A 54,696-nucleotide genomic window follows, 5' to 3' on the forward strand; every position below is an offset into this window, starting at 1 on the left:
AGAGCCACATCCCCTGACAAGAACAAAACTGACAATTGTCAGAATCATCGTCAAAGAAACCGCGACACCACACCCAGCCCCACCCACAAGGAGCAGAACCAGAACATGACGTCAACGGGGCATAACAAACTAATTCGTCGACTAATCAAACACACTGTTGAGTTCTCAAACATCAGACGCACCCGTTCCTCGCCGGCTTGGCCGGTCTGGTCGCGGGGCAACCTGGACTACGTTACCGGGCGCGGATCTCACCGTCAAACTTGTGAGCTCGGCGCTTCGGTGGTGGTCGCAGCTGGTCTCCGCTTCAGCTGACCTTCGGGCCAGGAGGCGGCGCCGCTTGCGGCGACAGGTGAAACATTAGACGGTCCTCGGCGACGATGCAAAACCGGGGGTGCCGTTGACGCATAACCGCAGGTCAGGGCCCTGTGCGGCGTCGCGGCGCGGCCGGACGGTAGGTGCTGACCGTCGGGTCGCCGGTGATCCAGTAGCGCCACGGAAGCTCCGCTGCGAGGCGAAGACCCACGCGCGGGCCGGTGCTGACGTGCGCCGGGGGGTCGCCGCGCTCGAGGCGCGGGATCGCGCCGTTGTCGGCGAGGTCGATGCCGAGCACGCGGCACAGCCGCGCGGGACCACGGGCCAGGTCGCGGTCCGGGCCGGCCGGGCGGCGCTCCCGGGCCACCTCGTGGCCCCCGACCACCTCGCCGGCGCGCAGCAGGACCGCCCCCGGCGAGCCCTCCGGCCCGGTGACGAGGTTGGCGCAGTGGTGCATCCCGTAGATGAAGTACACGTAGAGACGGCCGGGCGGACCGAACATCACGGCGTTGCGCGGCGTGGGGCCCCGGAAGGCGTGGGAGCCGGGGTCGTCGGGACCGGCGTACGCCTCCACCTCGGTGAGCCGCACGGAGACGCCTCCGTGGGTGAGCACCGCCCCGAGCAGTCGCGGCGCGACCTCGAGGGGGTCGCCCTCAGCCCAGTCGGGCACGGTGGCGGGCGCTGGTGGAGCGGAGCGCGTCCAGCTGCTCCTGCACGCGGACCGGTGCGGTGCCCCCGCGACCCGCCCGCGACGCGACCGAGCCGTCGACGGTCAGGACGGCGCGCACCGCGGGGGTCAGCGACGGCGAGACCGCGGCGAGCTGCTCGTCGGTGAGGTCGGGCAGGTCGCAGCCGAGCTCCTCGCAGCGGCGGACGCAGGCACCGGCCAGCTCGTGGGCGTCGCGGAACGGGACGCCCTGACGCACCAGCCACTCGGCGACGTCGGTGGCGAGGGAGAACCCCTGGGGCGCGAGCTCGGCCATCCGGTCGGCGTTGAAGGTCAAGGTGGCGACCATCCCGGTCATCGCGGGAAGCAGGACCTCGAGGGTCTCGACCGAGTCGAAGACGGGCTCCTTGTCCTCCTGCAGGTCCCGGTTGTAGGCCAGCGGGAGGCCCTTCAAGGTGGTCATCAGGCCGGCCAGGTTGCCGACGAGGCGCCCGGCCTTGCCCCGCGCGAGCTCGGCGATGTCGGGGTTCTTCTTCTGCGGCATGATGCTCGACCCGGTGGACCACGAGTCGTGCAGCGTCGCGAAGTCGAACTCGCGCGTGGTCCAGAGGATGACCTCCTCCGCGAGGCGCGAGAGGTCGACCCCGACCTGCGCGGTGACGAACGCGAGCTCCGCGGCGAAGTCGCGCGCGGCCGTGCCGTCGATGGAGTTGGCGGACGACCCGGTGAAGCCGAGCTCGGCGGCGACGGCCTCCGGGTCGAGGCCCAGCGTCTGGCCGGCGAGCGCGCCGGACCCGTACGGCGAGTCCGACGCCACGCGGCTGTCCCAGTCGCGCAGCCGCTCGACGTCGCGCACCAAGGGCCAGGCGTGCGCCAGCAGGTGGTGCGAGAGCAGGACCGGCTGCGCGTGCTGGAGGTGCGTCCGCCCGGGCATCACCGTGCTGCTCCCGTCGGGGTCGAGGTGGGCGGCCGCCTGCTCGGCGAGCACGTCGACGAGGTCGAGCACGAGACGCGCGATGGTGCCGGCGTGGTCGCGGAGGTACGCGCGGAACAGGGTCGCGACCTGGTCGTTGCGGGAGCGCCCGGCGCGCAGCCGTCCCCCCACCTCGGGACCGACCTCCTCGAGCAGGAGCCGCTCGAGGGCACCGTGGACGTCCTCGTCGCCGGGTGCCGGCGACAGCAGGCCGGCGGCGTACCGCTCACCGAGCACCGCGAGGCCGCGCAGCAGCTCGGAGTGGTCGGCGTCGGAGAGCAGTCCCGCGCGCCGGAGGGCGTTGGCGTGCGCACGCGACCCGGCGAGGTCGTAGGGCGTGAGCTGCCAGTCGAAGTGGGTCGAGCGCGACAGCGCCTGGAGCTCGGGAGAGGGTCCGCTCGCGAAGCGGCCGCCCCACAGCGCGCCCTCGTTGGTGGTGCCAGGCTCAGCCATCAGTCGGTCCCGAACTCCATCGCCGCGCTGTCCAGCGCCCTCTCGTCGAACTCGTCGTCGTCCGCCTTCGGGCCGGACGTGCCGGAGATCCGGTCGAAGCCGCCGGACTCGATAGCACCGTAGAGGGTGCCGTTCTCGACGAGCACCTGGCCCTGGTCCAGCGGCTGGGCGGCGTACTGCTCGAGCTTGGCGCGCGAGTCGGCGATGTCGAGGTTGCGCATGGTGAGCTGGCCGATGCGGTCGGTGGGACCGAAGGCGGCGTTCTCCGTGCGCTCCATGGAGAGCTTGTCCGGGTGGTAGGAGAAGGCCGGCCCGTCCGTGCGCAGCACGGTGTAGTCCTCGCCGCGGCGCAGGCGGAGGGTGACCTCCCCCGTGACCAGGGAGGCGATCCACCGCTGGACGGACTCGCGGATCATCAGCGCCTGGGGGTCGAGCCAGCGGCCCTCGTAGAGCAGCCGGCCGAGCTTGCGGCCCTCGTTGTGGTACTGCGCGACCGTGTCCTCGTTGTGGATCGCGTTGAGGAGCCGCTCGTAGGCGACGAACAGCAGCGCCATCCCGGGGGCCTCGTAGATGCCGCGCGACTTCGCCTCGATGATGCGGTTCTCGATCTGGTCGGACATGCCGAGCCCGTGGCGTCCCCCGATCGCGTTGACCTCGTGCACCAGCGCCACCGGGTCGTCGTGGTGCACGCCGTTGACCGCGACCGGCCGGCCCTGCTCGAAGCGGACCGTGACGTCCTCCGGCTCGATGTCGACCGAGGGGTCCCAGAACCTCACGCCCATGATCGGCTCGACGGTCTCGAGCGAGACGTCGAGGTGCTCGAGGGTCTTGGCCTCGTGGGTGGCGCCCCAGATGTTGGCGTCGGTGGAGTACGCCTTCTCCTGGCTGTCCCGGTAGGGCAGGCCGTGCTCGGTGAGCCAGGCGCTCATCTCGTGGCGGCCGCCGAGCTCGGTGACGAACGCGGCGTCGAGCCACGGCTTGTAGATGCGCAGGTCGGGGTTCGCGAGCAGGCCGTAGCGGTAGAACCGCTCGATGTCGTTGCCCTTGAACGTCGAGCCGTCCCCCCAGATGTTGACGCCGTCGTCGTGCATCGCGCGGACGAGCATGGTGCCGGTGACGGCGCGGCCGAGCGGCGTGGTGTTGAAGTAGGCACGGCCGCCGGAGCGGATGTGGAAGGCGCCGCACGCGAGCGCGGCGAGGCCCTCCTCGACCAGCTGCTGCTTGCAGTCGACCGCGCGCGCCAGCTCGGCGCCGTACTGCAGCGCCCGGGACGGTACGCCGGAGATGTCCGGCTCGTCGTACTGGCCGATGTCGGCGGTGTAGGTGCACGGCACCGCTCCCCTGTCGCGCATCCAGGCGACCGCCACCGAGGTGTCGAGGCCGCCGGAGAACGCGATGCCGACGCGCTCGCCGACCGGGAGGGAGGTGAGGACCTTGCTCACTGGGAGTCCTTTTCGGGTGGGGTGTGCGGGAGGGAGCCGGCGCTGCCGGCCACGTCGTGGGGGTGGTGGTCGTGGGGGTGGTGGGGGTGGTTGGCGAGGTCGAGGAAGCGCTGGGCGAGCGCGTCGCCACCTCGGGGGTCCCGGCCGATGAGCAGCACGGTGTCGTCGCCGGCGATGGTGCCGAGCACGTCGCCGAGCTCGGCCTTGTCGAAGGCGGAGGCGAGGAACTGCGCCGCGCCGGGCGGCGTGCGCAGCACGACGAGGTTGGCGCTGGCCTCGGCGCTGACGAGGAGCTCGGCGCACAGCCGGGCCAGCCGGTCGCGGCCGGCTGCGGTCTCGCGGGGAGCCGCGACCGACCGGTCGCCGCCCTCCCCCGGCACCGCGTAGACCAGGGCTCCGTCGGCGCTGCGCACCTTGACCGCGTCGAGCTCGACGAGGTCGCGGCTGAGGGTCGCCTGCGTGACCCGGACGCCGTGGTCGCCGAGGAGCTCGGCCAGCTCGGTCTGCGAGCGGACCGGGTGCGCCGTCACGATGTCGATGATCCGCTGGTGGCGGGCGCTCTTGGTCAGGGGGGACACGGCGGTCATCATCGCTCCAGCAGCCAGGCGAGCACGGCCTTCTGGGCGTGGCGGCGGTTCTCCGCCTCGTCCCAGACCACCGACTGCGGGCCCTCGATGACCTCCTCGGCGATCTCCTTGCCGCGGTAGGCCGGCAGGCAGTGCATCACGATGGCGTCGGGCGCGGCGTGCGCGAGCAGGTCGTCGGTCACGCCGTAGGGCGGGAAGACCCGCAGCCGCTCCTGCGCCTCCTCCTCGCGCCCCATGCTCACCCAGGAGTCGGTGACGACGACGTCGGCGCCCTTCACCGCTTCCGCCGCGTCGGTGGTGAGCTCCACCGAGCCGCCGGTGTCCTCGGCGATCTCCCGGGCCCGCGCGACCACGTGGGCGTCGGGGCTGTAGCCGTCGGGTGCCCCGACGACGACGTGCATCCCGGCGGACGCGCCGGCCAGCGCCCACGAGTTGCCCATGTTGCAGGCGCCGTCACCGACGAAGGCGACGCGCACGCCGGCCAGCCGCCCCTTGTGCTCGCGAACCGTCTGCAGGTCCGCGAGCAGCTGGCAGGGGTGGAAGTCGTCGGTCAGCGCGTTGAGCACCGGCACGCCGGCGTACGCCGCCATGGTGACGACGTCGCCCTGGTGGGCGGTGCGCCAGACGATCGCGGCGGCCTGCCTGCCGAGGATGCGGGCGACGTCCTCGACGCCCTCGCGCGAGCCCATGGCCGCGAGGCCCCCGTCGACCGTCATCGGGTTGCCGCCCAGCTCGGCGATGCCGGCCGCGAACGACACCTGGGTCCGCAGCGTGGGCCGGTCGAAGACCAGGGCGACGGTGCGCGGGCCGCGCAGCGGCTGGGCGTCGAAGGGCGCAGCCTTCATCCGGTCGGCCAGGTCGAGGACCTCGAGCAGCTCGGACGGCGAGAGGTCGTCGTCGCGGAGGAAGTGGCGCGTCATCGGGTGGTCTCCGGGTTCGTGTGGGCGACCGCGGCGCGGGCGGCGTCGAGGATCGCGGGCAGGGCGGCGTCGAGCGCGTCGAGGTCGGCCGCGCTGATCACCAGCGGTGGCACGAAGCGCAGGCGGCTCGGACCGGTGGCGTTGAGGATGAAGCCGGCCGAGCGGCCGGCCGCGACGACCTCGGCGGCGTACGGGCCGTCGAGCTCGGCGCCGCGCATCAGTCCGGCGCCGGTCACCTCGACGACGCCGACCTGCCCGCGCAGCACGGCGGCCAGCTGCTCGCCGCGGGCGACGGCGGCGCCGAGCAGGTCGTCTGCCTCGATCGTGCGGAGGACGGCGAGCGCGGCCGCCGCGGCGACGGGGTTCCCGCCGAAGGTGGTGCCGTGGTTGCCCGGCTGCAGCAATGCGCCCGCCGGTCCCCTGGCGACGGTGGCGCCGACGGGCATGCCGCCGCCGAGGCCCTTGGCCAGGGTGACCACGTCGGGCTCGACGCCCTCGAGGTGGTGGTGGGCGAACCAGGCTCCCGTGCGGCCGATGCCGGTCTGCACCTCGTCGAGCCACAGCAGGGCGCCGCTGCCACGGGCGATCCGCTGGGCGGCGGCGAGGTAGTCCGGGGACGGGACGACGACGCCCGCCTCGCCCTGCACCGGCTCGAGCACGACCGCGGCGACCGTGTCGTCGACGGCCGCCTCGAGCGCGGCCACGTCGTCGTAGGGCACGAACGTGACCTCGCCGGGCAGCGGCACGAACGGCTCGCGGTACGCGGCCTTGGAGGTGAGCGCGAGGGCTCCCATGGTGCGACCGTGGAACGAGCCCTCGGCTGCCACGAGCCGGGTGCGGCCGGTGCGGCGGGTCAGCTTGAGCGCCGCCTCGTTGGCCTCCGCGCCGGAGTTGCTGAGGAAGACGCGGCCGTCGGACCAGCCGAGCAGGCCGAGCAGCTGCTCGGCGAGCGCCACCTGCGGCTCGGTGGCGAAGAAGTTGCTGACGTGCCCGAGCGTCGAGAGCTGGGTGGTGACCGCCTCGACGAGGGCGGGGTGGGCGTGCCCGAGGGAGTTCACGGCGATGCCGCCGAGCAGGTCGACGTACTCGCGGCCGTCGGCGTCCCAGACGTGGGCGCCCGCGCCGCGGACCAGCGCCAGCGCAGGCGGGCCGAAGGTGTTCATCACGGCGCCGGCGTAGCGCTCCTGGATGGTCGTGGCCGGTGCGTTCACGACGCGTCCTCCGTGGCGTAGGGCTTGCGCAGCCGGGTGGTGGCGCCGGGCAGCACCTGCGTGCCGACGCCCTCGTCGGTGAAGATCTCGAGCAGGACGGCGTGCGGCTCGCGTCCGTCGACGACGGTGGCGCGCGGGACTCCCCCGGTCACCGCCTCGTAGCAGGCCTGCATCTTGGGGACCATGCCGGCGTCGAGGCTGGGCAGCATCTCGCCCAGCGCCTCCGGGCTGATCTCCTGGATGAGGTCGTCGGAGTTGCCGTAGTCGCGGTAGAGGCCCTCCACGTCGGTGAGCACCAGGAGCTTCTCGGCGCCGAGCGCGACGGCCAGCGCGGCGGCGGCCGTGTCGGCGTTGACGTTGTGGACGCGGCCGTGGACGTCGGGGGCGACGGAGCTCACGACCGGCACGCGCCCGGCCTCGATGAGGTCGAGGACGGCCTCGGGGCGCACGTCGGCCACCTCGCCCACCAGGCCGAGGTCGACCTCCTCGCCGTCGACCGTCGTGCTCGTGGGACGCGCGGTGAAGAGGCCGGCGTCCTCCCCGGACAGGCCGACGGCCAGCGCGCCGTGCTGGTTGACCAGGCCGACCAGCTCGCGCTGCACCTGGCCGACGAGCACCATCCGCACGACGTCCATCGCCTCGGGCGTGGTGACGCGCAGGCCGCCGCGGAACTCCGACTCGATGCCGAGCTTGTCGAGCATCCGGGAGATCTGCGGTCCGCCGCCGTGGACGACGACCGGCTTGAAGCCGGCGAACCGGAGGAAGGCGATGTCCTCGGCGAAGGCGACCTTGAGCGAGTCGTCGGTCATCGCGTTGCCGCCGTACTTCACCACGATGGTCCGGCCGTGGTAGCGCTTGAGCCACGGCAGGGCGGCGGCGAGCGTGCGGGCCTTGGCGGGGTCGGGCCGCCTGGGGTGCTGGTCGACGGTGGGGTCGGTGCTGGTCGGGCTCACGAGCTGTAGGCGCTGTTCTCGTGGACGTAGGCGTGGGTGAGGTCGTTGGTCCAGACGGTGGCGCGGGCGTCACCGGACTTGAGGTCGATGGTCACCGTGACCTCGCGCCCGGTCAGGTCGACGCCGGCCGGGTCCTCGGCCGGGGTGGACTGCCGGCAGACCCAGACGCCGTTCATCGCGACGTCGAGGTCCGCGGGGTCGAACTGCGCGCTGGTCGTGCCGATGGAGGCGAGCACGCGGCCCCAGTTGGGGTCGTTGCCGAAGATCGCGGCCTTGAACAGGTTGCTGCGCGCGACGCTGCGGCCCACCTCGACGGCGTCCTCCTCCGACGCCGCGTGGACGGTGGTGATCGCGATCTCGTGGTCGGCGCCCTCCGCGTCCTGGAGCAGCTGCATGGCCAGGTCGGCGCAGGCCTGGGTGAGGGCGGCGGTGAAGTCCTCGGGCGTCGGCGTGATGCCGCTGGCCCCGCTGGCCATGACGGTGACGGTGTCGTTGGTCGACATGCAGCCGTCGGAGTCGAGGCGGTCGAAGGTGACGCGGGTCGCGGCCCGGAGCGCGGCGTCGAGGTCGCTCGCGGGCACCACGGCGTCGGTGGTGAGCACGACGAGCATCGTGGCCAGCTGCGGGGCGAGCATCCCGGCGCCCTTGGCCATGCCCCCGATCGACCACCCGGCGCCCTCGACGACGGTGTTCTTGCTGACCGAGTCGGTGGTCATGATCGCCTCCGCCGCCGCTGCTCCCCCGTCGGCGGACAGCGCGGCGGTGGCGGCCTCGACGCCCTCGAGCAGGTCGTCGCGGTCGTTGGCGAGCCCGATGAGGCCGGTGGAGCACACCACGACGTCGATCGCGCCGATGCCGAGGCCCTCGGCGACCTTCTCGGCGACCGCGTGCGTGGTCCGGAAGCCGTCCGGACCGGTGTAGCAGTTGGCGCCGCCGGAGTTGAGGACGACGGCGCGCACGACGCCGTCCTTGACGACCTCCTGGCTCCAGAGCACGGGGTTGGCCTTGCAGCGGTTGGTCGTGAAGACGGTGGCCGAGTCGTGGGCGGGGCCCTCGTTGACGACCAGGGCGAGGTCCGGGGCGCCGGTGGACTTGAGTCCGGCCGCGACGCCGGCGGCGGTGAAGCCGCTGGGGTGGGTGACGCTCATCAGGGGGCGAGTCCGATCGTGGAGAGCCCGGTGGCCTCGTCGAGGCCCAGGGCGAGGTTCATGCACTGGACGGCGGCGCCGGCGGTGCCCTTGGTCAGGTTGTCGACCACGGCCACCGCCACGAGTCGTCGGACGCGCTCGTCGACGGCGACCTGGACCTGGACCGCGTTGGAGCCCAGCACGGACTGGGTCTGCGGCCACCGGCCCTCCGGGAGGAGGTGCACGAACGGCTCAGCGTCGTACGCTCCGGCGTAGGCGTCGCGGACCTGCTCCGGGCTGACGCCGTCCAGCAGCGGCGCCTGCACGGTAGCGAGGATGCCGCGCGACATCGGGACCAGGAGCGGCGTGAACCCGACCCGCACGGCCCCGCCGTGGACGCCGCTGAGGTTCTGCACGATCTCGGGGGTGTGCCGGTGCACGCCACCGACGCCGTACGCGCTGGCGTTGCCCATCACCTCGCTGCCGAGCAGGTGCGGCTTGGGCGCCTTGCCGGCACCGCTCGTGCCGGACGCGGCCACCACGGTGACGTCGGGCTGGACCAGGCCGGCGGCGAGCGCCGGCACGACGGCCAGCGTCGACACGGTCGGGTAGCAGCCCGGCACGGCGATCCGCCGTGCGGCGCGCAGCAGCTCGCGCTGGCCCGGCAGCTCGGGGAGGCCGTAGGGCCAGGACCCCGCGTGCTCACCTCCGTAGAACGCCCGCCACTCCTCGGGGTCCGTCAGCCGGAAGTCGGCGCCGCAGTCGATGACCACCGTGTCCTCGCCGAGCGCCTGCGCGATCGCTGCGGACTGGCCGTGCGGCAGGGCGAGGAACACGACGTCGTGGCCCGAGAGGACGTCCACCGACGTGGCCTCGAGGACCCGGTCGGCCAGTGGCAGGAGGTGCGGCTGCAGCGCGCCGAGCCGCTCGCCCGCGTTGGAGCCCGCCGTGAGCGCGCCGACCTCGACGCCGGGGTGCCCGGCCAGCAGGCGCAGGACTTCGCCCCCGGCGTACCCGCTGGCTCCGGCGACGGCGACTGATGCGGTCATGTGCATGACTATACATGGTCCTGCATGGTCCCTCGATCGGGGCCCGATCTCGGAGGCACGGTACGGCCGCCTCGCCTACGGTGCACGGGTGAGCACACCTCCCACCCGCCTGTCCCCCGACGCCTACCTCGACCACCTCCGCAGGGAGTCCGCGCGCTTCCGCGAGGTGCTCACGGACTGCGACCCCGCCGCCGGTGTCCCGTCCTGCCCCGACTGGGACGCCGCGGACCTGCTGTGGCACCTCGCCACCGTGCAGAGGTGGTGGACCGAGGTGCTGCGCGCCCGACCCGCGCGACCCGACGAGATCGACCCGCCCCGTCCCGGGACGTACGACGAGCTGCTCGCCACCTACGACGACTGGTCGCGCGGGCTGGCAGAGGTGCTCGAGGCCGCGGACCCCGCCGACGAGGCGTGGAACTGGTCCGACGACCACACGGTCGGCTTCATCCTGCGACGGCAGGCCCACGAGGCGCTGGTCCACCGGGTCGACGCCGAGCAGGCGGCGGGCGTGGCCAGCGAGCTCGACCCAGTGCTCGCCGCGGACGGCGTCCACGAGTGCCTCGACGTGATGTACGGCGGGATGCCCGCCTGGGGGTCGTGGGAGCCGGGCGAGGGCCTGGTCCGGGTGGACGTCATCGACACCGGGCACGGGTTCTGGCTGCGGCTGGGCACGTTCTCCGGCACCGACCCCGACAGCGGGACGTCGTACGCCGACGAGGAGGACTTCCACGTCGTGCCGGCGCCGGAGGACGAGGACACGGAGCCCGACGTGGTCGTCGACGGGACGGCGCAGGCGCTCGACCTGTGGCTCTGGAGCCGGGCCGACGACACGGAGGTCTCCGCCGCGGGCGACCCGCACGTCCTGGCGCGGTTCCGTGCGGTCGTGACCTCGCCGATCACCTGATCGCCCGCGCCTGCAACCTTCTGCTCCCGCACGACGTCTCCTCTGCCGACGCCACGACGAGGGAGGCCGCACCATGACCCGCACCCGCACGACCACCGCTGCCCTGGCCTGCGCCCTGCTGGGCGCCACGCTGTCGGTGACCGCCACGCCGTCCGCCGGGGCGGCTGCGACGACGTGCCAGGGCAGGCCGGTCACGGTCGTGGGCACCGGCACGGAGGGGGATGACGTCCTCCTGGTCGAGGCCGTCCCGGACGCGGGCCCCACGGCGTACGACGGCAAGGGAGGCGACGACCTCGTCTGCATCCGCTCGAGGCTGCAGGACGAGATCTACACGATCACGGTGAGCGCGGGAGCGGGCGACGACACGGTCGTCAACGAGGTGTCGGACGACGACGTGTGGGTCACCACGGTGCTGGGCGCGGGATCGGACACCTACGTCGGGCTCGATCGCGCCATCCCGGACGACCCGAAGGCCTCGCCGTTCCACGAGACGGTCTTCGCCGGCGAGCACGACCTGACCCACGCGGGCCTCGGCGAGACGCTCGACACCGAGCCGGACACGATCGACACCGGGGCGGGCGAGGACGTCGTCCACTCCGGGTCGACCGCGCCGGGCGCGACCAACGGCGACGTCGTCCGCCTCGGCCCGGGAGCCGACCGCCTGAGCTGGGGCGGCGAGCAGACCGGTGTCCTCGACACGGGTGCCGGTGGGGACCACCTGGAGGTCCACCCCGGCTGGCAGGGCACCGACGTGGCCGTCGACGCCGCGGCCGGCGTGGCGACCGTCGACGGCCGGTCGGTCCTGCGGTGGACGGGCGAGGTCGCCACCTACACCCTGATGCTGGACAACCCGGTCGTGTCGTTCGTAGGCTCCGACGCCGACGAGTCCCTCTACCTGTCCGCGGCGGCCGCCACCCCGCCTGCGGCGAGCACGGGCCGCCGTTCCGTGTCGATGGGCGCGGGCGACGACCACCTCCGTCTCGGCGTCCGTGGCTCCGGATCCGTGGACGGGGGGCCGGGACGGGACACGTACAGCTCCACCGGCTGCGGACGGGCGCACGTCACCTTCGGTGGGTCCTTCGTCTGCACGCCGTCCGACGAGCAGTCCACCTACGCGTTCGCGTTCGACCGGTGGGAGGACCTCTTCGTCGGTGGCGGCGCCGTGACGGTGGTCGGCAGCCCGCGCGCGGAGAAGGTCAAGGTCGTCGCCACCCGCATCCGGGTGCGTGGGCTCGGCGGGGACGACGTGCTCAACGCCAACGCCGTCCAGGGCCCCGGTCGGCCGGTGGTCCTGTCGGGGGGCCGTGGCGACGACCGCGTGGTCGGCAGCTACGCCCGGGACCGGCTCCTGGGCGGACGCGGTGACGACAAGCTGTTCGGCGACTCCCGTGGCGACGACATCCTGGGGGGACCGGGTCGCGACCGTGCCTTCGGACAGCACGGGCGCGACCGGTGCGTCGCGGAGGAGCGCCGCTCCTGCGAGCGGCGCTGACCGCCAGCGGGACGAGCACCAGACGTGCGCACCGGGCCCCGAGTCCCACGGGACTCGAGGCCCGGCGGCCGTCGTCACGCGCGCTGCGTGGCGCCCGTCCGCTCGGCGGCGAGCGCGACGGCCGAGTCACGCGCCGCGGCCGCCTCGCCCTCCTTCAGCGTCCGGTCCGGCGCCCGGAACCGCAGGGCGTAGGCCAGCGACTTCCGGCCCGGCCCGACCTGCTCGCCGGTGTAGACGTCGAAGAGGCGGATCGACTCCAGCAGCTCGCCGGCGCCTTCGCGCAGCGCCCCCTCGACCTCCGCCGCGGGGACCCCGGTGTCGACCACGAGGGCGACGTCCTCCTTGGCGACCGGGTAGGAGGAGAAGCTCGGCGCCCGCCGGAGGTCGACGGCCCGCGCCATGAGCAGGTCGAGGTCGACCTCGGCTGCCACCGAGCGCTTCGGCAGGCCGAACGCCTGGCAGACCGTGGGGTGCACCTCGCCCGCGTGGCCGACGACCTCGCCGTCGACGGACAGCTCCGCGCAGCGGCCGGGGTGCCAGGGAGCGAGCTCGACGGCGGAGGCCGTGACCTCGAGGCCCAACGCCGCGGCGACGGAGCGGACCGCCTCGACCGCGTCGGCCCACGTGACCGGCCGGGACTCGCCCCACCAGCCGCCCGAGTCCGCGTCACCGGCCGCGACGACCGCCAGGTGGAGCGGCTGGGCCGGCAGGGCGGCGTCGAGCGCCGCGAACTCCTCGTCCGTGGGACGGCGGTCGACCGGGAGGATCGCCGCCGGACCGGCGTGCCGGGGCAGCGTGACGGTGGCGGTCTCGAAGATCGCCACGTCGTCGTTGCCGTGGCCGACGTTCTTGCCGGCCGTGCGGAGGAGGCCCGGGAGGAGCGTCGAGGTGAGGAAGCCGGCCTCGGCGTTGAGCGGGTTGGACAGCTTCAGCAGGTCGCGCCGCGGGTCCTCGGCGGTGAGGCCGAGGTCGTCGAGGTCCGACGCGCCGACGAACGGGAAGCTCACGACCTCCACGAAGCCCTCGCCCGCGAGCGTGCGCCCGATGCGGCGACGCAGCCGCTGCGCGCGCGTCAGGCCGCGACCGGACGGCGGGGTCGGCAGGACGGAGGGGATCGCGTCGTAGCCGACGAGCCGGATGACCTCCTCGGTGAGGTCCTCGGGGTCGGTGAGGTCGGGGCGCCACGGCGGCGGCACGACCTCGACCTCCGCTCCGTCGGCGTCGACGCGGCATCCCACCGCCTGCAGCGAGGCGACGACCGTCCGGGGGTCGATCGGCAGGCCGGCCACGCGCTGCGGCAGCTCGGCCGCCATCCGGATCGCGGGCACCGCGGGCGGGGAGCCGACGACGGTGACTCCGGGGTGGGCCTGGCCGCCGCCGTGCTCGACGAGGAGCTCGACGACGCGGTCGGCCGCGGCCTCGCAGATCGTCGGGTCGACGCCGCGCTCGTTGCGCCGGCCGGCCTCGGAGGTGATCTTGTGGCGACGACCGGTGCGGAACATCGACACGGCGTCCCAGTGGGCGGCCTCGACGAGGATCGAGGTCGTCGAGCCCGACATCTCCGTGGTCTCGCCACCCATGACGCCGCCGAGCCCGATGATGCCGGAGTCGTCGGTGACCACGAGGTCAGCGGGGTCCAGCTCGCGGGTCGTGCCGTCGAGGGTCGTCAGCCGCTCGCCCTCGCGCGCCCGGCGTACGACGATCGCGCCCTGGACCTTGTCGGCGTCGTAGCCGTGGATGGGGCGGCCGGTCTCGAGCATCACGTAGTTGGTGACGTCGACGGCCAGGGAGATCGGCCGCATCCCGGCGGCGGTGATGCGCCGCACCATGAAGTCGGGCGTGGGTGCGGTCGGGTCGAATCCGGTGACCTTGCGGGCGACGAAGACCGGGCAGCCGGCGGGGTCCTCGACGACGACCGGGTGGCCGTCCGCGTTGGGCGCCGGGGTGTCGCGGACCGCTGGGTCGCGGAAGCGGTCGGCGCCCTCGACGGAGACCAGCACCTCGCGCGCGATGCCCCGCAGCGACAGGGCGTAGGCGCGGTCGGGGTTGACCTCGAGCTCGATGACCTCCTCGTCGAGGCCCAGCACCGGGCGGACGTCCTGTCCCGGCTCGCCTGCGTCGGGGGGCAGCACGATGATGCCGTCGTGGTCCTCACCGAGGCCGAGCTCGCGGGCCGAGCAGATCATGCCGGCGGACAGGTGGCCGTAGGTCGTGCGCGCACCGATCGCGAAGCCGCCGGGCAGCACGCCGCCGGGCAGCACGGTGACCACGAGGTCGCCGGGCGCGAAGTTGTGCGCTCCGCAGACGATGCCCTGCGGCTCGCCGGTCCCGTTGGCGTCGCCGACGTCGACGGTGCACCAGTTGATGGTCTTGCCGTTCTTCTGCGGCTCGGGCTCCATGGTGAGCACGCGCCCGATCACCAGCGGGCCAGTGATCTCGCGGCCCGGGCTCTCCACGGCCTCGAGCTTGAGGCCGGTGAGCGTGAGCCGACGGGTCAGCTCGTCGGTGGTGACGTGCGCGGGCACGTCGACGTAGTCCTTGATCCAGGACAGTGGCGCCTTCATCTCAGATCTCCGTCCCGAACGCCGAGCTCCACCGCACGTCGCCCTCGAAGAGCGGCCTCAGGTCCTCCAGGTGGTGGCGGAACATGAAGGAGCGGTCGATGCCCATGCCGAAGGCGAAGCCGGAGTAGACCTCCGGGTCGACTCCGCACGCCACGAGCACCCGCGGGTTGACCACGCCGCAGCCGCCCCACTCGATCCACCCCTCGCCGCGGCACGTCCGGCACTCCGCCACGCCGTCGCCGCCGCGGCACACGAAGCAGCGGACGTCGACCTCCGCCGACGGCTCGGTGAAGGGGAAGTACGACGGGCGGAAGCGGGTGGTGATGCCGTCGCCGAAGAGCTGGGAGGCGAAGTGGTCGAGGGTGCCCTTGAGGTGGGCCATCGAGATGCCCTCGTCGACGACGAGGCCCTCGACCTGGTGGAACATCGGCGAGTGCGTGGCGTCGTACTCGTCGGTGCGGAAGACGCGACCCGGGCACACGACGTAGATCGGTGGCGTGCGGGTCAGCATGGTGCGGGCCTGCACCGGCGAGGTCTGGGTCCGCAGCACGACGTGGTCCTCGGCGGGCTCGGTCCAGAAGGTGTCCTGCATGGTGCGGGCCGGGTGGTCGGGCCCGAGGTTGAGCGCGTCGAAGTTGAGCCACTCGGCCTCCACCACGGGGCCCTCGGCGACCTCGTAGCCCATCGCCACGAAGAGGTCGGCGATCAGCTCGGACTGGAGGGTCAGCGGGTGGCGGCTGCCGCGCCGCCGGCGGGTGGTCGGCAGCGAGACGTCGACGGTCTCCTCGGCGAGCATCCGCTGCTCGTGCTCGGCCTCGAGCACGGCCTGGCGGGCCGCGAGCGCCTGGTTCACCGCCCCGCGGGCCTGGCCGACGCGCTGTCCGGCCTCCTTGCGCGCCTGCGGCGGCAGGGCGCCGATCTCGCGGTTGGCGAGCGCGAGCGGGGAGCGGTCCCCGGCGTGGTCGAGGCGCACCTGCTTCAGGGCGGCGAGGTCGGCGGCGCCGGCGATGGCGGCCAGGGCCGCCTCGCGCATCGCCTCGACCTCGTCGGCCTTGAGCGGGGTCACCTCGACAGGGTCGTAGTCGGTGTTGGGGCCGGACATGGCTCCCTTTCGAGCGGCGACGGAGGTTCGCCGCAGAGTCTAGAAGTGGACGGGCGTGGGGTCGCAGGGCACTCCCCGGACCCGGTGTGCGTCAGCTGCCCGACGGACCAGGTCCGGGGCGCAGAAATCGCAGGCTCGTGTCCACGGGCGCCATGGTACTCGTCGCTGCTCGTCGCTCGTCGTCACTGGTCGGGGTAGGCCGCCCACACGCCGCTGCAGCCGTCCTGCGCGTCGACCGGCGCCGCCGACAGGCCCAGGCCGGTCAGGGCGTCCTCCGCCCGCGAGCGCGACCAGTTCCACGCCCGCACGTCGCTGCGGACCTCGGGGTGCAGGCTGCCGGAGAGCAGGTCGGACAGCACGCAGCGAGCGACGTCCCGGGGCAGTCGCTCGGCGATCACCGGCGCCGCGTCGGCGGACAGTGTCCGGAGGTAGCGCAGGTCGAGGTGCCCCGTCGCCTCCCACCGGTCCAGGTTGCGCTCGGCCACCCACGCATCGGGGTTGACGGCCGCGAGCCCGACGAGCGCGACGGCGCCGGAGCCGAGCGCGATCCGGGGCAGCCATCGCCCGCGTCCGGCCGCGCCGGCCACCATGATCGCGAGCACCACGAAGCCGAGCCAGCCTTCGACGACGTCGACGAAGAGCCGCAGCGTGGTGAAGCCGTAGGCGTCCTGGTAGACGGCCATCCCGCGCAGCGCGGACGCGACGACGAGCAGGGTGAGGGTGCACAGCAGGCCGAGGGAGCCGAGCAGCCACCGGCGGTCCTCCGCGCTGTGGCCGGCCCGGCGGGCGGCGACCCACACCACCAGCACCGTCAGTGCGGTCGCGAGGGTGAGCTGGCCGAAGCCCTGGTGGACGAAGTCGGCGTAGGTCAGGCCGGTGGTGGCCTCGATGTAGTCGCGGCCGCCGATGAGCGCCCGGGCCTGGGCGGCCATGAACGCCACGAAGACGGCGTCCACGACGAGCACGGGCACCAGCCACTCGAACCGGTTCGCGAGGGCGGCAGGGCGGCGCCGGCTCAGCACCTCGACGTCGGCCGGGTTGAGCGCGAGGTACGCGGCGCCCAGGGTGGCGGCGAAGACGAAGCAGGCGAGGAACCCTCGCCCGACGACGTCGTTGAAGGTGAGGTTGGGCACGAGCCGGTCGACCCAGGAGCCGAAGACCGGGTTCGCGCTGGCGAAGATCGTGCCGAACACCGCGAGGCCGAGCAGGGACCACGCGGTCGTACGCACGACGGCGGGTGTGCGCGACTCCGGGCCGGCGAGCCGCAGCGTGCGCCCGAACCAGGGCAGGCCGCGGAGCGAGGCCAGCGGCCACGCGATGCCCGCGAGCACGGTGCCGCGCAGGGTGCGGGCACCCGTGACCCCGCTCAAGAACAGCGTCGCTGCGCAGAGGAGCCCGAGCATCTGGACCCACCAGGCGTCGAGCAGGGTCATCGGGAGCACGAGCAGGAGAGCCAGACCGGCGCAGGTGAGCGTCCAGGGGTCGTGCCGGTCGCGGGCGGTGAGGAGGGCCGCGGCGCCGCACACGACCGCGACGAGGGTCCAGGTCACTCCGACCTCGGTGAAGGACAGGGCGACGCCCGCGACGGCCCCCGCCACCGCGGCTGCCACGACCGTGCGCAGTCCCGACGGCGAGTCGGGCTCGGGCCAGAACCGGCCGAACAGCGCTTCCAGGCCCTGGGCGGGGCGCTCCGCCGGCGCCGGGACGGAGCGCGGCACCCGTGCCGGCGTAGCCCCGGCGGCGCGGGACCCGTCCGGAGGAGCGGCGTCGAGCGGCGTACGCCCCGACCCGTCCTGAACGGTCGCCGGCACGTGGAGCCGGAGGCGGGCACCCTGCCCGGATGCCGGGTCGAGGAAGCGCAGCGTGCCGCCGTGCAGCTGGGCCACCCACCGGGCCACCGCGAGCCCCAGGCCGGTGCCGCCGGCTCCGTCGGTGCCGAAGCGCTCGAAGACGCGCTCGCGGTCCTCCGGCGCGACTCCCCCGCCGTCGTCGGTCACCTCGAGCCACCAGCCCGCTCGCTCGCCGTGGTCCTGCCCGGCCACCACCCGGACGTCGGTGTCGGCCGGCGCGTGGCGGGCGGCGTTGTCGAGGACGTTGACGAGCAGCTGGCGCAGCCGGGTCGGGTCGGCGGTCACCACGAGCCGGTGCGGCACCCGGAGGTCGAAGCCCCGGCTCCGGCCGGTCGCCCGGACCTGGCGGACGGACTCCTCGACCACGGTGCGCAGCGTGACGTCCTGGCGGTCGAGGTCGACCACGCCGGCCTCGAGGCGCGAGAGCTGCAGGAGGTCCTCGACGAGACCGCCGAGGCGCTGCGCCTCGTCGAGGGCGGCCCGGAGGTGCTCGGGGTCGGCGGGGACCACGCCGTCGGCGAGGTTCTCCAGCAGCGCGGTCATCGCCGTCAGCGGCGTGCGGAGCTCGTGGGACACGGTGGCGATCAGGTCCCGACGCTCCCGGTCGACCGTGGCGAGGTCCTCGGCCATGCGGTTGAAGGCGGCGGCGAGCTGCCCCACCTCGTCGGTGGCGTTCGTGCGCACGCGGCCCGAGTAGTCCCCCCGCGCCATCGCCCGCGAGACCTCGGTCATCCGGCGCAGTGGCGCCACCATGCCCGCCGCCAGCAGCTGGGTGACGCCGAGGGCCAGCGCGACACTGACCGGGAGGACGAGGACCGCCGGGACGTCGGCCGCGGAGCCGAGCAGGGTCAGCGCCACCGCGGTGACGACCGACGCCGCGACCAGCAGCCCGAGCTTGACCTTGAGGCTGGAGACGGTGTCGAGCCAGGCGCTCACGGGAGGTCCTCGAGCGCGTAGCCGACCCCGTGGACCGTGCGGATCCGCGCGGCGCCGACCTTGCTGCGCAGCGCCTTGACGTGGCTGTCGACGGTGCGGGTGGCACTCGCGCTGGCCCAGGCGTCGCCCCAGTCCCACACGTCGCGGAGCAGGCGCTCGCGGCTGAGCACCTGGCCCGGTGCACGGGCCAGGCAGTGCAGGAGGTCGAACTCGGTCGGGGTGAGGTGCACCGGCTCGCCCGCCACGGTCGTACGCCGGGCCCCGGGGTCGATCACCACGCCGCCGACCCCGATGACGGCCGGCCGCTCGTCGGCCAGGGCGGCCGCTCGCTCGACCCGTCGCAGCAGGGCGGCCACCCGCGCCACGACCTCGCGCATGGAGAACGGCTTGGTCAGGTAGTCGTCGGCGCCGACACCGAGGCCGACGAGCACGTCCGCCTCGTCGTCGCGGGCCGTCAGCATCAGCACGGGCACGGGCCGCGCCGCCTGGATGCGGCGGCACACCTCGAGACCGTCGAAGCCGGGCAGCATCACGTCCAGCAGCACCACGTCGGGACGGCTCGACGCAGCCAGGTCGACCGCGGACGGACCGTCGAAGGACTGCTCGACGACGTAGCCCTCGACGCGCAGGCGCTGGGCGAGGGCGTCGTTGATCGTGCGCTCGTCCTCGACCACGAGGACGGTCCGGGGGGCAGTCCCCGAGGTGGTGCCCCGGGCGGCGCTCGACGTCATGCCCCGACCCTAGGAGCCCGAGCGGGTGGGAGCCGGGGACGACGCGTGAAGGTTGTGTGGAGGTCGGCCCTCACTCGGGCCGGAGGTCCTGGCACGGCCAGTCCACGTGGACCCGAGCGCCGCCGCCCGGGGCGTCGTCGATGGTGACCCAGCCGCCGTGCGCGCGGGCCAGCCCGCCCACGATGTACATCCCGAGACCGCTGCCGCCGGACTCGCCGGTGGTCCAGAACTTGGTGAACACCCGTCGGCGGAGCTCGGTCGGGATCCCCTCGCCCTCGTCGTCGACGGTGATCCGCACGCCGTCGAGCGCCTCGGATGCGGCGAGTCGCACGGTGACCTGGCCCTGGCCGTGGCGGACCGCGTTCTCGACGAGGTTGGTGACCACCTGGGTGAACTTGTCCGGATCCGCGAAGACGTCGGGCAGTCCCTCCTCCACCTCGACGCGGATCTCCCGGGCGGTGCCGGCCTCGATGGAGGCGACCACCCGTCGCACGAGGACCTCCGCGGACGACTCGCGCGGGTAGAGCTGGAGCCGGCCGGTGTCGATGCGGGCGACGTCGAGCAGCTCGGCGATGAGCCGGGCCAGCCGGTCGGCGTCGGCGTTCACCGTGGTGAGCATCAGCTTGCGCTGGTCGTCGTTGAGCTTGTCCCAGCGGTTGAGCAGCGCCTGCACGAAGCCCTTGACGCCGGTGAGCGGCGACCGCAGCTCGTGGGCGACCGTGGCGACGAGGTCGGAGCGGTCCCGGTCCAGCCGAGCGCGACCGCGCCCGCTGCGCAGGCCCACGGCGATGCCGACCACGGGTCCGAGCGGCACCTCGCGCACCAGGCGTGCGGTCGTGAGGACCTCGTGGCCCGACGCGTTGAGCCACGACTGCTCGGGGACGCCCCGGACGATCGAGATCGCGTCGAAGGGGCGGTTGACGTGGAGCCAGGTCCGCCCGTCCTGGTCGAGCAGCCGCAGCACGTCGGGGAGCGGCATGCCGAGCGCCTGCTCCGGGTCGACGCCCAGCAGCGCCGCCCCCTGGGCGTTGAGGATCGTCACGACGCCGTCGCGGCTCGCGCCGAGGACGCCGTCGGGGTAGAAGTCGGTCAGCGTGCGCAGCCGGCTCGGCCGGGCGCTCTCGACCCGGTGGCGCCTTGCATGGTCGTCCGACACGACCGCAACCCTAGTCGTGGGAGCGGTGGCGTGCGGCGGCCTTGGGCCGCCGCAGGCCGGCGGCGCGCAGCGCAGCCACCAGGTCGCGCGAGCTCACCGGGACGGCCCCCGCTGCCACGAGCGCCTCGTAGGCGTCCGCCGGCACGTCGTAGTGGTCACGGTCCCAGCCCCTGGCGGGGACGCCGTGCGCGGCGGCGAAGTCGTGCACCTCGTCGAAGGACGTGTCGCTCGCGAGGTGCGACCACAGCCGGTCCCAGCGCGGGACGGCCGGCGGGTCGATGAGGATCATGGTGCAGCGAGGCTAGCGCGGGCGGTGCGCCCGCGCCGTCGCGTAGAGGCAGACCGCCGCGGCGGTGGAGAGGTTCAGGCTCTCGGCACGACCGTGGATGGGGATGGCGACGCGGTGGTCGGCCAGTGCGGCGAGCTCGTCCGGCAGCCCCCAGGCCTCGTTGCCGAAGAGCCAGGCGGTCGGACCGCTGAGGTCGGCGTCGAAGAGGTCGACCTCGCCGGCGCCGTCGGCGGCGAGCACCGTCAGGCCGCGGCCCTGGGCGGCGCGGACGGCGACCGCCGGGTCGGGCTCCACGGCGATCGGGAGGTGGAACAGGCTGCCGACGGTGCTGCGGACGGTCTTGGGGTTGTAGGCGTCGACCGACTGGCCGGCCAGCACGACCGCGTCCGCACCGGCGGCGTCCGAGGTGCGGATGACGTTGCCGGCGTTGCCGGGGTCGCGCACGTCGGCGCAGATCGCGAGCAGGCGCGGGGACGACTCGAGCACGCGGTCGAGCGGGGCGTCGAGGTGGCGGCACAGCGCCACCAGTCCCGCCGGGGAGACCGAGTCGGACAGCGACGCGAGGGCCCGCTCGTCGACGAGGGTCACGGCGGCGCCGCCCAGGAGGTCGGCGTGCTGCTCGAGGGCGGTCGGCGTCGCGAAGACCTCGACGACGCAGCCCTCGACAGTCAGCGCCGCCTCGACGGCCTTCGGGCCGTCGGCGAGGAAGAGCCGCCGCTCGGTGCGTACCGAGCGGCGGCTCAGCTTGCGAGCCTCCTTGACGCGAGCGTTGCTCGCGGCGAGCGGAGTGCTCATTGTGCTCAGGCGGAGACCTTGGGCGCGTTGACGTCCTCGGGCAGCGCGGCCTTGGCGGCCTCGACGAGCGCGGCGAACGCCGGCGCGTCGTTGACGGCGAGCTCGGCGAGGATCTTGCGGTCGACCTCGATGCCGGCCAGGCCGAGGCCCTGGATGAACCGGTTGTAGGTGATGCCGTTGGCGCGGGCGGCAGCGTTGATGCGCTGGATCCACAGCTTGCGGAAGTTGCCCTTGTTCTTGCGGCGGTCGTTGTAGCTGTAGACCAGGGAGTGGGTGACCTGCTCCTTGGCCTTGCGGTAGAGCCGCGAGCGCTGGCCGCGGTAGCCGCTCGCGCGGTCGAGGGTGGTACGACGCTTCTTCTGGGCGTTCACTGCGCGCTTGACGCGTGCCATGGTGCTACTCCTTGATGCAGGGGAAATTCAGGCGGACGGGCGGCTGAGCCACCAGGTGGGGTCAGGCTCAGATGCCGAGCATCTTCTTGGCGCGAGCGACGTCGCCCTTCTCGAGCTCCACCATGCCGGCGTTGCGGCGGTGCTTCTTGCGGCTGCCGGTGGTGGGGGCGGACGCGAACGCAGCGCCGGACTTGCGGCCGGCCTGCAGACGCATGATCTTGCCCGAGCCGGTCACCTTGAAGCGCTTCTTGGCGCCCGAGTGGGTCTTGTTCTTCGGCATGTGTCTGCCTCAACTTCCTTGTGCGTGGTTCGGGGTTCTTGGGGGTCGTCACGGACCCGGCTGAGGTTGGTCGCGACGACGTCGTCGCCGCATGCTCGAGCGAGGCTCTCGCTCCGCTCGAGCCGTGCTCTCAGGCCTCGATCTCGGGATCCAGGTTCTCGGAGCGGCGGCGCTCCTTCTTCTGGGCGACCGGGCCGGCGGCGTGGGCCGCCTCGCGCTCGGCGTCCTCCTCGGCCTTGCGCTCGGCACGCGCCTGCTCCTTGGTCGCCCGGGCGGCCTCGGCGTCGATCTTGGCGTCGGCCTTCTTCTTGTGCGGGCCGATGACCATGGTCATGTTGCGGCCGTCCTGCTTGGGGGAGGACTCGACGAAGCCGAGGTCCTGCACGTCCTCGGCGAGCTTCTGCAGCAGGCGGAAGCCCAGCTCGGGACGGTGCTGCTCACGACCGCGGAACATGATCGTGATCTTGACCTTGTCGCCGGCGCCGAGGAACCGCACGACGTGACCCTTCTTGGTCTCGTAGTCGTGCGAGTCGATCTTCGGACGAAGCTTCATCTCCTTGATGATCACGTTCGTCTGGTTGCGGCGCGCCTCACGGGCCTTCTGGGCGTTCTCGTACTTGAACTTGCCGTAGTCCATGAGCTTGCAGACCGGGGGGCGACCCTGCGGGGCGATCTCGACGAGGTCGAGGTCGGCCTCCTGGGCCAGCTTGAGTGCCTGGTCGGTCGGCACGATGCCAACGGTCTCGCCGTTGGGTCCTACGAGCCGGACCTCGGGTACGCGGATCCGGTCGTTGATGCGCAGCTCGGTGCTGATGGGTCCTCCAGTGGTTCGGGTGGGTGGGAGTCCCCGTCCCACCGGTCCGTGCTCGGCCGGAAATGAACAAAGGCTCCCGCTGTCGCCAAGCGGGAGCCAGTCATGACACGCCTCCCCCGTCCGGGGAAGCTGAGATGTCCACGGCCGTCTCGCGACGACTGCGTCCACTGGACCGGACCCGACGATCTGTGGTGCTGGACGATCGGTGCGGGTGGGAGACGGGTGCTGCTCGGCTCCGCTTGGCTGGATCGGTGGCACCGGAAAGCGTGGTGTCACTGATCGGTCAACACAGGAGGTTAGCGGATCATTCCGCCGACGGGCCAATCCAGCCGTGGCCGCCCGAGCCGTCGCCGATCGCCACCAGCCGCCAGCCGGAGGCGAGCCGGGGGAGGTCGTCGCCGTCGACGACGTACGTCGCGGGGCCGGCGAGGTCCACCAGCAGGGCCTCGGCGCCGTCCTGGACCGCTGCCGTGGCGGCCGTCCGGGCCGGCACGGGGACCGGGCGGGCCTGCGGGTCCCACCGGGCCATCGAGGCGGTGGAGGTGAACGCCAGGAGGCCCGTGCTCCCGTCGGCGGCCTGCACCAGGACGGCCGCCATGTCGGACGACTTGTCGTGGGCCAGGCCCTGGTCGTCGACCTCGACCTCGCCGAGCACCGCGACCACCGGCACCAGCAGCCGGGCGTCCTGCAGGAGCGACAGCACCGCGCCCGAGGTCGCGGCGCCGCTCGCGTGGTCCGCGAGCACGCGGGCGAGCCGGGGGTCCGCCTCCCCCGCGTCGTCGCCGAACCCGGGGTCGGGGATGGTGCGCCCGGGCGGTTCCTCCTGCGGGGGTCGGGCGGGGTCGCGGTCGTCGTGCTGCACCTCGTCATTCTCCCGTAGGCATGGTGCGCTGTGGGACTCTGGGGCCGTGGAGGCGACAACCTGGGCCGCTCTGACCGCAGCACTCACGGTGGCGGGCGCCATCTGGACGTGGATCGCGTTCCGCCGGCGCGGAGCGGCGAACGGCCTCCGCGCGCTCGGCTTCACCCTGCTCCCGGCAGCCGCGTGGCTGACCGGGACGCTCGAGATGGTCGTCGAGATCGCCGGGTCGGTCACCGACTGGGCGACCGGCCTGGTCTTCGACGTCCGCACCTGGGCCGGGGTGGGGCTGGCCGGGCTGGCGCTGGTGCTGTGGGTCGTGAGCGGCTTCATCCGCGACCGCCAGCTCGCCCGCGGCCAGGCCGCGGGCGCCGGCCGCAGGGCTCGGCGCGGCGAGGCACTGCCGGAGGCGTCGTCCACCCGGACCCGCCCCGCCTCCGGCCCCACGGGCGCGACCCCCGGCCCGGCCGTGGACGACGAGATGGCCGACATCGAGGCGCTGCTGCGCAAGCGCGGCATCGAGTGAGCGTGGACCTCGTCGAGCGCAACCGGCTGTGGTCGCGGCTCGGGTCCGCAGTCGCCGGCCTGCCCGAGCCGCCCGCCACGCCGCTCGCCGTGGTCGACCTGGACCTCTTCGACGCCAACGCCGACGACCTGGTGCGCCGTGCCGGGGGCAAGCCGCTCCGGGTCGCGTCGAAGTCGCTGCGGGTCCCCGCGCTGATCGAGCGCGCGCTGGGGCGTCCCGGGTTCGCCGGCGTGCTGGCGTACACCCTCGCCGAGGCGCTCTGGCTGCACGAGCACGGCCTCAGCGACGACATCGTCGTCGCGTACCCGACCGTGGACGCCGCGGCGCTGCGGCGGCTGACGTCCTCCCCGTCCGCCGCGGCGGCGATCACCCTCATGGTGGACGACCCGGCCCACCTCGACGCCGTCGACGCGACCCGCAGCTCGCTCGCGGTCCCCGTGCGGGTGGCGCTGGACCTCGACGCCGGCCTGCGGCTCGGCGGTCAGCGCGTCGGACCGAGGCGGTCACCGCTCCTCGACACCGCCGACGTGGTCGCGATGGCACGTCGGGTCGCCGATCGCGACGGCTTCCGGCTCGTCGGCGTGATGACGTACGAGGGCCAGGTCGCCGGCGTGCCGGACGACGTCCCGGGGCAGCGAGCCCGGTCGCTGCTCGTCCGCCGGCTCAAGCAGGCGTCGATGGCGCAGCTCGCCTCCCGGCGGAGCGAGATCGCCGAGGCCCTGCGGCCGGTCGCCCAGCTCGAGTTCTGGAACGGCGGCGGCTCCGGCTCGGTCGAGTCCACCGCAGCCGACCCGGCCGTCACCGAGGTCGCGGCGGGCTCCGGCCTGCTGGTGCCCGGCCTGTTCGACCACTACACGTCGTTCGAGCCGCGCCCGGCGGCCTTCTTCGGCCTGCGCGTCACGCGCAGGCCCGGCCCCACCACGGTGACGGTCCACGGCGGCGGGCTCGTCGCCAGCGGCCCCACCGGCGCCGACCGCTCACCCCTCCCCTGGGCGCCGCCGGGACTGCGCCTCACCGTCCTCGAGGGGGCGGGCGAGGTGCAGACGCCGCTGACCGGCCACCCCGCCGCGTCGCTCGCGATCGGCGACCTCGTCTGGTTCCGTCACGCGAAGTCGGGCGAGCTCTTCGAGCACGTCCGCGAGGTGCACCTCGTCCGGGGCGATGCGGTGACCGCGGTGGTGCCGTCCTACCGCGGCTGCGAGGTCGCGTTCTGAGCCCCCGTGACGACCGTCCGGACGAGGGCGGCCGGCTGGTGACGGCCGACCCCCACCACGTCGCCCGCACGGTGGTCGACCTCGTCCACGCGGGCCCGCCGACCCTCGGCACGGGACGCCTGGTGTGCATCGACGGCCCGGCGGGCTCGGGCAAGACCACGCTCGCGGCGGCGCTCGCCGAGCTCGTGCCGCGCGCTCAGGTGGTGCACTCCGACGAGCTGCTCGAGGGCTGGCGCGGACTGCCCGGCCTGGCGGGCACCGTGACCCGTCTGCTCACCCCGCTCGCCGGCGGCGAGCCCGGACGCTGGCGGCGCTGGGACTGGCACGCCGACGGCTGGGCCGAGAGCCGGGAGGTGCGTCCCGGCGGGCTGCTGGTGCTCGAGGGTGTCGGGTGCTGGTCGCCGGCGATCGGCCACCTCGTCGGCGTGCTGGTGTGGCTGGAGGCCGACCCGGGCGTGCGGCTCGCGCGTGCCCTCGAGCGCGACGGCGACTACCTGCGCGCACACTGGGACCAGTGGCGCACCGACGAGTCGGAGCTCTTCGAGCGGTACCGCACCCGCTCGCGCGCCGACTTCGTGGTGCGCACCGACTGAGCCGGCCGGTTCCGCCGGCGACGCCGTGGAGGCGGCTCAGTCGTCGGCGGGTCCGGCGCGGGCGATCAGCGCCCGCAGTTGGCGCACGCCGTCGCGGGCCACCTTGCCGTCCGAGCCCTGGAAGGCCATGGCCGAGATCGTCGTGCCGTCGGCGAGGTCGAGGGTCGCCCACGGGGCGCCCGCGGGCAGGTGCACGGCCACCACCTGCTCCCAGGCGAGCCGGCGGGTGCGGAACCCGTTGACCACGACCAGGGCCGCCGACTCGGCCGTCACCCGTGACCGGCCGAGCGCCCATCCGATGGTGGCGAAGCCCGCGCCGAGGGCGAGCAGGGTGGCTCGCTGGAGGAAGGTGAACCTGGCGCGGGTCTCGTCGTCGAAGCCGAACCACGCCGCAGCGCACACGACGAGCAGCGTCAGGCCGAAGCCGACCACGGCCAGCCGCACGCCCATCGGCCGCCAGGTGTGCGGCAGCGAGGGCACCGCCCGGCCTGCCGGGCGCTCAGAGGCGGCAGGCATGGATGTCGGTCAGCAGGATCGCGCGGGCACCGATCGAGTACAGCTCGTCCATCAGCCGCTGCGCACCCGCGCGCGGCACCATGACCCGCACCGCCACCCATCCGGGCTTGCCGAGGGGCGAGATCGTCGGCCCCTCGCGACCGGGGGCGAGCTCGGTCGCTCGGTCGAGGTGGGCCTCCTCGATGTCGTAGTCCATCATCACGTAGCTGCGCGCCACCAGGACGCCCTCGACCCGCCGGCGGAAGATCTCGAAGTCGTCGGGGACCTGCCCGCCACGGGTGATCAGCACGGCCTCGGACTCGAGGATGACCTCGCCGAAGGTGGCCAGGCCGGCGGCGCGCAGCGTCGAGCCGGTCTCCACGACGTCGGCGATGACGTCGGCCACGCCGAGCTGGATGCTGGTCTCGACCGCGCCGTCCAGGCGCGTGACGGTGGCGTCGATGCCGTGGCGGAACAGGTAGTCCTCCACCACCCCGACGTACGACGTCGCGACGCGCAGGCCGGCGAGGTCCTCCAGCGAGGAGTAGCGGCCGGCCGGGCCGGCGAAGTGGAAGCGCGAGCGGCCGAACCCGAGGCTCATCGTCTCGTCGGCCTTCGCCCCGGAGTCGAGCAGCAGGTCGCGACCGGTGATCCCGACGTCGAGGGTGCCCTCGCCGACGTAGAGCGCGATGTCGCGCGGGCGCAGGTAGAAGAACTCGACGCCGTTCTCGGAGTCGACGAGCGCGAGCTCCTTGGTGTCGGTGCGCTGGCGGTAGCCGGACTCGCGCAGGATGTCGGTGGCGGCCTGGGACAGCGACCCCTTGTTGGGGACGGCGATGCGGAGGGTCATGCGAGGTTCTCCGGGGCTCTCAGAGGTGTGCGTAGACGTCGTCGAGGGTCAGGCCGGAGGCCAGCATCAGGACCTGCGCGTGGTAGAGCAGCTGGCTGATCTCCAGCGCCGTGGCCTCCTTGCCCTCGTGCTCGGCGGCCATCCACGACTCGGCGGCCTCCTCGAGCAGCTTCTTGCCGATGGCATGGATCCCGGCGTCGAGCTGCTGCACGGTGCCGGACCCCTCGGGGCGCTCCGCGGCCTTGGTGGACAGCTCCGCCCACAGGTCCTCGAACGTCTTCACGAGGGACAACCCTACGGCGCCGTGACGACGCCGCCACCAGCGGTCCCGTGCGCGGACCGCCCCTGCGGGGGTTGTCCTGTCGGCACGGCGCGCTACCGTCGGGGCATGAGCAATTCGAACACGCATTCGGACCCCGAGCCCCGCGAGACGATCGGGGCCACCAGTGGCGACAGCACCCGCAAGGACCCCGAGGACTGGGTCACCGGCGACGAGCCCATGACGGGCGCGCAGCGCAGCTACCTCGACACCTTGGCCCGGGAGGCCGGCGAGGAGCTGCCGGCCGACCTGACCAAGGCGGAGGCGTCGGAGCACATCGACCGGCTGCAGGGAGCCAGCGACCGGACGAGCTAGCCGGCGCGCCGGGCCCGGAGCACCCGCGCGGTGTCGAGCGCCGCGGCCGTGGCCTCCCAGCCCTTGTCCTCCCTCGACCCGTCGAGGCCGGCCCGGTCGAGCGCCTGCTCCTCGGTGTCGCACGTGAGCACCCCGAAGCCGACCGGCATCACGTGCTCGACGCTGACCCGGGTCAGCCCCTCGGTCGCGGCGGAGCAGACGTAGTCGAAGTGCGGGGTGCCGCCCCGGATGACGACGCCGAGCGCCACCACCGCGTCGTACCCCTCACGTGCGAGCGCCGCGGCGACCACCGGCAGCTCGAACGTCCCCGGCACCCGGACGAGCTCCGGCTCGGTGATGCCGTAGGCGGCCAGCGCGCGCGCGGCGCCGGCCACGAGGCCGTCCATCACCTGGGTGTGCCAGCTCGCGGCGACGACGGCCACCTGCAGGTCGCTGGCGTCGAAGGGCTGGGACGTGGGGGCTCCGGCGCCGCTCATGGGGTTCCTCCGTGGCTGAGGTCTGGCAGGTCGTGGCCCATCCGGTCGCGCTTGGTGAGCAGGTAGGCCAGGTTGTGGTCGTTGGGGTGCGGCGTGAGCGGCACGCGCTCGGTGACGGTGATCCCGTAGTCCTCGAGGCTCGCCGTCTTGGCGGGGTTGTTCGTCATCAACCGGACCGAGGAGATGCCGAGGTCGCGCAGGACCTGGGTCGCGGTGCCGTAGTGGCGTGCGTCGGCCGGCAGGCCGAGGTCGAGGTTGGCGTCGACGGTGTCCCGTCCGCCGTCCTGCAGCTGGTAGGCCTGCAGCTTGGCCACCAGGCCGATCCCTCGGCCCTCGTGGCCGCGGAGGTAGACGACCACTCCCCTGCCCTCGGCGACCACCCGGGCCAGCGCCTCGTCGAGCTGCGGGCCGCAGTCGCAGCGCTCGCTGCCGAACACGTCGCCGGTCAGGCACTCGCTGTGCACGCGGGTGAGCACCGGCTCGCCCCGCTCGACCGCCTCCGCGAGGTCGCCGTGCACGAGCGCGACGTGCTCGGAGTCGTCGATGGTGATGCGGTAGCCGTAGGCGGTGAACAGCCCGTGCCGGGTCGGCAGCCGGGTCTCCGCGACGCGCTCGACGTGCCGCTCGTGGCGCCGCCGGTACCGGACGAGGTCCTCGATCGAGATCATCGCCAGCCCGTGCTCGTCGGCGAACTCGCGCAGCTCGGGCGCCCGCTTCATCGTGCCGTCGTCGTTGACCACCTCGACCAGGACGCCGGCCGGCGTGAGACCGGCGAGCCGGGCCAGGTCGACGGCGGCCTCGGTGTGCCCGCGACGCACCAGGACCCCGCCCTCGCGGTAGCGCAGCGGGAAGACGTGGCCCGGACGGGTCAGCTCCCAGGGCTCGGTGGCCGAGTCGGCCAGCGTCCGGGCGGTGCGCGCCCGGTCCGCCGCGCTGATGCCGGTCGAGACGCCGTCGCGCGCGTCGACGGACACGGTGTACGCCGTGCGCAGCCGGTCCTTGTTGTGCGGGGTCATCAGCGGGATCTCCAGCCGCTCGAGCATGTCGCCCGGCATGGGCACGCAGATCACGCCGCTGGAGTGGCGGATCGTGAAGGCCATCAGCTCCGGCGTCGCCTTGGCGGCGGCGAAGATGATGTCGCCCTCGTTCTCGCGGTCCTCGTCGTCGACCACGACGACCGCCTTGCCCGCCGCGATGTCGGCGATCGCGCGCTCGACGGTGTCGAGCCTGACGCTGCCGGGGCTCATGCCGGCACCGCCTGCTTCTCCTCGGCGGCGTCGACCACCGTGCGGCTCGCGCGCCACCACACGACGAAGCCGATGACGACGAAGACGGCGTAGAACAGGTACATCCCGGCCGTCGGGTAGTACTCCGCCTGGACGAGCGTGGTCACGCCGACGACGTCGACCAGGATCCACACCAGCCAGAACTCCACCCACCCGCGCGCCATCCCGTAGGTGGCCAGCATCGAGCCGGCGAGGATCCACGCCTCGGTGGTCGGGCCCCACGATCCCAGCACGCGGGTGAGCAGCAGGTACGCCGCGGCGTACCCCACGACGCCCAGCACGAGCAGTTGGCCGCGCTCGGCCCACGTCGCCCAGCGGGGCGCGATCGCGCCGCCGTCCGACGCCCCGCCGGCCCGGCGCGCCTGCGACCAGCGCCACCACCCGTAGAGCGAGACGGCGGCGAAGAAGACCTGGCGGCCCGCCTGCCCCCACAGCGGCTCCTCGATGTGACCGGAGAGCTCCCCTGTCGCGAAGACGGTGAAGAGCAGCACGTTGCCGACCAGGCCGACGGGCCAGGCCCACACCAGCCGGCGCATGCCGAGGACGGCGCTCGCCAGGCCGAACAGGTTGCCGATCACCTCGCGAGCACCGAGGGAGCCGCCGCCTGGCACGGGGATGGTGCCGTGGACGAGCCATTCGAGCAGGGTCATCATTCTTCCTCGTCGGTTCGGAGGGTCCGGGCGTCCCCGGCGTGGGCGTAGGCGCCGAGGAGCTTCTCGACGTGCTTGGCGATGACGTCGGCCTCGAGGTTGACGAGGTCGCCGACGCGGCGGGCGCCGAGGGTCGTCCGGGCGAGGGTCTCGGGGATGAGGCTGACGGTGAAGCCGCTCTCGCGCGCCTCGACGACGGTGAGGCTCACGCCGTCGACGGTGATGGACCCCTTGTCGACGAGGTAGCGCGCGAGGTGGGCGGGCAGCGAGACCTCCACGACGTCCCAGTGCTCGCTCGGCGAGCGGGAGACGATCTCGCCGACGCCGTCGACGTGGCCCTGGACGATGTGCCCGCCGAGCCGCTTGTCGACGGTGACCGCCCGCTCGAGGTTGACCCGGTCGCCCGGCGCGACGCCGCGCAGGGAGGTCTTGTCGAGCGTCTCCTGCATGAGGTCGGCCGTCCAGGTGCCGTCCCCGAGCTCGGCGACCGTGAGGCAGCAGCCGTTGACGGAGATGGAGTCGCCCAGTCCGGTGCCCTCGAGCACCGTGGCGGCCTCGATCGTGAGCCGGATGGCGTCGCCCTGGTCGGTGATCGCGGCGACCGTGCCGAGCTCCTCGACGATCCCGGTGAACATCAGTTCCTCCTCTGCTCGGCACCCGGCTGGGGCCGCATGGTGAGCCGTACGTTGGTGTCGTCGCCGTCGTGGCCGGGCAGCACGGCGACGTCGTCGAGGGTGAGGTGCAGGGCGTCCGCGATGGTGCCGATGCCGAGGTCGGCGACGGCGTTCCTGCCCGCGCCGAGCAGCATCGGGGCGACGTAGGCGACGACCTCGTCGACCAGACCGGCCTGCAGGAAGGCGCGCGCGAGCGTCGGACCGCCCTCGAGGAACACGTGCCGGCGCTCCAGCGCGTGCAGTCGCGCCAGCGCCTCCTCCGGGTCGCGGGTGCGCAGGTGCACGGTCTCGGCCTCGCCGTCAAGGACCCGGCGGTCCGGTGGCAGGTCGCGCAGCCCCATCACGGCGCGCAGCGGCTGGCGGGGCAGCGGCGTGTCGTCCTCGTCGCGCACGGTGAGCCGCGGGTCGTCGACCTCGACGGTGTTCGTCCCGACGAGCATCGTGTCGCACAGCGCGCGCAGGCGGTGGGTGTCGCGGCGCGCGGCCGGACTCGACACCCAGCGGCTGGTGCCGTCGGGGGCGGCGCTGCGGCCGTCGAGCGTGGTGGCGAACTTCCAGGTCACGAGGGGGCGTCCGTGGGTGACGGCGAAGGTCCAGGCCCGGTTCAGGGCCTCCGCCTCGGCGGCCATCGGCCCCTGCTCGACGTCGACGCCCGCACCGTGCAGGCGGCCGGCGCCGCCTCGGGCGACGGGGTTCGGGTCGGTCTGGGCGTACACCACGCGCCGTACGCCGGCGGCGATGAGCGCCTCGCTGCACGGCCCCGTGCGACCGGTGTGGTCGCACGGCTCGAGGGTCACCACGGCGGTCGCGCCCCGCGCGGCGGCGCCGGCCGCTGCGAGGGCGGCGGCCTCGGCGTGCGGCGTACCCGCGCCGCGGTGGAACCCCTCCGCGATCGTGGTGCCGTCGGGAGCCAGGAGCACGCAGCCGACGCGGGGGTTGGGACCGAGGGGCACGCCGGGGGTGGCGGCGATCGCGAGCGCGCGCTGCATCGCGCGGCGCTCCGCCTCGGTGTTCGTCATCTCCGCCTCCGGTCCGTGTGCGGACTCCGGGGGGCGGGCGACGGTGCTCGCGCTCCCTCGAGGAGCGCGGAGCCGTCTGCGTGCACTTCTCATCCGGACTTTGACCGTCGGTCCAGGAGTTCCACCTGGTCAACCGGCCACTGGCTGTGGCCGGGTCGCGGACTTCCGAGGCGAGGCACGAAGCCCCGCTCGGTCACCGCCGGTGCGGAGTTCCACCGCCCCCAGAGCACGCGAGCTCTTACCGGCGCAACTGTGCCACAGCGCCGCGCATTCCCTCACCGGTGTCCGGGCGTGACCTGCGCAACACGGGTCCCTCCTGCCTCCTGTTCCCCCGCCTACCCGGGGGAACGCGAACTTCCGGTGGCCTGCACGCCCCGAGAAGTTCGCGACACGCCCGCGAGGTTCAGACCTGGTCGAGGAACCGGTCGAAGACCCGCGCGCCGAACTCCAGCGCGTCCACGGGCACCCGCTCGTCGACGCCGTGGAACAGCGCGGTGAAGTCGAGGTCCGCGGGCAGCCGCAGCGGCGCGAAGCCGTAGGACCGCATGCCGAGCTTGCGGAAGTGCTTGGCGTCGGTGCCGCCGCTCATCAGGTACGGCGCGACGACCGCGTCGGGATCCTCGGCGAGCAGGCTGCGCGTCATCGCCGTGACGAGGTCGCCGTCGTACGGCGTCTCCCACGGGTCCTGCTTGGACTCGAACGAGAAGTCGATCCCGTCGCCGGCGAGCTCGCGGAGCGTCGCGAAGAACTCGTCCTCGTAGCCGGGCAGGAAGCGCCCGTCCACGGTCGCCTGGGCGTCGGTCGGGATGACGTTGGTCTTGTAGCCGGCCCGCAGCATCGTCGGGTTGGCCGTGTTGCGGATGACGGCGCCGAGCATCCGGGCGGCGTCGCCGAACTCCTCGACCAGGGCCTCGGCGTTGTCCGGCGTCGCCTCGGTGCCGGCGAGCTCGCCGATGGTCGCGAGCAGCACCTCCATGGTCGGCGTCAGCCGCACCGGCCACTGGTGGGCGCCGATGCGGGCGACCGCCCCGGCGAGCCGGGTCACCGCGTTGTCGTCGTTGATCATCGAGCCGTGGCCCGCACGGCCGCGGGCGGTGAGGCGCATCCAGGCCATGCCCTTCTCGGCCGCCTCGATGAGGTAGACCCGGCGGCCCCGCACGGTCGCGGAGAAGCCGCCGACCTCCCCGACGGCCTCGGAGCAGTCGGCGAGCAGGTCGGCGTGGTCGTCGACCAGGATCCCGGCGCCGTGGTGCCCGCCGGCCTCCTCGTCGGCGGTGAAGCACAGCACCACCTCCCGGTCGGGCGCGGCACCCGCCGCCGCGCGGGCGCGCACGACGCTGAGCAGCATGGCGTCGAAGTCCTTCATGTCCACCGCGCCCCGGCCCCAGACGTGGCCGTCCTTGATCTCGCCGCTGAACGGGTCGACCTGCCAGTCCGACGCCTCGGCCGGTACGACGTCGAGGTGGCCGTGCAGCAGCAGGGGGGCGCGGCCGTCGCCACCGCCCCAGCGCGCGACGACGTTCGCCCGGCCCGGCCGGCCCTCGATGACCTCGCTCGCGATCCCCACCTCGTCGAGCAGGCCGGCCACCAGCTCGGCGGCCTTGCGCTCCCCGGGCCCGTCGTCGGTGCCGTAGTTCGAGGTGTCGATCCCGATGAGGTCCTGGCAGAGCTGCACCACCTCCGCGGCGGGGTCGTACGCGCGGTCCTGGGGAGTGTCGTGGGAGGGGTCCTGGGGCGCCTGGTCCATGCCGTCCATCCTGCCCCACGAGTGTGCAGCGGCCCCGATTCGTTGGCCGGGAACCCCTTTGCTACTGTTCTCCAGCACTCGTCCGGGTGGCGGAATTGGCAGACGCGCTAGCTTGAGGTGCTAGTGCCCGTATTAGGGCGTGGGGGTTCAAGTCCCCCCTCGGACACACGAGCAGAACCCCAGGTCGCAGACCTGGGGTTCTTCGCTTGTCCGGGCAGCCGGCCGCGGGGCGCGCTCAGTCGTCGAACGCGTTGACCACGTCGTGGTCGATCGTGGTCCTGGGCCCGGTGAACCACCGCTTGGCCGACACGTTCCACCAGATCGCGAGCACGAGCAGCGTGCCGATGGTGAGGACGGGGGCGTAGTTGACGCTGCTCCAGGCGAAGTCGTCGCTGAACGGCACGCCGGCCGGCGTGAACGGCAGGACGAAGTAGACCGAGATGATGAGGATCTCGAGCACCGCCACGAGGTTCATCCACTTGTACTTCGCGCCGTTGTTCCAGGTGCCCGCCTCGAACGCGTCACCCAAGCGCCAGCGCAGGAAGATCGGGATCACGAAGGACAGGTAGAGCCCGATCACCGCGACCGAGACGACGGCGTAGAAGGCCACCGGCACGCCGCCGATGCTCTTGAGCGCCGGGAGCGTGATCACGATGCCGACGACCGCCACGAACATCACGGCGTTGGCGGGGATGCGGGTGGTCTTGTTGACCCTGGACAGCCAGCGCGAGCCGGGGATCGCGCCGTCGCGGCTGAAGGCGAACGTCATTCGCGACGCGCTGGTCAGGCACGCGGTGGCGCAGAACAGCTGGCCGGCGGTGGAGATGAGCAGTACCAGGAAGTGCCATCCGTCCGGCAGCGCCTGGCCGAAGATGACGTCCACCGCCCCGAAGCCCTCGCTGACGCCCTGCGGGTCCTGCACGGCGAAGAGGAACGCCAGCAGGAGCACGTAGCCGCCGATCGCGGAGTAGAAGATCGAGCGCCAGATGCCCTTCGCCGCCCCCTCCGCCGCGCCCTGGGTCTCCTCGGAGAGGTGGGCGGAGGCGTCGAAGCCGGTGATCGTGTACTGGGTGAGCAGGAAGCCCAGCGGCAGCACCAGGAACCAGTAGGCACCGTTGCTGAAGCCGGAGTTGTTGATGCGCTCGGTGAAGACGAAGTCGAGGCTCTGGTGGGTGGGCGGGACGATGATCAGCACCGCGATGACGATCGCCGCGCCGGCGACGTGCCACCACACCGAGATGTTGTTGATGACCGCGAGCAGGTGGCCGCTGAAGATGTTGAGCACCGAGGCGAGCACGAGGATCGCCACGAAGAGCAGGAACACCCGGGTGAGCGAGTAGCTCTCGGCCCAGTCGGTGCTGATCGTGCTGATGGTCAGGTCGAGGAACGTCGCGGCGCCGTACGCCACGCTCGCCGTGACCGCCAGCAGCCCGATGAGGTTGAGCCACCCGGAGAAGAACCCGGCCGCCGGGCCGCCCAGCTTGGCCGCCCACCAGTAGATGCCGCCCGAGGTGGGATAGGCGGAGACCAGCTCGCTGAGCGTGAAGCCGATGATGAGGATGAACGCCGAGATGATCGGCCAGCCCCACGAGATGGCGATGGGCCCGCCGTTGTTCCACGCCTGGCCGAAGGTCGTGAAGCACCCGGCCAGGATCGAGATGATGGAGAACGAGATCGCGAAGTTGGAGAAGCTCGACCAGCTCCGGCTCAGCTCCTGGGAGTAGCCCAGCTTGGCGAGATGCTTCTCGTCGTCGGTCAGCTCGCGCTCTCGGGCAGTTCCTCCTGCGGATCCAGCAGCGGACTCAGCGGACATGGGCACACCTCTCGGGGCGTCGTCGGGTGCTCGGCACCGTAGACCCGGCCGCACCCGCCGTAAAGGGCCTCGCAGAGAACAGCCGAAAATTGGTATGAACTCCGACCATTGACCGTGGACCCCGGACGTGCCCAGACTGGCCCGCATGACCGCGCAGCCGCACGAGCACCTCACCGCGGCGGTGCTCCGGCCGGTGCGCGGGCACCACGCGTTCGAGGGCTGCGTCGAGCAGCTCGCCACGGCCATCCGCCTCGGCGTCTACCCGGTGGGCAGCGTGCTGCCGCCCGAGCGGGAGCTCGCCGAGCGGCTCGCCGTCAGCCGGGCGACGCTCCGCGAGGCCATCGCCGCGCTCCGCCAGGCCGGCCTCGTCGAGACCCGGCGCGGCCGCGGGGGCGGCTCGACGGTGACCTCGCAGGCCCGCGCCCGGATCCGCGGCGGGCTGTCCCGGCTGTCCGCCGCCACGAAGTCCGAGTGGCTCGACGCGCTGGAGTTCCGGCGGGTCGTGGAGCCGGGCGCCGCGCACCTCGCCGCGAGCCACGAGCTCGCCGACCCCGACCGTGAGCGGCTCACGGCGACGGAGGCGGCGGTGCACGACGCGGCCGGGAAGCGCGCCCACCGGCAGGCCGACTCGCGGCTGCACCTCACGATCGCCGCGCTCAGCGGCTCGGCCCGCCTCCAGGAGGCGGTCACGTCGGTGCAGTCCACGCTCGACACGATGCTGGCCGCCATTCCCGCGCTCGACACCAACATCGGGCACTCGCACCACCAGCACCGGCTCATCTGCACGGCCATCCTCAACGGGCGCGCCGAGCGCGCCCGGAAGGTGATGGAGGACCACTGCGACGACACGGCCGCGCTGCTGCGCGGCCTGCTCGTCTGACCGGCACCGCCGCCCCCACAGGAGACCACGTGAGCACACGCAACGACCGGCACCTCAGCATGGACGACCTGCGCCGACGCATCGAGGCCGGCGACGTCGACACCGTCGTGGTCGCCTTCACCGACATGCAGGGCCGGCTGCAGGGCAAGCGGCTGCACGGGCGGTACTTCCTCGACCACGTCGTGGGCCACGGCACCGAGGGCTGCAACTACCTGCTGGCGGTCGACGTCGACATGAACACCGTCGACGGCTACGCGATGACGTCGTGGGAGCAGGGCTACGGCGACATGGAGCTCGTCATGGACGAGCGGACGATCCGGCTGCTCCCGTGGCTGCCGGCCACCGCGATGGTCCAGTGCGACCTCGAGTGGGCCGACCACCGGCCGGTGTCGGCGAGCCCGCGGGCGATCCTGCGTGCGCAGCTCGCGCGGCTCGAGGAGCGCGGCCTGGTCGCGATGGCGGGCACCGAGCTGGAGTTCGTCATCCACGAGGACACCTACGAGGAGGCGCGCCTCAAGGGCTATCGCGACCTCGTGCCCGCCAACCAGTACAACATCGACTACTCGATCCTCGGCACCACGCGGGTCGAGCCGCTGCTGCGCGACATCCGCAACCACATGTACGCCGCGGGGCTCGACGTGGAGGGCGCCAAGGGCGAGTGCAACTTCGGCCAGCACGAGATCGGCTTCCTGTTCGACGACGCGCTGACCACGGCCGACAACCACGTCGTCTACAAGAACGCCGCGAAGGAGATCGCCGCCCAGCACGGCAAGTCGATCACGTTCATGGCCAAGCCCAACCAGCGCGAGGGCAGCTCCTGCCACATCCACCTGTCGCTGCGCGGGGCCGACGGGGACCTCGTGTTCTGGGACGACGCCCGGGACGCGCGTACGCCGCTCTACGACAGGTTCGTCGCAGGCGTGCTGGCCACCGCCGCGGACTTCGCCCTGTTCTTCGCGCCCAACATCAACTCCTACAAGCGCTTCGCCGACGGCTCGTTCGCACCCACCACCCTCGCGTGGGGCCTCGACAACCGCACGTGTGCCGTGCGCCTGGTCGGGCGCGGCGCCGGCGCGCGGATGGAGAACCGCATCCCCGGAGCCGACGCGAATCCCTACCTCGCGCTGGCGGCGATGATCGCCGGCGGGCTGCACGGCATCGACCACGAGCTCGAGCTCGAGCCCGAGCTCACCGGCAACGCCTACGCATCCGACAGGCCGCGCGTGCCGAGCACCATGGGTGCCGCACGTGAGCGGTTCCACACCTCCGAGGTGACCCGGGCGACCCTGGGCGACGACGTCGTCGACCACTACGCCAACATGGCCGACGTCGAGCTGGCGGCCTACAACGCCGCCGTCACCGACTGGGAGCTCGTCCGCGGGTTCGAGCGGCTCTGAGGAAGGCACCGGACACTGACATGAGCACCCTGATCAACCCCGCCACGGGCGTCGAGCTCGACGCCTCCCCCGCCTCCGCGACGCTCGAGGAGACCAACGCGGCGATCGAGCGGGCCGCCGACGCCTTCGCAGCCTGGCGCGACGTCGCGCCGGGCGAGCGCGCGCGGCTGCTGCGCACCTTCGCCGCCGTCGTCGACGAGCACCTCGAGGAGCTCGCCCAGCTCGAGGTCCTCAACGCCGGCCACACGATCGGCAACGCCCGCTGGGAGGCCGGCAACGTCCGCGACTGCCTGAACTACTACTCGGCCGCGCCGGAGCGGCTCTTCGGCCGGCAGATCCCGGTGCCGGGCGGCACCGACGTCACCTTCCACGAGCCGCTGGGCGTGGTGGGCGTCATCGTGCCCTGGAACTTCCCGATGCCGATCGCGGCCTGGGGCTTCGCCCCCGCGCTCGCGGCCGGCAACACGGTCGTGTTGAAGCCGGCGGAGCTGACACCGCTGACCGCGATGCGGATCGGCGAGCTCGCGCTGGAGGCGGGCCTGCCCGAGGGCGTCCTCACCGTCGTCCCCGGCAAGGGCTCCGTCGTGGGCGAGCGCTTCGTCACCCACCCGCTGGTGCGCAAGGTCTGCTTCACCGGCTCCACGGCCGTCGGCAAGCAGATCATGGCCGGCTGCGCCGACCAGGTCAAGCGGGTGACCCTCGAGCTCGGCGGCAAGAGCGCGAACATCGTCTTCGCCGACGCCGACGTGGCCGCGGCCGCCGCGAGCGCGCCGTACGCCGTGTTCGACAACGCCGGGCAGGACTGCTGCGCGCGGTCGCGCATCCTCGTGCAGCGCGCGGCGTACGACGAGTTCGTCGGGCGGCTCGAGACCGCCGTCAAGGCCCTGCGCGTGCTCGACCCGGCCGACGAGCAGAGCGAGATGGGCCCGCTGGTCTCCGCGGGCCAGCGCGACGCCGTGCGGTCCTACGTCGAGGGCGCCAGCGTCGCGTTCACCGGCACCGCGCCCGACGGCCCCGGGTGGTGGCTGCCGCCGACGGTGGTCGAGTCGCGCGACACCGGCGAGGCAGTGTGGCGCGAGGAGGTCTTCGGCCCGGTGGTCGCGGTGATGGCCTTCGACGACGAGGACGAGGCCGTGGCGCTGGCCAACGACACCGAGTACGGCCTGTCCGGCTCGATCTTCACCTCCGACGTCGGCCGCGCGCTGCGGGTCGCCCGCGCCGTCGAGGCCGGCAACCTGTCGGTCAACAGCCACTCCTCGGTGCGCTACTGGACGCCGTTCGGCGGCTACAAGCAGTCCGGACTCGGCCGCGAGCTCGGGCCGGACGCGCCCGACGCGTTCACCGAGGAGAAGAACGTCTTCATCGCGCACTGAGACCACGCGCGACCCCCTGATCGGCACCACGAGAGGAACAGGCATGGCAGGACGCATCGAGGGCCGCACGGCGGTCGTCACCGGCGGGTGCAGCGGCATCGGGCTGGCGACCGTGCGGCGCTTCGTCGAGGAGGGCGCGCGCGTCGTCGTCGGCGACATCGACGACGCCGCCGGGGAGGCGCTCGCCGCGGAGCTCGGCGGGCCCGACGCGGTGACGTACGTGCACGTCGACGTGACCTCCAAGGAGCAGGTCGACGCGCTGTTCCGGACGGCCAAGGACACCTACGGCTCGGTCGACATCGCGTTCAACAACGCCGGCATCTCGCCCCCGGAGGACGACTCGATCCTCGACACCGACCTCGACGCCTGGCGGCGCGTGCAGGAGGTCAACCTCACCAGCGTCTACCTGTGCTGCAAGGCGGCCCTGCCCTACATGCTCGAGCAGAAGCGGGGGTCGATCATCAACACCGCGTCGTTCGTCGCGGTCATGGGCGCGGCCACGTCGCAGATCTCCTACTCCGCGTCCAAGGGCGGTGTGCTGTCGATGTCGCGCGAGCTCGGGGTGCAGTTCGCGCGCGAGGGGGTGCGGGTCAACGCGCTGTGCCCCGGCCCGGTCAACACGCCGCTGCTGAAGGAGCTGTTCGCCAGCGACGCCGAGCGGGCGGCCCGCCGGCTGGTGCACGTGCCGATGGGCCGGTTCGGCGAGCCCGAGGAGATGGCCAACGCCGTGCTCTTCCTCGCCTCGGACGAGTCGAGCTTCATGACCGCCAACACCTTCCTGGTCGACGGCGGCATCTCCGGCGCCTACGTCACGCCGCTCTGAGCCGTGCCCGCCGACGCGCCCCTCGTCGGGCTCACGACCTACCGCCAGCAGGCCTCCTGGGGGGTCTGGGACACCCGCGCCGACCTCCTGCCGACGGAGTACGCCGTCGCGGTGGAGCTGGCCGGCGGGGTGCCCGTGCTGCTGCCGCCGGTCGCGCTGCCGGAGGCGGCCGGCCGCGTGGTGTCGCGCCTCGACGCGCTCGTCGTCTCGGGCGGCGCCGACGTCGACCCGGCGAGATACGGCGCCGAGCCGCACCCGCGGACGGCGGCGTGGCAGCCGGACCGGGACGACTGGGAGCTGGCCCTGCTGGGCGCCGCCGCGGGGGCCGGGCTGCCGGTGCTCGGGATCTGCCGCGGCATGCAGCTCATGGCGGTCCACGCCGGCGGGACGCTGCACCAGCACGTCCCCGACCTGGTGGGCCACGACACCCACTCCCCCGGCGGTGACGCCTACGGCGACGTCGCGGTGACCACCGAGCCGGGGTCGCGGCTCGCCGGCCTCGTCGGGCGCGAGCTGGAGGTCGGCTGCCACCACCACCAGTCGGTCGCCAGCCACCCCGGCTTCACGGCCGTGGCGCGGTCGGCGGACGGGACGCTGGAGGCGATGGAGGCCACCGGCGAGCGCTTCTGCCTCGCGGTGCAGTGGCACCCCGAGACGCGGGTGGAGGTGGGCCTGATGGCCGGGCTCGTGGCCGCCGCGCGCGAGCACGCAGCCCGTCAGCCGTGACGCGCCCGCTGCCGACGTCGGCGCACCGCGGCCGGCCAGGTGAGCACCATCGCGAGGACGATCCCGGCGAACATGCCGATCGAGTTCGCCGCGACGTCGCGCGGGTCCGCCACGCGGCCCGGGACCTGCCGCTGGATGCCCTCGATCATCGACGTCAGCACGATGCCGGCGGCCAGCGCGACGAGCCAGAGCCGGGTGCCGACGAGGAGCAGCACGAACATCCCCAGCGGGACGAACAGGCCGATGTTGGCGAGGAACTCGACCCGCTCCACGCTCAGCCGGCTCGTCAGCGGGTCGAGGTCGGGGTAGCGCTGCAGCCGCGCCAGCACGCGGGCGGCCAGGCGCTGGTAGTCCGGCTGGGACCCCGCGGGCGTCAGCGTGACCAGCCCGACGAAACCGAGGTAGAGCAGCGTCAGCAGGCTGAGGAACGGGTGGCGGTGCAGCACGCGCCCATCATCCCCGCCGTCGCAGTCGTGCGAGAGGCTGTCCCCCATGACCCGCCTCCAGCTCTCCCGCCTGCCGGGCGAGCGGGTGCTGGTCACCGGGGACGGACCCGCCGAGACGCTTCCCGTCGCCGCGCTCGCGGCGTACGTCCGCGAGCGCGAGGCCGGGCCGACGCGGCACCGCTGGGTCTGGGACGACACGGCTCGCTGGTACCCACCGCTGCTGGCGGCGGGCGTGCGGGTGGAGCGCTGCCACGACCTGCGGCTGTGCCACCGGCTGCTCGCCCGGGCGCCGGCCGTCGACGACGTCCTGCTCCGGGGCGAGGACTCCGAGATCTGGGACCGGCTGCGTCCGGCCCCGCCGAGCGACCCGGTGCTGTTCACCGCGCACGACGCGGCCGACCACCTGCGCGCCGACCTCGAGGACGCACGACAGGTCGCCGCCGTCGCTGCGTCCCCCGAGGCCGCCCGGCTCACCCTCCTGCTGGCAGCCGAGTCGTCCGGCGCGCTGGCGGCCGCCGAGATGACGTACGCCGGGGTGCCGTGGCGCGTCGACGTCCACGAGGCCCTGCTCGCCGAGCGGCTCGGGCCACGACCGCCACGCGGTGCCCCGCCGCGGCTCCTGGCGGAGTGCGCGGACGAGGTGCGCCGCCTGCTCGACGCGCCGGGCCTCAACCCCGAGTCCCGCCCCGACCTCCTCGCCGCCCTGCGCCGCGCCGGCATCGACGTCCCGGACACCCGGGCCTCGACCCTGCGCCGGTTGGCGCACCCGGCGATCGAGCCCCTGCTGCGCTACAAGAAGCTGGCCCACCTGTTCCAGACCCACGGCTGGGCCTGGATCGACGAGTGGGTCAGCGGGGGCCGGTTCCGCCCGTCCTACCAGCCCGCCGGCTCGGCCACCGGCCGGTGGTCCTCCAACGGCGGCGGGGCGCTCTCCTTCCCGGTGCAGGTGCGCTCCGTGGCCGTCGCCGACGAGGGCTGGGTCCTCGTCGTCGCCGACGTCGCCCAGCTCGAGCCGCGGGTCCTGGCCGGGATGAGCGGCGACCGCGAGCTCGCTCGCGCCGCGCGGGGCGCGGACCTCTACCAGGGGATGGTCGACGCGGGCGCCGTCGCGTCACGTCAGGACGCCAAGCTCGGCCTGCTCGGGGCGATGTACGGCGCCACGAGCGGCGAGAGCGGGCGGATGGTCGCCGGGCTGACGCGCCGCTACCCCCGGGCGTTCGGGCTGGTCGAGGAGGCCGCCCGGGCCGGTGAGCGGGGGCAGGTGGTGCGCACCCTGCTCGGGCGCGGCTGCCCGGCGCTCGGCGGGTCCTGGGACGAGTCGCCCGACGCACCGCCCGCGGACCTCGCCGACCAGGACCGGAACCGTCGGGCGTACGCCCGGTTCACCCGCAACTTCGTGGTGCAGGGCACCGGCGCCGAGTGGGCGCTGTGCTGGATCTCCGAGCTGCGCAACCGGCTGTGGCGCCTGGGGGGCGAGGGCCCGCTCGAGACCCGGCCCCACCTCGTGTTCTTCCTCCACGACGAGGTCGTCGTCCACGCGCCAGCGAGCCTGGCGGACGCCGTGGCCGCCGAGGTCGGCGCCGCCGCGGCCGCCGCCGGCCGGCTGCTCTTCCGCGAGCTGCCCGTCGACTTCCCGCTCACGGTCTCGGTCGTGCGCTCGTACGCCGAGGCGGGCAAGCCGCATGCCGGGACTGCCGCGGACGCCGGGACCGGCGCCGGGGGTGGCCGGCGTGCCGGCGCGGCACCTATCGTGGGCGGATGAGCCAGGACGCGCAGCCGGTCGGCGAGCCCGACGTCATGCAGATGTTCGACAGCGACGCGGGACCGGGACTGGCGTGCCGCGTGTGCGGGGCCCTGGTCAGTGACGCGGGTGGTTACCCACGCGCGCACTGGGACTGGCACGAGGCGTCCAACGGCGCCTGAGCCGCCGGCGTCACGCTCCCTGGCCGAGGGGCTCGATCTCGCCGCGCTCGACGAGGTCCTCGAGGGCCAGCCCGCATCCCGACTGCCACTGGCCGTCGTCGTCCTCGAAGGAGACGACCGCCTCGCCCGAGCACTGGCCTCCCCCTCCCTGGTCGGCGTGGTAGGAGCATCGTCCCTCCGCGGCCGGGCTGCCCGGCGCGTGCAGGGACGGGTCGAACGTCTGCGATGGCTTCATGCCGCTCACCTCCGCTCCCACAGTGGCACTCCCACCCCTTGTGGCGCCCCACCCCTGTGGTCCTTGTCTCACCCGGCGCGCGGGCGTCCCGCGCGGGGTTGCCTCGGGAGGAGATTCTTGGTCTGGTCGGGGGATGGCCACCGGCATCGAACACCCGCGCGACCTGCCCACCCCTGACCGGAGCGAGGAGCCGCACCCGGCCCTGGAGGCGGCCATCGAGTCCAGGGTGCCCCGGGAGCGGGGCGTGGACAAGCTCGTCTTCGGCGTCACCGCGCTCGTCAGCCTGGCGTTCCTCACGTGGGGCTTCGTCAGCACCGGCAGCCTCGCCGACGCCTCGGCCGGCGGCCTGGCCTGGACGATGGAGAACACCGGCTGGCTGTTCGTCCTCACCTCCAGCGCCTTCGTGGTGTTCGTGATCTGGCTGGCGCTCGGCAAGTTCGGCAACATCCCGCTCGGGCGCGACGACGAGGACCCGGAGTTCGGGACCATCTCGTGGGTCGCGATGATGTTCAGCGCCGGGATGGGCATCGGCCTGATGTTCTACGGCGTCAGCGAGCCGATCTCGCACTTCGTCACGCCGCCCCCCGGGACCGGCGAGGCGGGCAACCCGGAGGCGGCGCAGAACGCCATGGCGACCACGCTCTTCCACTGGACGCTGCACCCGTGGGCGATCTACGCCGTGGTGGGCCTCGCGGTGGCGTACGGCGTCTACCGCAAGGGCCGCCTGCAGCTGATCAGCTCCGCCTTCGAGCCGATCCTGGGCCGCCACGCCCGCGGTGCCGGCGGCAAGGCGATCGACATGTTCGCGATCTTCGCGACCCTGTTCGGCTCCGCCACCTCCCTCGGGCTCGGCGCGCTCCAGATCCAGTCGGGACTGCAGATCGTCGCCGGGCTCGGCGACACCGGCAACGCCGTCCTGGTGGGCATCATCGCCGTGCTCACGGCTGCCTTCGTGCTGTCGGCGGTCTCCGGCGTCGCCAGGGGCATCCAGTGGCTGTCCAACGTCAACATGGTGCTGGCCATCACCCTGGCACTGTTCCTGTTCGTCGTCGGTCCGACCGTCTTCATCCTCAACCTGCTGCCGACCTCGATCGGCAGCTACGTCGGCGACCTGCCCATGATGGCCGCGCGGACCGCGGCCGAGGGCCCGGAGACCAGCGACTGGCTCTCGACCTGGACGGTCTTCTACTGGGCGTGGTGGCTGTCCTGGACGCCGTTCGTCGGCATGTTCATCGCCCGCATCTCGCGCGGGCGCACGATCCGCCAGTTCGTCACGGGCGTGCTGCTCGTCCCCAGCCTGGTGAGCGTGGTCTGGTTCTGCATCTTCGGCGGCACCGCGATCGACCTGCAGATGGACGGCACGGACATCGCCGGTGCCGGCGGCCTCGAGGCGCAGCTCTTCAGCACCCTGGAGGCGTACCCGTTCGCGACCGTGTCGAGCATCGCCGTCATGGTGCTGGTCGGCATCTTCTTCGTCAGCGGGGCCGACGCCGCGTCGATCGTCATGGGGTCGCTCTCCGAGCGCGGCACGATCCACCCGAGCCGCCCGACCGTCGTGTTCTGGGGCGTGGCCACCGGCGCCGTCGCCGCGGTGATGCTGCTCGTCGGCGGCCAGGACGCCCTCAGCGGCCTGCAGACCATCACGGTGATCGCCGCCCTCCCGTTCGTCCTGATCATGGTCGGCCTCGCCGTGGCGCTGGTGAAGGACCTCGCCCAGGACCCGATGGTGGTGCGGCGCAGGTACGCCATCGAGGCGGTGGAGGCGGCGGTCATCACGGGCGTGACCGAGCACGGCGACGACTTCGTGCTGTCCGTCGAGAAGGGTCAGTCGGACACCGGAGAGGCCGGCGAGGACCGGGACGGGCACCCGCACGGCTGACGGCCTAGTGTCGGCGTCATGACCGACTCCCTTCGCATCGGCTTCGTCACCGGCGCCACGCCGGACAAGTGGGCGCGCCACTGGCGTGACCGCCGCCCCGAGCCCCTGGAGCTGGTGCCGGTGAGCGAGGAGGAGCAGCTCGCCGGCGTGCACGACGGCACCCTCGACATGGCGCTGGTCCGCCTGCCCGTGGACCGCGACGGCCTGCACTGCGTGCGCCTCTACGACGAGCTGCAGGTCGCGGTGGCCTCGCGCGAGCACGTGCTGGCCGCCGCCGACGAGGAGGTGACCACGGCCGACCTCGTCGACGAGCAGCTCGTGCGCCCGCACGCGAGCGGCTGGACGCCGACGGCCGAGCAGCTCGGGTGGCCGCCGATGAGCGAGCAGGAGGCGGTCGAGACGGTCGCGGCCGGCACGGGCATCGTGGTGCTGCCGATGTCGGTGGCCAGGCTGCACCAGCGCAAGGACGTCGTGAGCCGCGTCGTGGCCGACCTCGAGCCCACGACGATCGCCCTCGTGTGGCGCGTCGAGCGCGACGACGCCGTCACGCAGGCGTTCGTCGGGGTGACGAAGGGGCGCACCGCGAACAGCTCGCGCTGAGCCGCCACGCGCGACGCGGGTGCACAGGCCGCCCGCTGGGTACGGGTCGGACGAGCGGGCGTCGGTCGCCCGCCGCGAGGAGGAGACGACATGCGCATCGTGATCACCGGCGCCAGCGGGAACGTCGGGTCCGCCCTGCTCCGCAGGCTGGCGGACGACGGCAGCCACGAGCTGGTCGGACTGGTCAGGCGTCCCCCCGGGAACGGCGACCCCTTCCCGGACACCGAGTGGATCCCGGTCGACCTCACCGACGACGATCCCTCCACGCTCCGCCTCGCGTGCGAGGGTGCGGACGCCGTCGTGCACCTCGCCTGGGGCTTCCAGCCGACCCACCGGGAGGACTACCTCGAGGAGCTCGGCGTCGGCGGCACCAGGCGCGTCATCGAGGCCGTCATCGCGGCCGGGGTGCCGCACCTGGTGCACATGTCCTCGGTCGGCGCGTACTCACCGAAGCGCGACGACGCCCCGGTCGACGAGGACTGGCCGACCGGCGGCGTGCGCAGCTCGATGTACAGCCGGCACAAGTCCGCCGCCGAGCGGCTCCTCGACGCGCTGGAGCGCGACCGTCCCGAGCTCGTGGTGAGCCGGATGCGTCCGGGCATCGTGGGTCAGGGACGAGCCGGCAGCGCCCTGCTGCGCTACGGCCTGCCGGCGCTCGTGCCGTCCGGCGTGATCGACCACCTGCCGGTGCTCCCGCTCGACCGCGGCCTCGCCGTCCCGATGGTCCACGCCGACGACGTCGCGGACGCCATCGCCCGCACCCTGGAGGCCCGGGCGCCCGGCGCCTTCAACCTCGCCGCAGAGCCCGTCATCACCGCCCAGCACATCGCGGACGCCCTGCAGGCGCGCCTCGTCCACGTCCCGTCGGCCGCGGTCCGCGCCGCGGTGTCCGCCAGCTGGCACGCCCGGCTCCAGCCGCTGGACCCCGGCTGGATCGACATGGCCTACGCGCTGCCGCTGCTCGACACGACCAGGGCGCTCACCGAGCTCGGGTGGTCTCCCACGAAGGACGCCACGGAGGTCCTGGCCGAGACCCTCGCCGGCATGCGGGACGCCGCCGCGGGCCGCACGCCGGTGCTCCGACCCCGCACGGTCGCCAGCGGCCTGCTCCGCGCCCTGCGGCGCGGACCGGTGAGCAGCCGTCGCGAGCCCTGAGGTCGGCCGGCCCGTCGGCCCGCCCGTCGGCCCGCCCGTCGGCCTGCCGCCCCGGCGCGCGGCAGCGGGTCACGTGGGGCGCCGGCTCACCACGATCTCGGCACCCACACGGACGGCGCGCCCGACGCGCAGCCGCAGCACCTTGGCGTAGCCCCGCACGAACTGGGTGTAGCCGGGGGTGGGGCCGTGGTAGCCGAGGAAGCCCTTGGGGCCGCTCACCATGTCGCCGGTCGTGACGTCGTAGCGCGACTGGTGCCAGGGGCAGACGAGGCAGCCGTCCGCGTCGATGGTGCCCTCCGACAGGTCGGCGAGCTGGTGGCGGCAGCGGCGCGAGACCGCGAACAGCTCGCCGTCCCGGTTGCCGACCGCCCAGGTGCCGGCGCGGGTCACGCTGCCCGGGGGCAGCTGGTCGGCAGGGACGCTCGAAGACTTGGTCATGGCACCAGCCTGCGGCGCGCTCGTCGCCGACGCCAACGCCCCGGGGGGTGAGGCCAGCGGACGCCTCCGGCCTACCGACCGGCCAGCGGGGGCGCGCCGTCGCGCAGCCAGGTGCCGAGCGCCCGGGCCGACGCATCGACGAGGGTCGGCCAGTCCAGGGCGGACTCGTCGGCGGTGTCCGACACGTGCTTGACGAGGCGGACCGGGACGCCGGCCTCCCGGGCGGCCCACGCGACGGCGTAGCCCTCCATGTCCACGAGGTGGGCGCGCGCGGCGAGGGCGTCACGGACGGCCGGGTCGCTGACGAAGACGTCGCCGGTGGCCAGCACGACGTCGGACTCCCCCACCTCGAGGCGCTCCTGCGGGTCGTAGCCGAGCGCACGGACGACGTCGGCGCTGAGGTCGTGGTTGAGCACCACCCCGGGCTCGAACAGCCCGGCCAGTCCCGGACGCAGGGCACCGGCCGTGCCGACGTTGAGCACGGTGAGGCCGGCGAGGTCGTCGTACGACGCCAGGGCGCGGGCGGTCGCGGCCGCGGCGCGGGTCTTCCCGAGGCCCGTCACGAGCAGCGGCAGCCCGGCCGGCACGTGGGCGGCCTCGGCAGCCGTGGCGGAGACCACGAGCAGGCGCTCAGCCACGGTGCCTGCCCCGGCGCGAGTGCGGCGTGGCGAGGACCGACTCCACCGCGGCGAGGTCGAGCTCCTCGCCGAGCCAGTCGAACAGCCCGCGGAGCACCGTCGGGTCGGCGACGTAGTCGTCGTAGTGCACCCGGAAGACCGACTCGCCCAGGGCCTCGGCCGCGCTGAGCATCCGCTCCTCGATCCGCCGGACGCGACCGAGCGGGTCGTCCTTGTGCGTCCAGTAGTTGCTCGCGGCGACGTCCTCGAGCCGCCGGGTGTTGAGCACGAAGCGCGCACCCGGGAAGACCTGTCGCAGGAAGTCGAGGTAGTCCGGCAGGTCCTCGTCGTACCAGCGGATCTCCTTGTAGCCGGTGACCCGGGTGCCGGGCTCGGGACGCAGCAGCGTCGCCTCGGCCAGCGCGCGGATGTGGGCGAGGGAGACGTCCTCGGGGAAGGCCTCGATGCCGAACCACGGGTGGGTCGGCTGGCTCGCCCGGGCCGCGTCGACGCGCGCCCTCTCGACCAGCCCGCTGCGGTGGAACTCGTAGAGGTGGCGCATCGCGTGCCGGTTCTCCCCCCGCAGCAGCCAGCCGGGGATGGAGTTCAAGATGCCCATCAGCAGCGTGGAGCCCGACCGGCCGTAGGTCATCACGAAGACGTAGTCGCGCGGCGCCGTCTCAGCCACGGGTCACCAGGACCTGTCGAGCGGGCGGCCCTCGTGGAAGCCGGCCGCGGACTGGACGCCGACGAGGGCGCGCTCGTGCAGCTCGGCGAGGGTGGCGGCACCGGCATAGGTGCACGACGACCGGACGCCCGAGCAGATCTGGTCGATGAGGTCCTCCACGCCGGGGCGCTGCGGGTCGAGGTACATCCGCGAGGACGAGATGCCCTCCTCGTAGAGCCCCTTGCGGGCGCGGTCGTACGACGACTCCCCGGAGGTCCGGTTGGCCACCGCGCGGGCGGACGCCATGCCGAACGACACCTTGAACGCTCGCCCGTCGGCGTCGTGCATCAGGTCGCCCGGCGACTCGTGCGTGCCGGCGAACCAGGAGCCGATCATCACCGACGACGCGCCGGCGGCGAGCGCGAGCGCGACGTCGCGCGGGTGGCGCACTCCCCCGTCGGCCCAGACGTGCTTGCCCAGCTCGCGGGCGGCGGCGGCGCACTCGAGGACCGCCGAGAACTGCGGCCGGCCCACCCCGGTCATCATCCGGGTCGTGCACATCGCACCCGGCCCGACGCCGACCTTGACGATGTCGGCGCCGGCCTCCACCAGCGCCCGGGTGCCCTCGGCGGAGACCACGTTGCCGGCCGCCACGGGGACGGACGGGGAGAGGTCGCGCACCGCCTTCAGCGCGTGCAGCATCCGGTCCTGGTGGCCGTGCGCGGTGTCGACGACGAGGCAGTCGACGCCGGCGGCCAGCAGGTCCGCGGCACGGTCGGCGACCTCGCCGTTCACCCCGACGGCGGCGGCGATCCGCAGCCCGCCGGCGGCGTCCACGGCGGGGGTGTAGAGCGTGGCGCGCAGCGCGCCGAGCCGGGTCAGCACCCCGACGAGCTCGCCGGACGCCGACACCGCCACCGCCAGCGGCGCCTTCGCCCGCTCGATGGCGTCGTAGACCTCCCGCGGGTCGGTGCTCGCCGGGACGGTGACGACGGCGGGGTTCATCACGGTCGCGACCTGGGCGAAGCGGTCCACGTCCGCGCAGTCGGCCTCCGACACCACGCCGACGGGGCGGCCGTCCTGGACCACCACGGCGGCCTTGTGCGCCCGCTTGGGGATCAGCGACAGCGCCTCGGCGACCGTCTGGTCGGGGCGCAGCTCGATGGGGGTGTCGAAGACCCGGTGGCGCTGCTTGACCCAGGCCACCACCTCGGCGACCACCGGGATCGGGATGTCCTGCGGGATGACCGTGATGCCGCCGCGTCGCGCGACGGTCTCGGCCATCCGCTTGCCGGCGATCGCCGTCATGTTGGCGACGACGAGCGGCAGGGTCGCGCCGGTGCCGTCGGAGGTCGCGAGGTCGACGTCGTAGCGGCTGGCGACCGAGGAGTGCCTCGGGACCATGAAGACGTCGTCGTAGGTCAGGTCGTGGGCCGGGGCCGCACCGGACTCTGCGTGGAGGAACTGCACGTGGGCGTAGTCTACGCGGCCCGGCGGGCTCATCCGTGCACGGCCGCTGCCTCCTGCAGGGCGCGCCACGCACGGTCGACGTCCGCCTGCGTCGTGCGCCAACTGCCGACGGCGAGCCGGATGGCCGCCCGGCCGCGGACCGTCGTGTGCGACAGGTAGGCCTCCCCCGAGGCGTTGACCGCCTCCATCGCCGCCATCGTCTGCTCGTCGCCCGCCACGAGGCGGAAGACCACGAGGGACAGCGACGGCTCGGTCACCATCTCGAAGCGCTCGTCGGCGGCCACCAGGCCCGCGACGTGCTGGGCCAGGGCGACGCCGCTGCGGACGTGCTCGCGCAGCCCGCTCAGGCCGTAGGTGCGCAGCACCGCCCACAGCTTGAGCGCGCGGAACCGCCGACCCAGCTGCGGGTGCCAGTCGCGGTAGTCCACGACCTCGCCCGACTCCGTCGCGGCGTTGCGGAGGTACTCGGGAAGGATCGACAGCGCTCCGGTGAGGGCCGTCCGGTCCCGCACCCAGAACGTGCTGCAGTCGAACGTGGTCAGCAGCCACTTGTGCGGGTTGGTCACGAACGAGTCGGCGGCCTCCACGCCGGCGAGGTGGCCGCGGAGCTCGGGACACACGGCGGCGACCCCTGCCCAGGCCGCGTCGACGTGGACCCACATGTCCGCCGTGCCCGCGACCTCGGCGACCGCGGCGATGTCGTCCATCGCGCCGGTGGAGGTGCTGCCGGCCGCGACGTGCACCATCAGCGGCCGCAGCCCGCCGGCGACGTCCTCGGCGACCGCCGAGCGCAGCGCCTCGACGTCGACGGCCTGGGTCGCCGGGTCCACGTCGACGACGCGGACGGCCTGCTCGCCGAGGCCCGCCATCACCGCGGCCTTCACCAGCGACGAGTGGGCCTGCGTGGAGCCGTAGACGCGCCACCGGCCGCCTCCGACCCCGCTCGCGCGGGCCTCGCCGCCGCTGGCGCGGTGCAGCGCGGCGAGCAGCGCGGTGAAGGTCGCCGTCGAGGCGGTGTCCTGGATGACCCCGCCCCCGGGGCCGTCGCTGCGGAACGCCGCGGGGAGGCCGAGCGCCTCGCCGAACCAGTCCAGGACGGCCTGCTCGACCTCGGTGACCGCCGGGCTGGTGGCCCAGATCATCCCCTGGGCGCCGATGCCGCTGGAGAGCAGGTCGCCGAGGATCGCCGCCGGCGAGGAGTTGGCCGGGAAGTAGGCGAAGAACCGCGGGTGCTGCCAGTGCGTCAGCCCCGGCACGACCACGCGGTCGAGGTCGGCGAGCAGCGCGTCGAACGGCTCGGCGTCCTCCGGCGCCGCCGGCGGGAGCATCCGGCGTACGTCGCCGGGCGCGACCGGCGAGCGCACCGGCAGGTCGTCGAGGGAGGCCCAGTAGTCGGCGATCCAGTCGATCGCGGCGTGCCCGTTCCGGCGGAACTCCTCGGGCGACATGTGCTCGGACATGGGGCGAAACGTACCGGCCCGGATCGGGTGCGCGTACTCAGGTGGGACGGGTAGTGCGACAGGTCCCCGCGGTCGCGGAGGGGAGCACGCTGCTGCCATGACCACCAAGCCCGACTCCACCGCCAAGAACACCACCGCCTTCGCCGCCCAGGCCGCGATCTCCTTCGGCGCCTCGCTCTTCGCGATGCTCGTCGCCGTCTACTTCATGGAGGCCGATCCGTGGGTGAAGGGGTTCCTCGCCCTCGGCACCCTCTACCTGACCACCTCGGCGTTCACGCTCGCGAAGGTCGTGCGCGACATGCAGGAGGACCAGCGGGTCTTCCACCGCATCGACCAGGCGCGCGTCGACAAGCTGCTCGCCGAGCACGACCCCTTCAAGGCCGTCTCCTGACCCCGCGTCCGTCCACTGCCGGCACGAAGCCCCTCCCGGAGCCCGGGAGGGGCTTCCTCCGTGCGTGGCCTCGTGGGTCGCCCCGTGGGTGGTCTCGTCGCGGCGCGGCTCAGCGCAGCTCGGCGCTGGTGAGCCCGAGGACCCGGCGGGCCACGATCAGCTGCTGGATCTGCTGGGTGCCCTCGAAGATGTCGAGGATCTTGGAGTCGCGGGCCCACTTCTCGAGCAGCTCGGCCTCGCTGTAGCCCAGGGTGCCGCACAGCTGCACGCACGACAGCGTCACGTCGGAGCCGACCCGCCCCGCCTTGGCCTTGGCCATCGATGCCTCCAGCGAGTTGGGCTTCCGGTTGTCCGCCATCCAGGCCGCCTGCATCATCAGCAGCCTCGCCCCCTCCCAGTCGGCCTCGAGCCGGAGGAAGGTCGCGGCGGCGGCCGACTGCGACTGGGCGGGCCGGTCGTGGTCGATGACCACGCCGGCCTGCTCGAGCAGGTCGCGGGTGAGGTCCAGGGCGGCCCGGGCGCAGCCGACGGCCATCGCCGCCACCAGCGGCCGGGTGTTGTCGAAGGTCGCCATCGCGCCGGCGAACCCGGAGCTGGTGTCGATCTCCGGCGAGCCGAGGAGGTCCTCGGCCGGCACCCGGCAGTCGGTGAAGGTGATCGCCGCGGTGTCGGAGGCGCGGATGCCCAGCTTGTGCTCGAGCCGCTCGACCTTGAGGCCCGGGTTGTCCTTGCGGACGAGGAACGACTTGATCGCCGCGCGGCCCAGGTCCTTGTCCAGGGTGGCCCACACCACGACGCTGTCGGCGCGGTCGCCGGAGGTGACGTAGATCTTCTCGCCGTTGATGACGTACTCGTCGCCGTCCCTGACCGCGGTGGTCGTGATGCTCGCCGAGTCCGACCCGGTCCCGGGCTCGGTGATCGCCATCGCCGCCCAGGTGCCGCGGTAGCGCTCGAGCTGCTCCTCGTTCGCCACCGAGGCGATCGCGGAGTTGCCCAGCCCCTGCCGGGGCATCGACAGGAGCAGCGCGGTGTCGCCCCAGCACATCTCCGCGATCGAGAGCACGGACGCGAGGTTCGCGCCGTTGCGGACCGTGCCCTCCCCGGCCGGCGCCGACTCCCTGCGGACGCCGCCGGCTCCGGCGCCGCCGGTCGCACCGGTCTCGGACACGCCGTCGATGAGCGCGGCGAGCATGTCGAGCTCCTTGGGGTACGCGTGCTCGGCGCGGTCGTACTTGCGCGAGATGGGGCGCAGCATGTTCATCGCCAGCTGGTGGGCCTGGTCGACCAGGCCCGCGTGCTTGCGGGGGACCTCGAGGTTGATCATCGCCGGGGCCCCCGTTCGGAGCGGAGCGAAGCGAGCATTCGAATGGGGTTGTTCATACCATCACCACGCCTTCCATCACGCCGACGGCCCGCAGGTCGCGGTACCACCGCTCGACCGGGTGCTCCTTGACGAACCCGTGGCCACCGAGCAGCTGCACGCCGTCGAGGCCGATCCGCATGCCCTTCTCCGTGCACAGCTGGCGGGCCAGGCCGACCTCGCGGGCGAAGTCCTCGCCGCGGGTGGCGCGGGAGGCGGCCTTCCACGTCAGCAGCCGCATCGCCTGGAGCTCGATGGCGATGTCGGCCACCATGAAGGCGACCGACTGCCGGTGGCTGATCGGCTCGCCGAAGGCCTCGCGCTCGTTGACGTAGTCCTTCACGTGGTCGAGGACCGCCTGGCCGGTGCCGACCGCGAGCGCGCACCACGCCAGGCGCGAGAGGCGGACGCACTCGGCGTACGCCTCGCCGGCGGTGTCGCCGAGCAGCGCGTCGGCACCCAGGCGCACGCCGGTGAGGTGCAGGCGCGAGAGCCCGGCGGCACGCACGCCCATCGAGGGGTCGGCCTCGACCTCGAGCCCCTCCGTGCCGGACTCGACGAGGAAGAGCGCGGGAGTGCCGTCGAGCATCGCGGCGACCACGAACAGCTCGGCCTCCGCGCCCCGGACGACCGCCGACTTCAGGCCGTCGAGGACGTAGCCGTCGCCGTCGCGCAGGGCGGTCGTGGACAGCGTGAACGGGTCGAACAGCACGGTCGGCTCGGCGATCGTCAAGGCGGCGACGGGGACGCCCGATCCGTCGCCGTCCCCGGTGAACGCGGGGAGGTAGGTCTGCTGCTGGGCCTCGGTGCCCCAGAGCCCGATCGCCGTGGCGACCGCACCGGGCGCGAGCGTCGCGACGGCGAGGCCCATGTCGCCGTGCGCCAGCGCCTCGGCCACCAGCGTCCCCGCCATCGCCGAGCGCTCCTCCAGGATCCCGCCGAGCGAGTCGGGGACGCCCAGCCCGGGGAGGCCGACGTCCTGCGCGGCGGTGAGCACCGCGGGTGGCGGCGCGCACGCCTC

At 73.4% G+C, this 54,696-nt stretch carries 56 protein-coding genes, 1 tRNA gene and 1 riboswitch (1 of these 58 only partly in view); of the genes, 18 read left to right on the top strand and 39 right to left on the bottom strand.

Going from position 1 to position 54,696, the window contains the following annotated elements; genetic code table 11:
• Positions 1-415 precede the first annotated feature (415 nt).
• The 9 genes from J3P32_RS00005 to argC are packed head-to-tail and all read right to left on the bottom strand — an operon-like array spanning position 416 to position 9,694.
• Entirely contained in the window at positions 416-982 is a 567-nt protein-coding gene (locus tag J3P32_RS00005) for a DNA-3-methyladenine glycosylase (RefSeq protein WP_210437503.1), read from the bottom strand.
• Complete coding sequence (gene argH, locus J3P32_RS00010) at positions 966-2,405, bottom strand: argininosuccinate lyase (protein WP_210437504.1); 1,440 nt, start codon at positions 2,403-2,405, stop codon at positions 966-968. Before argH ends, J3P32_RS00005 begins: the two co-directional genes overlap by 17 nt.
• Positions 2,405-3,847: an argininosuccinate synthase gene (gene argG, locus J3P32_RS00015; RefSeq protein ID WP_210437505.1), complete on the bottom strand. Its 1,443-nt coding sequence runs from the start codon at positions 3,845-3,847 to the stop codon at positions 2,405-2,407. Before argG ends, argH begins: the two co-directional genes overlap by 1 nt.
• A complete protein-coding gene (locus J3P32_RS00020; RefSeq protein WP_210437506.1) occupies positions 3,844-4,434 on the bottom strand; it encodes an arginine repressor in 591 nt (196 codons plus the stop codon). Before J3P32_RS00020 ends, argG begins: the two co-directional genes overlap by 4 nt.
• Positions 4,434-5,354, bottom strand: a complete 921-nt coding sequence (argF, locus tag J3P32_RS00025; protein ID WP_210437507.1) for an ornithine carbamoyltransferase — start codon at positions 5,352-5,354, stop codon at positions 4,434-4,436. The genes J3P32_RS00020 and argF overlap by 1 nt, the downstream gene beginning before the upstream one ends.
• Entirely contained in the window at positions 5,351-6,565 is a 1,215-nt protein-coding gene (locus J3P32_RS00030; protein WP_307861504.1) for an acetylornithine transaminase, read from the bottom strand. The genes argF and J3P32_RS00030 overlap by 4 nt, the downstream gene beginning before the upstream one ends.
• Positions 6,562-7,518 (bottom strand): acetylglutamate kinase, encoded by a 957-nt coding sequence (argB, locus tag J3P32_RS00035; protein ID WP_210437508.1) that lies wholly within the window; start codon positions 7,516-7,518, stop codon positions 6,562-6,564. Before argB ends, J3P32_RS00030 begins: the two co-directional genes overlap by 4 nt.
• Positions 7,515-8,666 carry a bifunctional glutamate N-acetyltransferase/amino-acid acetyltransferase ArgJ gene (argJ, locus tag J3P32_RS00040; RefSeq protein ID WP_210437509.1) on the bottom strand — a complete coding sequence of 384 codons (1,152 nt, stop codon included), beginning with the start codon at positions 8,664-8,666 and terminating at the stop codon, positions 7,515-7,517. Before argJ ends, argB begins: the two co-directional genes overlap by 4 nt.
• Complete coding sequence (gene argC, locus J3P32_RS00045; protein ID WP_210437510.1) at positions 8,666-9,694, bottom strand: N-acetyl-gamma-glutamyl-phosphate reductase; 1,029 nt, start codon at positions 9,692-9,694, stop codon at positions 8,666-8,668. Before argC ends, argJ begins: the two co-directional genes overlap by 1 nt.
• Before the next feature lie 88 nt (positions 9,695-9,782).
• Here argC and J3P32_RS00050 point away from each other — a divergent pair, with 88 nt between their 5' ends.
• Positions 9,783-10,598, top strand: a complete 816-nt coding sequence (locus tag J3P32_RS00050) for a maleylpyruvate isomerase family mycothiol-dependent enzyme (RefSeq protein WP_307861506.1) — start codon at positions 9,783-9,785, stop codon at positions 10,596-10,598.
• Positions 10,599-10,671: 73 nt separating this feature from the next.
• Positions 10,672-12,090, top strand: a complete 1,419-nt coding sequence (locus J3P32_RS00055; protein ID WP_210437512.1) for a hypothetical protein — start codon at positions 10,672-10,674, stop codon at positions 12,088-12,090.
• Positions 12,091-12,164: 74 nt separating this feature from the next.
• Here J3P32_RS00055 and pheT read toward each other — a convergent pair whose 3' ends face one another.
• The 11 genes from pheT to J3P32_RS00110 all read right to left on the bottom strand — a co-directional run bounded on the left by pheT (position 12,165) and on the right by J3P32_RS00110 (position 23,861).
• Complete coding sequence (pheT, locus tag J3P32_RS00060; protein WP_210437513.1) at positions 12,165-14,654, bottom strand: phenylalanine--tRNA ligase subunit beta; 2,490 nt, start codon at positions 14,652-14,654, stop codon at positions 12,165-12,167.
• Between the two features lies 1 nt (position 14,655).
• Positions 14,656-15,756, bottom strand: coding sequence for a phenylalanine--tRNA ligase subunit alpha (pheS, locus tag J3P32_RS00065; RefSeq protein WP_210437514.1), 1,101 nt, complete (start codon positions 15,754-15,756; stop codon positions 14,656-14,658).
• 182 nt (positions 15,757-15,938) lie between these two features.
• Positions 15,939-18,542 (bottom strand): DUF4153 domain-containing protein, encoded by a 2,604-nt coding sequence (locus J3P32_RS00070; protein WP_210437515.1) that lies wholly within the window; start codon positions 18,540-18,542, stop codon positions 15,939-15,941.
• Positions 18,539-19,273, bottom strand: coding sequence for a response regulator transcription factor (locus J3P32_RS00075; RefSeq protein WP_210437516.1), 735 nt, complete (start codon positions 19,271-19,273; stop codon positions 18,539-18,541). Before J3P32_RS00075 ends, J3P32_RS00070 begins: the two co-directional genes overlap by 4 nt.
• Before the next feature lie 70 nt (positions 19,274-19,343).
• Positions 19,344-20,429 (bottom strand): sensor histidine kinase, encoded by a 1,086-nt coding sequence (locus J3P32_RS00080; protein ID WP_307807605.1) that lies wholly within the window; start codon positions 20,427-20,429, stop codon positions 19,344-19,346.
• Between the two features lie 10 nt (positions 20,430-20,439).
• A complete protein-coding gene (locus J3P32_RS00085) occupies positions 20,440-20,718 on the bottom strand; it encodes a DUF4031 domain-containing protein (RefSeq protein ID WP_210437517.1) in 279 nt (92 codons plus the stop codon).
• Positions 20,719-20,730: 12 nt separating this feature from the next.
• Positions 20,731-21,513, bottom strand: a complete 783-nt coding sequence (locus J3P32_RS00090) for a TrmH family RNA methyltransferase (protein ID WP_210437518.1) — start codon at positions 21,511-21,513, stop codon at positions 20,731-20,733.
• A 5-nt stretch (positions 21,514-21,518) separates the two neighbouring features.
• Positions 21,519-21,905, bottom strand: coding sequence for a 50S ribosomal protein L20 (gene rplT / locus J3P32_RS00095; protein WP_210437519.1), 387 nt, complete (start codon positions 21,903-21,905; stop codon positions 21,519-21,521).
• 67 nt (positions 21,906-21,972) lie between these two features.
• Complete coding sequence (locus J3P32_RS00100) at positions 21,973-22,185, bottom strand: large ribosomal subunit protein bL35 (protein ID WP_090971167.1); 213 nt, start codon at positions 22,183-22,185, stop codon at positions 21,973-21,975.
• Positions 22,186-22,315: 130 nt separating this feature from the next.
• Entirely contained in the window at positions 22,316-23,041 is a 726-nt protein-coding gene (infC, locus tag J3P32_RS00105; protein ID WP_307807606.1) for a translation initiation factor IF-3, read from the bottom strand.
• A gap of 262 nt (positions 23,042-23,303) precedes the next feature.
• Positions 23,304-23,861 carry an SseB family protein gene (locus J3P32_RS00110; protein ID WP_307861508.1) on the bottom strand — a complete coding sequence of 186 codons (558 nt, stop codon included), beginning with the start codon at positions 23,859-23,861 and terminating at the stop codon, positions 23,304-23,306.
• Between the two features lie 46 nt (positions 23,862-23,907).
• Here J3P32_RS00110 and J3P32_RS00115 point away from each other — a divergent pair, with 46 nt between their 5' ends.
• From J3P32_RS00115 to J3P32_RS00125, 3 genes are read left to right on the top strand one after another with little or no spacing between them, the layout of a single operon-like run.
• Positions 23,908-24,384: a hypothetical protein gene (locus J3P32_RS00115; RefSeq protein ID WP_210440840.1), complete on the top strand. Its 477-nt coding sequence runs from the start codon at positions 23,908-23,910 to the stop codon at positions 24,382-24,384.
• A gap of 2 nt (positions 24,385-24,386) precedes the next feature.
• Positions 24,387-25,598, top strand: coding sequence for an amino acid deaminase/aldolase (locus tag J3P32_RS00120; protein ID WP_210437521.1), 1,212 nt, complete (start codon positions 24,387-24,389; stop codon positions 25,596-25,598).
• A 38-nt stretch (positions 25,599-25,636) separates the two neighbouring features.
• Positions 25,637-26,191: a nucleoside/nucleotide kinase family protein gene (locus J3P32_RS00125; RefSeq protein ID WP_307861509.1), complete on the top strand. Its 555-nt coding sequence runs from the start codon at positions 25,637-25,639 to the stop codon at positions 26,189-26,191.
• Positions 26,192-26,227: 36 nt separating this feature from the next.
• On the opposite strand, the gene J3P32_RS00130 is transcribed toward J3P32_RS00125, so the two are convergent.
• Genes J3P32_RS00130 through J3P32_RS00140 form a run of 3 tightly spaced genes read right to left on the bottom strand, consistent with a single transcriptional unit; the run spans position 26,228 to position 27,819 of the window.
• Complete coding sequence (locus J3P32_RS00130; RefSeq protein ID WP_210437522.1) at positions 26,228-26,707, bottom strand: PH domain-containing protein; 480 nt, start codon at positions 26,705-26,707, stop codon at positions 26,228-26,230.
• Positions 26,691-27,536 carry an ATP phosphoribosyltransferase gene (gene hisG, locus J3P32_RS00135; RefSeq protein WP_210437523.1) on the bottom strand — a complete coding sequence of 282 codons (846 nt, stop codon included), beginning with the start codon at positions 27,534-27,536 and terminating at the stop codon, positions 26,691-26,693. Before hisG ends, J3P32_RS00130 begins: the two co-directional genes overlap by 17 nt.
• A gap of 19 nt (positions 27,537-27,555) precedes the next feature.
• Complete coding sequence (locus tag J3P32_RS00140) at positions 27,556-27,819, bottom strand: phosphoribosyl-ATP diphosphatase (RefSeq protein WP_210437524.1); 264 nt, start codon at positions 27,817-27,819, stop codon at positions 27,556-27,558.
• 105 nt (positions 27,820-27,924) lie between these two features.
• Here J3P32_RS00140 and J3P32_RS00145 point away from each other — a divergent pair, with 105 nt between their 5' ends.
• Complete coding sequence (locus J3P32_RS00145; protein ID WP_210437525.1) at positions 27,925-28,170, top strand: DUF3072 domain-containing protein; 246 nt, start codon at positions 27,925-27,927, stop codon at positions 28,168-28,170.
• On the opposite strand, the gene ribH is transcribed toward J3P32_RS00145, so the two are convergent.
• The 6 genes from ribH to J3P32_RS00175 all read right to left on the bottom strand — a co-directional run bounded on the left by ribH (position 28,167) and on the right by J3P32_RS00175 (position 34,022).
• Positions 28,167-28,646, bottom strand: coding sequence for a 6,7-dimethyl-8-ribityllumazine synthase (gene ribH / locus J3P32_RS00150; protein WP_210437526.1), 480 nt, complete (start codon positions 28,644-28,646; stop codon positions 28,167-28,169). The two genes, J3P32_RS00145 and ribH, sit on opposite strands and share 4 nt — an antisense overlap.
• On the bottom strand, positions 28,643-29,893 hold the full coding sequence (locus tag J3P32_RS00155) for a bifunctional 3,4-dihydroxy-2-butanone-4-phosphate synthase/GTP cyclohydrolase II (RefSeq protein WP_210437527.1): 1,251 nt from the start codon (positions 29,891-29,893) through the stop codon (positions 28,643-28,645). The genes ribH and J3P32_RS00155 overlap by 4 nt, the downstream gene beginning before the upstream one ends.
• Positions 29,890-30,585 carry a nicotinamide riboside transporter PnuC gene (gene pnuC, locus J3P32_RS00160; RefSeq protein WP_210437528.1) on the bottom strand — a complete coding sequence of 232 codons (696 nt, stop codon included), beginning with the start codon at positions 30,583-30,585 and terminating at the stop codon, positions 29,890-29,892. The genes J3P32_RS00155 and pnuC overlap by 4 nt, the downstream gene beginning before the upstream one ends.
• Complete coding sequence (locus tag J3P32_RS00165; RefSeq protein WP_210437529.1) at positions 30,582-31,217, bottom strand: riboflavin synthase; 636 nt, start codon at positions 31,215-31,217, stop codon at positions 30,582-30,584. The genes pnuC and J3P32_RS00165 overlap by 4 nt, the downstream gene beginning before the upstream one ends.
• The gene (ribD, locus tag J3P32_RS00170) at positions 31,217-32,275 is read right to left on the bottom strand and encodes a bifunctional diaminohydroxyphosphoribosylaminopyrimidine deaminase/5-amino-6-(5-phosphoribosylamino)uracil reductase RibD (RefSeq protein ID WP_246849839.1); all 1,059 of its coding nucleotides are present in this window, start codon (positions 32,273-32,275) and stop codon (positions 31,217-31,219) included. Before ribD ends, J3P32_RS00165 begins: the two co-directional genes overlap by 1 nt.
• A 76-nt stretch (positions 32,276-32,351) precedes the next feature.
• Positions 32,352-32,509, bottom strand: a riboswitch (FMN riboswitch).
• A gap of 169 nt (positions 32,510-32,678) precedes the next feature.
• Positions 32,679-34,022, bottom strand: coding sequence for a M20/M25/M40 family metallo-hydrolase (locus J3P32_RS00175; RefSeq protein ID WP_210437530.1), 1,344 nt, complete (start codon positions 34,020-34,022; stop codon positions 32,679-32,681).
• 80 nt (positions 34,023-34,102) lie between these two features.
• On the opposite strand from J3P32_RS00175, the gene J3P32_RS00180 reads away from it, so the two are divergent.
• Positions 34,103-34,188: transfer RNA gene (locus tag J3P32_RS00180), tRNA-Leu, on the top strand.
• Between the two features lie 69 nt (positions 34,189-34,257).
• Here J3P32_RS00180 and J3P32_RS00185 read toward each other — a convergent pair.
• On the bottom strand, positions 34,258-35,835 hold the full coding sequence (locus J3P32_RS00185) for an amino acid permease (protein ID WP_210437531.1): 1,578 nt from the start codon (positions 35,833-35,835) through the stop codon (positions 34,258-34,260).
• Positions 35,836-35,980: 145 nt separating this feature from the next.
• On the opposite strand from J3P32_RS00185, the gene J3P32_RS00190 reads away from it, so the two are divergent.
• From J3P32_RS00190 to J3P32_RS00210, 5 genes are read left to right on the top strand one after another with little or no spacing between them, the layout of a single operon-like run.
• A complete protein-coding gene (locus J3P32_RS00190) occupies positions 35,981-36,715 on the top strand; it encodes a FadR/GntR family transcriptional regulator (protein ID WP_210437532.1) in 735 nt (244 codons plus the stop codon).
• 29 nt (positions 36,716-36,744) lie between these two features.
• Positions 36,745-38,112 carry a glutamine synthetase family protein gene (locus tag J3P32_RS00195; RefSeq protein ID WP_307807608.1) on the top strand — a complete coding sequence of 456 codons (1,368 nt, stop codon included), beginning with the start codon at positions 36,745-36,747 and terminating at the stop codon, positions 38,110-38,112.
• 20 nt (positions 38,113-38,132) lie between these two features.
• Positions 38,133-39,485 carry an aldehyde dehydrogenase family protein gene (locus J3P32_RS00200; protein ID WP_210437533.1) on the top strand — a complete coding sequence of 451 codons (1,353 nt, stop codon included), beginning with the start codon at positions 38,133-38,135 and terminating at the stop codon, positions 39,483-39,485.
• A gap of 43 nt (positions 39,486-39,528) precedes the next feature.
• Positions 39,529-40,308 (top strand): 3-oxoacyl-ACP reductase, encoded by a 780-nt coding sequence (locus tag J3P32_RS00205; protein ID WP_210437534.1) that lies wholly within the window; start codon positions 39,529-39,531, stop codon positions 40,306-40,308.
• 3 nt (positions 40,309-40,311) lie between these two features.
• Positions 40,312-41,034, top strand: coding sequence for a gamma-glutamyl-gamma-aminobutyrate hydrolase family protein (locus tag J3P32_RS00210; protein ID WP_210437535.1), 723 nt, complete (start codon positions 40,312-40,314; stop codon positions 41,032-41,034).
• Here the strand turns inward: J3P32_RS00210 and J3P32_RS00215 are convergent.
• A complete protein-coding gene (locus tag J3P32_RS00215) occupies positions 41,025-41,480 on the bottom strand; it encodes a VanZ family protein (RefSeq protein ID WP_210437536.1) in 456 nt (151 codons plus the stop codon). The two genes, J3P32_RS00210 and J3P32_RS00215, sit on opposite strands and share 10 nt — an antisense overlap.
• Before the next feature lie 46 nt (positions 41,481-41,526).
• Here J3P32_RS00215 and J3P32_RS00220 point away from each other — a divergent pair, with 46 nt between their 5' ends.
• The gene (locus tag J3P32_RS00220) at positions 41,527-43,242 is read left to right on the top strand and encodes a bifunctional 3'-5' exonuclease/DNA polymerase (RefSeq protein ID WP_210437537.1); all 1,716 of its coding nucleotides are present in this window, start codon (positions 41,527-41,529) and stop codon (positions 43,240-43,242) included.
• A complete protein-coding gene (locus J3P32_RS00225) occupies positions 43,239-43,403 on the top strand; it encodes a hypothetical protein (RefSeq protein ID WP_210437538.1) in 165 nt (54 codons plus the stop codon). The genes J3P32_RS00220 and J3P32_RS00225 overlap by 4 nt, the downstream gene beginning before the upstream one ends.
• 10 nt (positions 43,404-43,413) lie before the next feature.
• Here the strand turns inward: J3P32_RS00225 and J3P32_RS00230 are convergent, their stop codons facing one another.
• A complete protein-coding gene (locus J3P32_RS00230) occupies positions 43,414-43,638 on the bottom strand; it encodes a hypothetical protein (RefSeq protein WP_210437539.1) in 225 nt (74 codons plus the stop codon).
• A gap of 133 nt (positions 43,639-43,771) precedes the next feature.
• Here J3P32_RS00230 and J3P32_RS00235 point away from each other — a divergent pair, with 133 nt between their 5' ends.
• From J3P32_RS00235 to J3P32_RS00245, 3 genes are all read left to right on the top strand, one after another.
• Positions 43,772-45,517, top strand: a complete 1,746-nt coding sequence (locus J3P32_RS00235; protein ID WP_210437540.1) for a BCCT family transporter — start codon at positions 43,772-43,774, stop codon at positions 45,515-45,517.
• A gap of 18 nt (positions 45,518-45,535) precedes the next feature.
• A complete protein-coding gene (locus tag J3P32_RS00240; protein WP_210437541.1) occupies positions 45,536-46,117 on the top strand; it encodes a LysR family substrate-binding domain-containing protein in 582 nt (193 codons plus the stop codon).
• A gap of 90 nt (positions 46,118-46,207) precedes the next feature.
• On the top strand, positions 46,208-47,272 hold the full coding sequence (locus J3P32_RS00245; RefSeq protein WP_210437542.1) for an NAD-dependent epimerase/dehydratase family protein: 1,065 nt from the start codon (positions 46,208-46,210) through the stop codon (positions 47,270-47,272).
• 69 nt (positions 47,273-47,341) lie between these two features.
• Here the strand turns inward: J3P32_RS00245 and J3P32_RS00250 are convergent, their stop codons facing one another.
• From J3P32_RS00250 to J3P32_RS00270, 5 genes are all read right to left on the bottom strand, one after another.
• A complete protein-coding gene (locus tag J3P32_RS00250; protein WP_210437543.1) occupies positions 47,342-47,710 on the bottom strand; it encodes a Rieske (2Fe-2S) protein in 369 nt (122 codons plus the stop codon).
• A gap of 71 nt (positions 47,711-47,781) precedes the next feature.
• Complete coding sequence (locus J3P32_RS00255; RefSeq protein WP_210437544.1) at positions 47,782-48,348, bottom strand: nucleosidase; 567 nt, start codon at positions 48,346-48,348, stop codon at positions 47,782-47,784.
• Positions 48,341-49,015 (bottom strand): sulfotransferase family protein, encoded by a 675-nt coding sequence (locus tag J3P32_RS00260; protein WP_210437545.1) that lies wholly within the window; start codon positions 49,013-49,015, stop codon positions 48,341-48,343. The genes J3P32_RS00255 and J3P32_RS00260 overlap by 8 nt, the downstream gene beginning before the upstream one ends.
• A gap of 3 nt (positions 49,016-49,018) precedes the next feature.
• Entirely contained in the window at positions 49,019-50,464 is a 1,446-nt protein-coding gene (locus J3P32_RS00265; protein ID WP_455430088.1) for a GuaB1 family IMP dehydrogenase-related protein, read from the bottom strand.
• Positions 50,465-50,493: 29 nt separating this feature from the next.
• On the bottom strand, positions 50,494-51,924 hold the full coding sequence (locus J3P32_RS00270) for a pyridoxal-dependent decarboxylase (RefSeq protein WP_210437547.1): 1,431 nt from the start codon (positions 51,922-51,924) through the stop codon (positions 50,494-50,496).
• A 97-nt stretch (positions 51,925-52,021) separates the two neighbouring features.
• On the opposite strand from J3P32_RS00270, the gene J3P32_RS00275 reads away from it, so the two are divergent.
• The gene (locus tag J3P32_RS00275; RefSeq protein WP_210437548.1) at positions 52,022-52,315 is read left to right on the top strand and encodes a YiaA/YiaB family inner membrane protein; all 294 of its coding nucleotides are present in this window, start codon (positions 52,022-52,024) and stop codon (positions 52,313-52,315) included.
• Positions 52,316-52,424: 109 nt separating this feature from the next.
• Here the strand turns inward: J3P32_RS00275 and J3P32_RS00280 are convergent, their stop codons facing one another.
• The gene (locus J3P32_RS00280) at positions 52,425-53,639 is read right to left on the bottom strand and encodes an acyl-CoA dehydrogenase family protein (protein WP_210437549.1); all 1,215 of its coding nucleotides are present in this window, start codon (positions 53,637-53,639) and stop codon (positions 52,425-52,427) included.
• Between the two features lie 52 nt (positions 53,640-53,691).
• Positions 53,692-54,696 carry the 3' portion of an acyl-CoA dehydrogenase family protein gene (locus J3P32_RS00285; RefSeq protein WP_210437550.1) on the bottom strand. 369 nt of this gene lie beyond the right edge of the window, so 1,005 of the gene's 1,374 nt are visible here — the last part of the coding sequence; its start codon lies off the right edge, out of view; it ends in the stop codon at positions 53,692-53,694.

The organism is Nocardioides xinjiangensis (assembly GCF_017916385.1).
In the GTDB taxonomy this organism is placed as follows: Bacteria; Actinomycetota; Actinomycetes; order Propionibacteriales; family Nocardioidaceae; genus Nocardioides; species Nocardioides xinjiangensis.

Bases quoted from the DNA above. Each gene is read 5' to 3' on its own strand.
- argH (WP_210437504.1), bottom strand. From the start codon at position 2,405: ATGGCTGAGCCTGGCACCACCAACGAGGGCGCGCTGTGGGGCGGCCGC.
- J3P32_RS00020 (WP_210437506.1), bottom strand. From the start codon at position 4,434: ATGACCGCCGTGTCCCCCCTGACCAAGAGCGCCCGCCACCAGCGGATC.
- argF (WP_210437507.1), bottom strand. From the start codon at position 5,354: ATGACGCGCCACTTCCTCCGCGACGACGACCTCTCGCCGTCCGAGCTG.
- argJ (WP_210437509.1), bottom strand. From the start codon at position 8,666: ATGAGCGTCACCCACCCCAGCGGCTTCACCGCCGCCGGCGTCGCGGCC.
- argC (WP_210437510.1), bottom strand. From the start codon at position 9,694: ATGACCGCATCAGTCGCCGTCGCCGGAGCCAGCGGGTACGCCGGGGGC.
- J3P32_RS00055 (WP_210437512.1), top strand. From the start codon at position 10,672: ATGACCCGCACCCGCACGACCACCGCTGCCCTGGCCTGCGCCCTGCTG.
- pheT (WP_210437513.1), bottom strand. From the start codon at position 14,654: ATGAAGGCGCCACTGTCCTGGATCAAGGACTACGTCGACGTGCCCGCG.
- pheS (WP_210437514.1), bottom strand. From the start codon at position 15,756: ATGTCCGGCCCCAACACCGACTACGACCCTGTCGAGGTGACCCCGCTC.
- J3P32_RS00075 (WP_210437516.1), bottom strand. From the start codon at position 19,273: ATGACGTCGAGCGCCGCCCGGGGCACCACCTCGGGGACTGCCCCCCGG.
- J3P32_RS00085 (WP_210437517.1), bottom strand. From the start codon at position 20,718: ATGATCCTCATCGACCCGCCGGCCGTCCCGCGCTGGGACCGGCTGTGG.
- J3P32_RS00090 (WP_210437518.1), bottom strand. From the start codon at position 21,513: ATGAGCACTCCGCTCGCCGCGAGCAACGCTCGCGTCAAGGAGGCTCGC.
- rplT (WP_210437519.1), bottom strand. From the start codon at position 21,905: ATGGCACGCGTCAAGCGCGCAGTGAACGCCCAGAAGAAGCGTCGTACC.
- J3P32_RS00100 (WP_090971167.1), bottom strand. From the start codon at position 22,185: ATGCCGAAGAACAAGACCCACTCGGGCGCCAAGAAGCGCTTCAAGGTG.
- J3P32_RS00130 (WP_210437522.1), bottom strand. From the start codon at position 26,707: ATGCCTGCCGCCTCTGAGCGCCCGGCAGGCCGGGCGGTGCCCTCGCTG.
- hisG (WP_210437523.1), bottom strand. From the start codon at position 27,536: ATGACCCTCCGCATCGCCGTCCCCAACAAGGGGTCGCTGTCCCAGGCC.
- J3P32_RS00145 (WP_210437525.1), top strand. From the start codon at position 27,925: ATGAGCAATTCGAACACGCATTCGGACCCCGAGCCCCGCGAGACGATC.
- ribH (WP_210437526.1), bottom strand. From the start codon at position 28,646: ATGAGCGGCGCCGGAGCCCCCACGTCCCAGCCCTTCGACGCCAGCGAC.
- J3P32_RS00155 (WP_210437527.1), bottom strand. From the start codon at position 29,893: ATGAGCCCCGGCAGCGTCAGGCTCGACACCGTCGAGCGCGCGATCGCC.
- pnuC (WP_210437528.1), bottom strand. From the start codon at position 30,585: ATGATGACCCTGCTCGAATGGCTCGTCCACGGCACCATCCCCGTGCCA.
- J3P32_RS00165 (WP_210437529.1), bottom strand. From the start codon at position 31,217: ATGTTCACCGGGATCGTCGAGGAGCTCGGCACGGTCGCCGCGATCACC.
- ribD (WP_246849839.1), bottom strand. From the start codon at position 32,275: ATGACGAACACCGAGGCGGAGCGCCGCGCGATGCAGCGCGCGCTCGCG.
- J3P32_RS00175 (WP_210437530.1), bottom strand. From the start codon at position 34,022: ATGGACCAGGCGCCCCAGGACCCCTCCCACGACACTCCCCAGGACCGC.
- J3P32_RS00185 (WP_210437531.1), bottom strand. From the start codon at position 35,835: ATGTCCGCTGAGTCCGCTGCTGGATCCGCAGGAGGAACTGCCCGAGAG.
- J3P32_RS00190 (WP_210437532.1), top strand. From the start codon at position 35,981: ATGACCGCGCAGCCGCACGAGCACCTCACCGCGGCGGTGCTCCGGCCG.
- J3P32_RS00200 (WP_210437533.1), top strand. From the start codon at position 38,133: ATGAGCACCCTGATCAACCCCGCCACGGGCGTCGAGCTCGACGCCTCC.
- J3P32_RS00205 (WP_210437534.1), top strand. From the start codon at position 39,529: ATGGCAGGACGCATCGAGGGCCGCACGGCGGTCGTCACCGGCGGGTGC.
- J3P32_RS00220 (WP_210437537.1), top strand. From the start codon at position 41,527: ATGACCCGCCTCCAGCTCTCCCGCCTGCCGGGCGAGCGGGTGCTGGTC.
- J3P32_RS00225 (WP_210437538.1), top strand. From the start codon at position 43,239: ATGAGCCAGGACGCGCAGCCGGTCGGCGAGCCCGACGTCATGCAGATG.
- J3P32_RS00230 (WP_210437539.1), bottom strand. From the start codon at position 43,638: ATGAAGCCATCGCAGACGTTCGACCCGTCCCTGCACGCGCCGGGCAGC.
- J3P32_RS00235 (WP_210437540.1), top strand. From the start codon at position 43,772: ATGGCCACCGGCATCGAACACCCGCGCGACCTGCCCACCCCTGACCGG.
- J3P32_RS00240 (WP_210437541.1), top strand. From the start codon at position 45,536: ATGACCGACTCCCTTCGCATCGGCTTCGTCACCGGCGCCACGCCGGAC.
- J3P32_RS00245 (WP_210437542.1), top strand. From the start codon at position 46,208: ATGCGCATCGTGATCACCGGCGCCAGCGGGAACGTCGGGTCCGCCCTG.
- J3P32_RS00250 (WP_210437543.1), bottom strand. From the start codon at position 47,710: ATGACCAAGTCTTCGAGCGTCCCTGCCGACCAGCTGCCCCCGGGCAGC.
- J3P32_RS00270 (WP_210437547.1), bottom strand. From the start codon at position 51,924: ATGTCCGAGCACATGTCGCCCGAGGAGTTCCGCCGGAACGGGCACGCC.
- J3P32_RS00275 (WP_210437548.1), top strand. From the start codon at position 52,022: ATGACCACCAAGCCCGACTCCACCGCCAAGAACACCACCGCCTTCGCC.
- J3P32_RS00280 (WP_210437549.1), bottom strand. From the start codon at position 53,639: ATGATCAACCTCGAGGTCCCCCGCAAGCACGCGGGCCTGGTCGACCAG.